This window comes from Burkholderia sp. AU38729 (assembly GCF_020419725.1).
Taxonomy (GTDB): Bacteria; Pseudomonadota; Gammaproteobacteria; order Burkholderiales; family Burkholderiaceae; genus Burkholderia.
In genome coordinates this window covers 1,029,874-1,084,804 of the sequence record NZ_JAIZQO010000001.1, presented here as the reverse complement: position 1 = coordinate 1,084,804, position 54,931 = coordinate 1,029,874, and the positions used below count along the sequence as shown (strand labels likewise).

The 54,931-nt window shown below is 67.4% G+C and carries 60 protein-coding genes, 1 pseudogene and 1 riboswitch (2 of these 62 running past the window's edge); of the genes and pseudogenes, 24 read left to right on the top strand and 37 right to left on the bottom strand.

Annotated features, from left to right (window positions below; translation table 11 throughout):
* The 3 genes in view from LGM56_RS04815 to LGM56_RS04805 are tightly spaced (at most 58 nt apart) and all read left to right on the top strand, a layout consistent with a single transcriptional unit that may run on beyond the window.
* On the top strand, window positions 1-58 hold the end of the coding sequence (locus LGM56_RS04815) for an SDR family oxidoreductase (protein WP_089496887.1). 701 nt of this gene lie to the left of the window's left edge; the window shows 58 of its 759 coding nt (coding positions 702-759); the start codon falls outside the window, past its left edge; it ends in the stop codon at window positions 56-58.
* Window positions 59-98: 40 nt separating this feature from the next.
* Window positions 99-932, top strand: a complete 834-nt coding sequence (locus tag LGM56_RS04810; protein ID WP_413226752.1) for an SDR family NAD(P)-dependent oxidoreductase — start codon at window positions 99-101, stop codon at window positions 930-932.
* Window positions 933-990: 58 nt separating this feature from the next.
* A complete protein-coding gene (locus LGM56_RS04805) occupies window positions 991-1,899 on the top strand; it encodes an NAD-dependent epimerase/dehydratase family protein (protein WP_226203147.1) in 909 nt (302 codons plus the stop codon).
* A gap of 97 nt (window positions 1,900-1,996) precedes the next feature.
* Here the strand turns inward: LGM56_RS04805 and LGM56_RS04800 are convergent, their stop codons facing one another.
* From LGM56_RS04800 to LGM56_RS04780, 5 genes are all read right to left on the bottom strand, one after another.
* Window positions 1,997-3,862 carry a phosphoenolpyruvate carboxykinase (GTP) gene (locus LGM56_RS04800; protein ID WP_089496884.1) on the bottom strand — a complete coding sequence of 622 codons (1,866 nt, stop codon included), beginning with the start codon at window positions 3,860-3,862 and terminating at the stop codon, window positions 1,997-1,999.
* 525 nt (window positions 3,863-4,387) lie between these two features.
* A complete protein-coding gene (locus LGM56_RS04795; RefSeq protein WP_226203144.1) occupies window positions 4,388-5,164 on the bottom strand; it encodes a glucose 1-dehydrogenase in 777 nt (258 codons plus the stop codon).
* 112 nt (window positions 5,165-5,276) lie between these two features.
* Window positions 5,277-6,032 carry an SDR family NAD(P)-dependent oxidoreductase gene (locus LGM56_RS04790; protein ID WP_226203142.1) on the bottom strand — a complete coding sequence of 252 codons (756 nt, stop codon included), beginning with the start codon at window positions 6,030-6,032 and terminating at the stop codon, window positions 5,277-5,279.
* Between the two features lie 9 nt (window positions 6,033-6,041).
* Window positions 6,042-6,908 carry an SDR family NAD(P)-dependent oxidoreductase gene (locus LGM56_RS04785; protein WP_226203140.1) on the bottom strand — a complete coding sequence of 289 codons (867 nt, stop codon included), beginning with the start codon at window positions 6,906-6,908 and terminating at the stop codon, window positions 6,042-6,044.
* A gap of 55 nt (window positions 6,909-6,963) precedes the next feature.
* Complete coding sequence (locus LGM56_RS04780) at window positions 6,964-7,461, bottom strand: nuclear transport factor 2 family protein (protein WP_226203138.1); 498 nt, start codon at window positions 7,459-7,461, stop codon at window positions 6,964-6,966.
* A 212-nt stretch (window positions 7,462-7,673) separates the two neighbouring features.
* Between LGM56_RS04780 and LGM56_RS04775 the strand changes: the two genes are divergently transcribed.
* Both LGM56_RS04775 and LGM56_RS04770 read left to right on the top strand, forming a co-directional pair.
* A complete protein-coding gene (locus LGM56_RS04775) occupies window positions 7,674-8,186 on the top strand; it encodes a nuclear transport factor 2 family protein (RefSeq protein WP_089496879.1) in 513 nt (170 codons plus the stop codon).
* A gap of 51 nt (window positions 8,187-8,237) precedes the next feature.
* Complete coding sequence (locus LGM56_RS04770; RefSeq protein ID WP_226203136.1) at window positions 8,238-8,954, top strand: EthD domain-containing protein; 717 nt, start codon at window positions 8,238-8,240, stop codon at window positions 8,952-8,954.
* 210 nt (window positions 8,955-9,164) lie between these two features.
* Here the strand turns inward: LGM56_RS04770 and LGM56_RS04765 are convergent, their stop codons facing one another.
* The 4 genes from LGM56_RS04765 to LGM56_RS04750 all read right to left on the bottom strand — a co-directional run bounded on the left by LGM56_RS04765 (window position 9,165) and on the right by LGM56_RS04750 (window position 11,623).
* Window positions 9,165-9,530 (bottom strand): hypothetical protein, encoded by a 366-nt coding sequence (locus LGM56_RS04765; RefSeq protein WP_226203134.1) that lies wholly within the window; start codon window positions 9,528-9,530, stop codon window positions 9,165-9,167.
* 54 nt (window positions 9,531-9,584) lie between these two features.
* Complete coding sequence (locus LGM56_RS04760; RefSeq protein ID WP_089496876.1) at window positions 9,585-9,974, bottom strand: lysozyme inhibitor LprI family protein; 390 nt, start codon at window positions 9,972-9,974, stop codon at window positions 9,585-9,587.
* A gap of 64 nt (window positions 9,975-10,038) precedes the next feature.
* Entirely contained in the window at window positions 10,039-10,947 is a 909-nt protein-coding gene (locus LGM56_RS04755; protein ID WP_226203132.1) for an alpha/beta hydrolase, read from the bottom strand.
* A 55-nt stretch (window positions 10,948-11,002) separates the two neighbouring features.
* Window positions 11,003-11,623, bottom strand: a complete 621-nt coding sequence (locus LGM56_RS04750) for a TetR/AcrR family transcriptional regulator (RefSeq protein ID WP_179254892.1) — start codon at window positions 11,621-11,623, stop codon at window positions 11,003-11,005.
* 483 nt (window positions 11,624-12,106) lie between these two features.
* Between LGM56_RS04750 and LGM56_RS04745 the strand changes: the two genes are divergently transcribed.
* From LGM56_RS04745 to LGM56_RS04730, 4 genes are all read left to right on the top strand, one after another.
* On the top strand, window positions 12,107-12,610 hold the full coding sequence (locus LGM56_RS04745; RefSeq protein ID WP_089432741.1) for a YbaK/prolyl-tRNA synthetase associated domain-containing protein: 504 nt from the start codon (window positions 12,107-12,109) through the stop codon (window positions 12,608-12,610).
* A 64-nt stretch (window positions 12,611-12,674) separates the two neighbouring features.
* Window positions 12,675-13,313 carry a transcriptional regulator gene (locus LGM56_RS04740; protein WP_089496874.1) on the top strand — a complete coding sequence of 213 codons (639 nt, stop codon included), beginning with the start codon at window positions 12,675-12,677 and terminating at the stop codon, window positions 13,311-13,313.
* 61 nt (window positions 13,314-13,374) lie between these two features.
* A complete protein-coding gene (locus LGM56_RS04735) occupies window positions 13,375-14,349 on the top strand; it encodes a threo-3-hydroxy-L-aspartate ammonia-lyase (RefSeq protein ID WP_226203130.1) in 975 nt (324 codons plus the stop codon).
* Window positions 14,350-14,466: 117 nt separating this feature from the next.
* Window positions 14,467-14,715 carry a hypothetical protein gene (locus tag LGM56_RS04730; RefSeq protein ID WP_089496872.1) on the top strand — a complete coding sequence of 83 codons (249 nt, stop codon included), beginning with the start codon at window positions 14,467-14,469 and terminating at the stop codon, window positions 14,713-14,715.
* A gap of 34 nt (window positions 14,716-14,749) precedes the next feature.
* On the opposite strand, the gene LGM56_RS04725 is transcribed toward LGM56_RS04730, so the two are convergent.
* From LGM56_RS04725 to LGM56_RS04705, 5 genes are read right to left on the bottom strand one after another with little or no spacing between them, the layout of a single operon-like run.
* The gene (locus LGM56_RS04725) at window positions 14,750-15,574 is read right to left on the bottom strand and encodes an SDR family NAD(P)-dependent oxidoreductase (RefSeq protein WP_226203128.1); all 825 of its coding nucleotides are present in this window, start codon (window positions 15,572-15,574) and stop codon (window positions 14,750-14,752) included.
* A 5-nt stretch (window positions 15,575-15,579) separates the two neighbouring features.
* The gene (locus LGM56_RS04720) at window positions 15,580-16,455 is read right to left on the bottom strand and encodes an SDR family NAD(P)-dependent oxidoreductase (protein WP_089496870.1); all 876 of its coding nucleotides are present in this window, start codon (window positions 16,453-16,455) and stop codon (window positions 15,580-15,582) included.
* 31 nt (window positions 16,456-16,486) lie between these two features.
* On the bottom strand, window positions 16,487-17,479 hold the full coding sequence (locus LGM56_RS04715; protein WP_226203126.1) for an NADP-dependent oxidoreductase: 993 nt from the start codon (window positions 17,477-17,479) through the stop codon (window positions 16,487-16,489).
* 49 nt (window positions 17,480-17,528) lie between these two features.
* Entirely contained in the window at window positions 17,529-18,161 is a 633-nt protein-coding gene (locus LGM56_RS04710; RefSeq protein WP_226203124.1) for a Dabb family protein, read from the bottom strand.
* Window positions 18,151-18,495 (bottom strand): hypothetical protein, encoded by a 345-nt coding sequence (locus LGM56_RS04705; protein WP_226203122.1) that lies wholly within the window; start codon window positions 18,493-18,495, stop codon window positions 18,151-18,153. The genes LGM56_RS04710 and LGM56_RS04705 overlap by 11 nt, the downstream gene beginning before the upstream one ends.
* A gap of 167 nt (window positions 18,496-18,662) precedes the next feature.
* On the opposite strand from LGM56_RS04705, the gene LGM56_RS04700 reads away from it, so the two are divergent.
* From LGM56_RS04700 to LGM56_RS04670, 7 genes are all read left to right on the top strand, one after another.
* Window positions 18,663-19,721, top strand: coding sequence for an AraC family transcriptional regulator (locus LGM56_RS04700; RefSeq protein WP_226203120.1), 1,059 nt, complete (start codon window positions 18,663-18,665; stop codon window positions 19,719-19,721).
* A gap of 89 nt (window positions 19,722-19,810) precedes the next feature.
* Window positions 19,811-20,004: riboswitch (cobalamin riboswitch) on the top strand.
* Window positions 20,005-20,092: 88 nt separating this feature from the next.
* Window positions 20,093-20,269, top strand: coding sequence for a hypothetical protein (locus LGM56_RS04695; RefSeq protein WP_226203118.1), 177 nt, complete (start codon window positions 20,093-20,095; stop codon window positions 20,267-20,269).
* An 83-nt stretch (window positions 20,270-20,352) separates the two neighbouring features.
* A complete protein-coding gene (locus tag LGM56_RS04690; protein WP_226203116.1) occupies window positions 20,353-22,281 on the top strand; it encodes a TonB-dependent receptor domain-containing protein in 1,929 nt (642 codons plus the stop codon).
* 236 nt (window positions 22,282-22,517) lie between these two features.
* Window positions 22,518-23,087 (top strand): YdeI/OmpD-associated family protein, encoded by a 570-nt coding sequence (locus tag LGM56_RS04685; protein WP_089496864.1) that lies wholly within the window; start codon window positions 22,518-22,520, stop codon window positions 23,085-23,087.
* A gap of 114 nt (window positions 23,088-23,201) precedes the next feature.
* Window positions 23,202-24,047, top strand: coding sequence for a GNAT family N-acetyltransferase (locus tag LGM56_RS04680; protein WP_226203114.1), 846 nt, complete (start codon window positions 23,202-23,204; stop codon window positions 24,045-24,047).
* A gap of 95 nt (window positions 24,048-24,142) precedes the next feature.
* Entirely contained in the window at window positions 24,143-24,715 is a 573-nt protein-coding gene (locus LGM56_RS04675; protein WP_089496862.1) for a TetR/AcrR family transcriptional regulator, read from the top strand.
* 29 nt (window positions 24,716-24,744) lie between these two features.
* Window positions 24,745-25,770 (top strand): alpha/beta hydrolase, encoded by a 1,026-nt coding sequence (locus LGM56_RS04670; protein WP_226203112.1) that lies wholly within the window; start codon window positions 24,745-24,747, stop codon window positions 25,768-25,770.
* 31 nt (window positions 25,771-25,801) lie between these two features.
* Here the strand turns inward: LGM56_RS04670 and LGM56_RS04665 are convergent, their stop codons facing one another.
* Complete coding sequence (locus LGM56_RS04665) at window positions 25,802-26,434, bottom strand: LysE family translocator (RefSeq protein WP_226203110.1); 633 nt, start codon at window positions 26,432-26,434, stop codon at window positions 25,802-25,804.
* Window positions 26,435-26,550: 116 nt separating this feature from the next.
* Between LGM56_RS04665 and LGM56_RS04660 the strand changes: the two genes are divergently transcribed.
* Window positions 26,551-27,012 carry an Lrp/AsnC family transcriptional regulator gene (locus tag LGM56_RS04660; RefSeq protein WP_124577037.1) on the top strand — a complete coding sequence of 154 codons (462 nt, stop codon included), beginning with the start codon at window positions 26,551-26,553 and terminating at the stop codon, window positions 27,010-27,012.
* 123 nt (window positions 27,013-27,135) lie between these two features.
* On the opposite strand, the gene LGM56_RS04655 is transcribed toward LGM56_RS04660, so the two are convergent.
* The 10 genes and pseudogenes from LGM56_RS04655 to LGM56_RS04610 form a co-directional block, all read right to left on the bottom strand.
* Window positions 27,136-28,545 (bottom strand): collagen-like triple helix repeat-containing protein, encoded by a 1,410-nt coding sequence (locus LGM56_RS04655; RefSeq protein ID WP_226203108.1) that lies wholly within the window; start codon window positions 28,543-28,545, stop codon window positions 27,136-27,138.
* 325 nt (window positions 28,546-28,870) lie between these two features.
* A complete protein-coding gene (locus tag LGM56_RS04650; protein ID WP_226203253.1) occupies window positions 28,871-29,608 on the bottom strand; it encodes a DUF2182 domain-containing protein in 738 nt (245 codons plus the stop codon).
* Window positions 29,598-30,236 (bottom strand): annotated as a pseudogene (locus LGM56_RS04645) (DUF1326 domain-containing protein); the annotation flags it as partial. The gene LGM56_RS04650 and the pseudogene LGM56_RS04645, both read right to left, overlap by 11 nt.
* A 190-nt stretch (window positions 30,237-30,426) precedes the next feature.
* Complete coding sequence (locus tag LGM56_RS04640; RefSeq protein WP_069251671.1) at window positions 30,427-30,726, bottom strand: hypothetical protein; 300 nt, start codon at window positions 30,724-30,726, stop codon at window positions 30,427-30,429.
* A 267-nt stretch (window positions 30,727-30,993) separates the two neighbouring features.
* A complete protein-coding gene (locus LGM56_RS04635; RefSeq protein ID WP_089496856.1) occupies window positions 30,994-31,242 on the bottom strand; it encodes a hypothetical protein in 249 nt (82 codons plus the stop codon).
* 98 nt (window positions 31,243-31,340) lie between these two features.
* Entirely contained in the window at window positions 31,341-31,868 is a 528-nt protein-coding gene (locus tag LGM56_RS04630) for a transferase hexapeptide repeat family protein (RefSeq protein ID WP_089496855.1), read from the bottom strand.
* A 3-nt stretch (window positions 31,869-31,871) separates the two neighbouring features.
* Window positions 31,872-32,816, bottom strand: a complete 945-nt coding sequence (locus LGM56_RS04625) for an electron transfer flavoprotein subunit alpha/FixB family protein (protein ID WP_226203106.1) — start codon at window positions 32,814-32,816, stop codon at window positions 31,872-31,874.
* Between the two features lie 16 nt (window positions 32,817-32,832).
* Window positions 32,833-33,582, bottom strand: a complete 750-nt coding sequence (locus tag LGM56_RS04620; protein WP_226203104.1) for an electron transfer flavoprotein subunit beta/FixA family protein — start codon at window positions 33,580-33,582, stop codon at window positions 32,833-32,835.
* 38 nt (window positions 33,583-33,620) lie between these two features.
* On the bottom strand, window positions 33,621-34,409 hold the full coding sequence (locus LGM56_RS04615; protein ID WP_089496852.1) for an SDR family NAD(P)-dependent oxidoreductase: 789 nt from the start codon (window positions 34,407-34,409) through the stop codon (window positions 33,621-33,623).
* A 66-nt stretch (window positions 34,410-34,475) separates the two neighbouring features.
* Entirely contained in the window at window positions 34,476-35,312 is an 837-nt protein-coding gene (locus LGM56_RS04610; protein WP_226203102.1) for an alpha/beta fold hydrolase, read from the bottom strand.
* A 137-nt stretch (window positions 35,313-35,449) separates the two neighbouring features.
* Here LGM56_RS04610 and LGM56_RS04605 point away from each other — a divergent pair, with 137 nt between their 5' ends.
* From LGM56_RS04605 to dmpG, 6 genes are all read left to right on the top strand, one after another.
* Complete coding sequence (locus LGM56_RS04605; protein ID WP_226203100.1) at window positions 35,450-36,229, top strand: SDR family oxidoreductase; 780 nt, start codon at window positions 35,450-35,452, stop codon at window positions 36,227-36,229.
* A 127-nt stretch (window positions 36,230-36,356) separates the two neighbouring features.
* Window positions 36,357-37,922: a DUF1302 domain-containing protein gene (locus tag LGM56_RS04600; protein WP_226203098.1), complete on the top strand. Its 1,566-nt coding sequence runs from the start codon at window positions 36,357-36,359 to the stop codon at window positions 37,920-37,922.
* A 40-nt stretch (window positions 37,923-37,962) separates the two neighbouring features.
* Complete coding sequence (locus LGM56_RS04595; RefSeq protein WP_226203096.1) at window positions 37,963-39,345, top strand: DUF1329 domain-containing protein; 1,383 nt, start codon at window positions 37,963-37,965, stop codon at window positions 39,343-39,345.
* A 118-nt stretch (window positions 39,346-39,463) separates the two neighbouring features.
* Window positions 39,464-40,246 carry a 2-oxopent-4-enoate hydratase gene (dmpE, locus tag LGM56_RS04590; protein WP_226203093.1) on the top strand — a complete coding sequence of 261 codons (783 nt, stop codon included), beginning with the start codon at window positions 39,464-39,466 and terminating at the stop codon, window positions 40,244-40,246.
* A 12-nt stretch (window positions 40,247-40,258) separates the two neighbouring features.
* Complete coding sequence (locus LGM56_RS04585) at window positions 40,259-41,158, top strand: acetaldehyde dehydrogenase (acetylating) (protein WP_226203091.1); 900 nt, start codon at window positions 40,259-40,261, stop codon at window positions 41,156-41,158.
* Between the two features lie 16 nt (window positions 41,159-41,174).
* Entirely contained in the window at window positions 41,175-42,206 is a 1,032-nt protein-coding gene (gene dmpG / locus LGM56_RS04580) for a 4-hydroxy-2-oxovalerate aldolase (protein ID WP_089442373.1), read from the top strand.
* 108 nt (window positions 42,207-42,314) lie between these two features.
* On the opposite strand, the gene LGM56_RS04575 is transcribed toward dmpG, so the two are convergent.
* The gene (locus tag LGM56_RS04575) at window positions 42,315-42,563 is read right to left on the bottom strand and encodes a hypothetical protein (protein WP_089496846.1); all 249 of its coding nucleotides are present in this window, start codon (window positions 42,561-42,563) and stop codon (window positions 42,315-42,317) included.
* On the bottom strand, window positions 42,560-43,807 hold the full coding sequence (locus LGM56_RS04570; protein WP_226203089.1) for an alkaline phosphatase family protein: 1,248 nt from the start codon (window positions 43,805-43,807) through the stop codon (window positions 42,560-42,562). The genes LGM56_RS04575 and LGM56_RS04570 overlap by 4 nt, the downstream gene beginning before the upstream one ends.
* 311 nt (window positions 43,808-44,118) lie before the next feature.
* Here LGM56_RS04570 and LGM56_RS04565 point away from each other — a divergent pair, with 311 nt between their 5' ends.
* Window positions 44,119-44,484: an alpha/beta fold hydrolase gene (locus tag LGM56_RS04565; RefSeq protein WP_413226748.1), complete on the top strand. Its 366-nt coding sequence runs from the start codon at window positions 44,119-44,121 to the stop codon at window positions 44,482-44,484.
* A 149-nt stretch (window positions 44,485-44,633) separates the two neighbouring features.
* On the opposite strand, the gene infA is transcribed toward LGM56_RS04565, so the two are convergent.
* The 10 genes from infA to LGM56_RS04515 all read right to left on the bottom strand — a co-directional run.
* Complete coding sequence (gene infA / locus LGM56_RS04560; protein WP_011355053.1) at window positions 44,634-44,897, bottom strand: translation initiation factor IF-1; 264 nt, start codon at window positions 44,895-44,897, stop codon at window positions 44,634-44,636.
* Between the two features lie 469 nt (window positions 44,898-45,366).
* Entirely contained in the window at window positions 45,367-45,570 is a 204-nt protein-coding gene (locus LGM56_RS04555; RefSeq protein ID WP_006483056.1) for a cold-shock protein, read from the bottom strand.
* A 290-nt stretch (window positions 45,571-45,860) separates the two neighbouring features.
* Window positions 45,861-46,940 carry a Rieske 2Fe-2S domain-containing protein gene (locus LGM56_RS04550; RefSeq protein WP_089496843.1) on the bottom strand — a complete coding sequence of 360 codons (1,080 nt, stop codon included), beginning with the start codon at window positions 46,938-46,940 and terminating at the stop codon, window positions 45,861-45,863.
* A gap of 67 nt (window positions 46,941-47,007) precedes the next feature.
* Window positions 47,008-49,470: an efflux RND transporter permease subunit gene (locus tag LGM56_RS04545; protein WP_226203085.1), complete on the bottom strand. Its 2,463-nt coding sequence runs from the start codon at window positions 49,468-49,470 to the stop codon at window positions 47,008-47,010.
* 55 nt (window positions 49,471-49,525) lie between these two features.
* Window positions 49,526-50,497 carry a WD40/YVTN/BNR-like repeat-containing protein gene (locus LGM56_RS04540; protein ID WP_226203083.1) on the bottom strand — a complete coding sequence of 324 codons (972 nt, stop codon included), beginning with the start codon at window positions 50,495-50,497 and terminating at the stop codon, window positions 49,526-49,528.
* 150 nt (window positions 50,498-50,647) lie between these two features.
* Window positions 50,648-51,853: an acetyl-CoA C-acyltransferase gene (locus LGM56_RS04535; protein WP_226203081.1), complete on the bottom strand. Its 1,206-nt coding sequence runs from the start codon at window positions 51,851-51,853 to the stop codon at window positions 50,648-50,650.
* An 11-nt stretch (window positions 51,854-51,864) separates the two neighbouring features.
* On the bottom strand, window positions 51,865-52,350 hold the full coding sequence (locus tag LGM56_RS04530) for a MaoC family dehydratase (RefSeq protein WP_226203251.1): 486 nt from the start codon (window positions 52,348-52,350) through the stop codon (window positions 51,865-51,867).
* Entirely contained in the window at window positions 52,350-53,150 is an 801-nt protein-coding gene (locus tag LGM56_RS04525) for an SDR family oxidoreductase (RefSeq protein ID WP_089447760.1), read from the bottom strand. Before LGM56_RS04525 ends, LGM56_RS04530 begins: the two co-directional genes overlap by 1 nt.
* Window positions 53,147-54,349, bottom strand: coding sequence for an acyl-CoA dehydrogenase family protein (locus tag LGM56_RS04520; RefSeq protein WP_226203079.1), 1,203 nt, complete (start codon window positions 54,347-54,349; stop codon window positions 53,147-53,149). The genes LGM56_RS04525 and LGM56_RS04520 overlap by 4 nt, the downstream gene beginning before the upstream one ends.
* Window positions 54,346-54,931 carry the end of an acyl-CoA dehydrogenase family protein gene (locus LGM56_RS04515; RefSeq protein WP_226203077.1) on the bottom strand. Its footprint extends 653 nt past the window's final position, so the window shows 586 of its 1,239 coding nt (coding positions 654-1,239); its start codon lies beyond the right edge, outside the window; its stop codon occupies window positions 54,346-54,348. The genes LGM56_RS04520 and LGM56_RS04515 overlap by 4 nt, the downstream gene beginning before the upstream one ends.

The window sequence follows — 54,931 nt, the reverse complement described above, 5'->3', positions numbered from 1 at the left end:
TTTCGTGAACGGTGCGGAGCTGCGGATCGACAACGCGCAACTGGTGTCGTCGCTGTGACGCGGCTCACTGCCTTCCCGTTCAAAGGAGTCCATCGATGATTTCATTCACCGGCAAGACCGTGCTGGTCACCGGCGGCGGCGCGGGCATCGGCCGTGCGTGCGCGGAAGCGTTCGGCGCGGCCGGCGCGCGCGTCGCGGTAGCCGAGATCGACCCGTCCCGCGCGCAGGACGTGCGCCAGGCACTCGAAGCGGCGGGCGTCGATGCGCTCGTCGGCACCGTGGACGTCACGCGCCGCGACGAGGTCAATGCATTCGCGCGAACCGTCGACGCGCGCTTCGGCGGCCTCGACGTGCTCGTCAACAATGTGGGCGATTTCCTGCAGATCGCGAAACCGTTCGACGACTGCACCGACGACGACATCGCTCGGCTGTTCGACGTGAACCTGCGCCAGGTCTTCCTCGTCACGCGCGCGATGCTGCCGTTGCTGCGCAAGCGCGGCGTGGGCAGCAGCATCGTCGGCGTGTCGTCGATCGAAGGCTTCCGCGCGATTCCGAACTGCACCGTGTACGCGTCGTTCAAGGCCGCGCTGACCGGCTTCACGAAGAGCCTTGCTCTCGAACTCGGGCCGGCCGGCATTCGTGTGAACCAGATCGCCCCCGAAACCACCGAGACGCCGCAGGTGCCCGTCAGCGCGATGGTCGCGGCCGAGCACCAAGAGCACATCCCGCGCTGGATCCCGCTCGGGCGCTTCGGCGCGGCCGGCGATATCGCGGGCGCCGCGCTGTTCCTCGCGAGCCCGCTCGCCGCGTGGGTCACCGGCACGACGCTGCATGTCGACGGCGGCGCGCTCGCGGCGGCCGGCTGGTATCGCGACCCGAACGGCTTCTGGACCAACCTGCCCGTCGTCACGGGCAACGGCTTCAATTTCTGAGCGGCACCGCTCGCCTGTTCATTTCACGCGGCGACATTGCGCCGCTTTCGGAGACATCATGAAGATCCTGATAGTCGGCGGCACCGGCCTCATCGGCGGCCATGCCGCGCTGCACCTGCATGCGCAGGGCAACCTCGTCACGCTCGCCGCGCGCAAGCCGCCCGCACCCGGCAGCGCGCTCGCGCGGTTCGACGTGCTGCTGCGCGACTACGTGGCCGGCAACTTCACGCGCGACGACCTTGCACCGTTCGATGCCGTGGTGTTCGCGGCCGGCAACGACATCCGCCACCTGCCGCCCGGCACCGACGAAGCCGCGCACTGGGAACGCGCGAACGTCGACGCGGTGCCACGCTTCTTTGCGCTGGCGCGCGAGGCGGGCGTGAAGCGTGCGGTGCTGGTCGGCAGCTTCTATCCTCAGGTCGCGCCGGCGCTGGTCGACACGGTGCCGTACGTACGCTCGCGCCATCTCGCCGACGAACGCGTACGCGCGCTCGCGGCGCCATCTTTCGCCGTGTGCAGCGTCAACGCGCCGTTCGTCGTCGGGTCGGTGCCGGGGCTGCGCAACGAGATGTTCGCGGCGTACACGCGCTACGCGCAGGGCCAGTTCGCGGGGCTGCCCGTGTTCGGGCCGGCCGGCGGCAGCAACTTCATCTCGACGCAATCGCTGTCGGAAGCGATCTGGGGCGCGCTGCAGCGCGGCGAAGCGGGCAAGGCGTACCTCGTCGGCGACGAGAATCTCAGCTTCGCCGACTACTTCGCGGCGTTCTTCCGCGCGGCCGGCAATCCGCAGGACGTGCCGTCGCTCGACCAGGAGCATCCGCTGTTGCCCGACATCGCGATCTACACGGGGCGCGGCAATGTCGTGTCGTACGAGCCCGATCCGGCCGACAGCGCGCTGCTGCGCTACCGGCGCGGCGACGTGCAGCGCGCGGTGGACGAAGTCGTCGCGCATTGCCGCGCGCAGTAAGCGAACGGCGCGTGTGCGGGGCCGATGCAAAAACGTCCCGCCGCCGGCGATGCATGCCGGCGGCGGGACGTCAGGATGACTATACGAATGCGAACCGTCAGGCGCCGATGCGCTGCTCGATCTTCTTCATCGTGTCGGTCATTTCGGCCGGCAGGCGCAGCTTCAGCGTATCGAACAACGCCGCATGAAGCTTCAGCTCCTCGCGCCATTCATCGGCGTTCATCGACGTCACCGCATCGAACTGATCGCGCGTGAAATCGAGGCCGTCCCAGTGCAGGTCCTCATACGCGGGCGACACGCCGAACGCATGCTCGCCGCCACCACCGGTGCCTTCGAGACGATCGAGCATCCACTTCAGCACGCGCATGTTCTCGCCGAAGCCCGGCCACACGAACTTGCCGTTCGCATCCTTGCGGAACCAGTTCACGCAGTAGATTTTCGGCAGTGTCGCGCCCGCGCCTTCGAGCTGCTTGCCGAGCTTGAGCCAGTGCGCGAAATAATCGCTGACGTTGTAGCCGCAGAACGGCAGCATCGCGAACGGATCGCGACGCACGATGCCCTGCTGGCCGACCGCCGCCGCAGTGGTTTCCGAGCCCATCGTCGCGGCCATGTACACGCCTTCGACCCAGTCGCGCGCCTCGGTCACGAGCGGCACGGTCGTGGAACGGCGGCCGCCGAAGATGAAGGCGTCGATCGGCACGCCGGCCGGGTTCTCCCAGTCGCCGTCGATCGACGGGCACTGCGCGGCCGGCGCCGTGAAGCGCGAATTCGGATGCGCGGCCTTGCGGCCCGTCTCCTTGCCGATCTCCGGCGTCCACGGGTTGCCCTGCCAGTCGGTCAGCTTCGCGGGCGGCGTGTCGGTCAGCCCTTCCCACCACACGTCGCCGTCTTCCGTCAGCGCGACGTTCGTGAAGATCACGTTCTCGGTGAGCGTCGAGATCGCGTTCGGGTTGGTCTTCACGCCGGTGCCCGGCGCCACGCCGAAGAAGCCGGCTTCCGGGTTGATCGCATACAGTCGGCCGTCGCGGCCCGGCTTCAGCCACGCGATGTCGTCGCCGATCGTCGTGACCTTCCAGCCTTTGAAGCCCTGCGGCGGAATCAGCATCGCGAAGTTGGTCTTGCCGCACGCGGACGGGAACGCCGCCGCGACGTGATACTTCTTGCCGGCCGGCGACGTCACGCCGAGGATCAGCATGTGTTCGGCGAGCCAGCCCTGGTCGCGGCCCATCGTCGACGCGATACGGAGCGCGAAACACTTCTTGCCGAGCAGCGCATTGCCGCCGTAGCCCGAGCCAAAGCTCCAGATCTCGCGCGTCTCGGGGAAATGCACGATGTACTTGACCGGATTGCACGGCCACGGCACGTCCTGCTGGCCGGCTTCGAGCGGATGGCCGACGCTGTGCACGCACGGCACGAACTCGCCGTCCTCGCCCAGCACGTCGTACACCTCACGACCCATGCGCGTCATGATCCGCATGTTCACGACGACGTACGGGCTGTCGGACAGCTCGACGCCGACGTGCGCGATCGGCGAGCCGAGCGGGCCCATCGAAAACGGCACGACGTACAGCGTGCGGCCGCGCATCGAGCCGCGGAACAGGCCGTTGAGCGTCTCGCGCATTTCGGCGGGTTCGATCCAGTGGTTGGTCGGGCCGACGTCGTCGCGCGAGGCCGCGCAGATGAACGTGCGATCCTCGACGCGCGCGACGTCGGACGGATCGGATTGTGCAAGATACGAGTTCGGGCGCTTCGCCGGGTTCAGGCGCGTGAGCGTGCCCTGGTCGACCATCGCCTGGCACAGCGCGTCGTTTTCTTCCTGCGAACCGTCACACCACACGACGCGCTCGGGCTCCGTCAGCGCCGCGATACGCGACACCCAGTCGATCAGCTTGCGATGTTTGACGAAAGCCGGCGGAGCGATCAGCGGGCCGTGTGTTGCTTCGGCCAAAGTGTTTTGCGACATGAGAATGTCTCCAGATTATTGGGCGGGGATGGGGGTTGCGGGGCGAGCCCGCGAGATGGGGTATGCGATTGGAGCGCAGGGTGCGGCGGCGCGCAGGACGGGACGCGCGAGCGGAGCGCGCGTCGATGCCGCGATGCGTGCGAGAGAAGGTGATGTCTCTTTAGTAATTGCGAACGCGAGTTTCGCCATACAAGCAACCTGCCGTACAACTCCATGACGGCCAGCATACCATCGCCGTTATTCGGCAAACGTTGCGTTGCAACAAGAAACAACTATGTCGGCGAGCCGGCACGCCGGTTGCATGTGCGTGCTTTTTACAGCGCCAGGGCGCGCGCTTTGGGGACGAAACGGCCAGGACGGCCGTCCGGCAAGGGTTTCGCGGAAGCGGCAAATTTGCCGCGCCGCTCACGCGTGAGGCCCACGCGAGCGCGGGCCGGGCGAATTCACGTTTTCGCTACTCAGGCAAACCCTGAATTAGGTTGCGTACACAAACATCCGACGTGAGCGTGTCGCAAGCACCCCTGCTCAAAACGGCGCGCCGGGCAATCCGGGGTAATACGCGCCTGCCGCCATCCCGCCGTCGACGGCCAGCTCGGCGCCGTTGCAGTACGACGCTTCGTCGCTCGCGAGGAACAGCGTCGCGCGCGCGATTTCGTCCGGCAGGCCGACGCGTTGCAGCGGCACGTTCGCATAGTGCTGGTTGATTTCCTCGAGCGGCGCGCCGGTCGGGTTCGACATCGTGGTGTTCACGCCGCCCGGATGAATCGAATTCACGCGCACGCCCTGATGGCCGAGTTCGAGCGCCGCGACCTTCGTCAGCCCGCGCACGCCCCATTTGCTCGACACGTACGCGGCCAGCGCGTTCACGCCGCGCAGCCCGTCCACCGACGAGATGTTGACGATCGACCCGCTCTTCTGCGCGATCATGCGCGGCGCGATGGTCCGGATGCCGACGAACGTCCCGACGAGGTTGATCGACACCGCGCGCTCGAAATCGCGTTTCGACAGCTCCGTGATGCCGCCGAACGTCAGCACGGCTGCATTGTTGACCAGTACGTCGATCCGGCCGAACTGCTCCATCGTCGTGTCGGTCACGCGCACCCAGCTCGCTTCGTCGGCGACGTCGAGCCGCACGAAGCGCGCCGCGTCGCCGAGCTCGCGCGCGAGCGCTTCGCCTTGCGCATCGAGCACGTCGCCGATCACGACGCGCGCGCCTTCCTCGACGAACAGCCGGCACGTTGCCGCGCCCATGCCACGCGCACCGCCCGTGACGATCGCTACCTTTCCTTCCAGTCGACCCATGTCGTCCTCGCTTCGATTCCGGATTGCCGGCTACCGCACTACGCCCATGCGCGGGTTTGCCGTCCCATGTTTCGCGCGCGGCCCCAGTGCCGCGCACCTTCGATTCCCGCCTTCAACCCCAGTACGCCTGCCCGCCGTCGAGCGGCAGCGTCGCGCCCGTCAGGTAGGCGGCATCGCGACTCGCCAGAAACACGATCGCGCGCCCGATGTCCTGCTCGCAGTCGCCGACGCGGCCGAGCGGAATCGTGCGGAAAAACGCCGCGGCTTCCTGCGGATTTGCGTCGACCCAGCCTTTCAGGCCCGGCGACAACGCATGCGGCGCGACCGCGTTCACGCGGATGCCGTCCACGCCCCATTCGCAGGCCGCCGCGCGCGTCAGCGCACGAATCGCCTCCTTGGTCGCCGCGTACGTGCCGTAGCCGGACGCATCCCAGCGCACCGCGGCCGACGACGCGAAATTGACGATCACGCCGTCACCCTTCAGATGCGGATGGCACGCGCGCATCATGCGCAGCGTCGCGATCGGCCCCGATTCGAGCCCCGCCAGGAAACTCGCGTCGGTCACGTCGAGCAAACGGCCGAGCGGCACGACCTGCGCGTTGTTGATCAGGATCTGCACGCCACCGAACCGCGCGACGACGTTGTCGACGCATTGCGCGATCTGCGTCGCGTCCATCACGTCGCACACGAACGGGTCGGCCACGCCGCCGCGTGCACGGATCGCCTCGCAGGTCGCGAGCAGTTTGTCGAGGGTGCGACCGACCACCGCGACGTGCGCCCCTTCCGCCGCGAGCGCCTGCGCGACGCCCTGGCCGACGCCCTGCCCCGCGCCCGTCACGAGCGCGACCTTGCCTGTCAGGATGCCCATGCGTGCTCCTCAGGCGACGATCGCCGGATGCGCCTGCACGGGGCCGCCGAGCAGTTCGCGGTAGGAAGGCGGCTGCTTGCCGTCGAGATCGGCGATGCCGTACCGCAGCGCGGCTTCCGCGCCGACGAGCACCTGCCCCGACAACGCCATGCGCTGCGGATCGCCGTGGATCGCGTGAATCACGCGGCCCGTGAATTCGGGGCTTTCCGCGACGAGCGAGAATTCCTTGTACAGATTCGGGTGTGCTTCCCACACGCGCGTCGTGCGCTCGGTGCGCAGCGGGCCCATCCAGATCGACACGGCCGCGACGTCGAACGGCTTCAGGTCGACGGCCATGTCCTTCGCGAACTTGTCGACGCCGGACTTCTGCGCGCCGTAGGCCGCGCCGTGCATGTAGCAGCTCGCGCCGAACGACGACGTGAATGCGATCAGCCCGCTGCGGCGCCGCGCCATCAGTCGCGCCGCGTGCCAGCTCGCGACATAGGCCGAGCGCAGCCCGACGTCGAGGATGTTGACGAGATCGAGCGACTTCTCCCAGAACGGGCCCGGCAGGATCAGCTGATCGTGCAGGTAGGTCGCGTTGTTGACGAGGATGTCGAGCCGCCCGCTTTCGCGTTCGACACGCTCGAACAGCGCCTTCACCTGTGCGTCGTCCGCGTGGTCGCAGGCCACCGCGATTCCGCGCCCGCCGAGCGCATCGATCTCGCGTGCGGTCTCGTGGATCGTGCCGGGCAGCGGCGCATCGCCTTCGTTCTGCGAGCGGCCCGTTACATAGACGGTCATGCCGGCCGCGCCGAGCGCGCGCGCGATGCCCTTGCCCGCGCCGCGCGAGGCGCCTGTCACGACGGCGACCGGCGCCTCGTGGTTCTGTGTCATGTTCGATGTCTCCTGTGGAATGTGCTGGGCGCCACGTGGATGGCGTTCGCGTGCGTCAGGCGGCCGCCGGCGCGCCGGCGAACAGCACGCCCGGCGCGTCGCCTTCGTAGCGGGCCGACAGCGTCGACGTGACGACGCAGCGCGTGCCCGCGATCTTCCATTCGCCGTCGACCTTCCGGTATGCATCGTCGTAGTACGCGCCGAGCTGCGTGAGCGTGCGCGCATTCGTGTCGATCATCTGGTAGTGCAGGCCCCACGTGCCGCGTGCATGCGTCGCGTCGAGCACATCGATCTCGGGATTCACGCCGTGGTGCATCTCGACGATGTGCGGATGGCAGCCCAGTTGCGCGAAGACGTCGACGAGCGCGTCGCGTGTATCGAACGTGCCGATCCGGCCGTAGTCGATCTGCACGGGGCCGGGCGCGAAGCAGTCGCGCATCCCTTCCGGATCCTTGCGGTCGCAACAGGTGAAGTAGCGCGCCTTCAGCCGGCGGATTGCGTCGGCGTCCTCGAGCCGGCGCACGCGCGCTTCCAGCGATTCGATGAGGGTCATCCTGTCTCCTTGTTCGGTGCCTGCGCGGTTCGAACGCCGCGTCGATGCCACGTTACCGCCGCGCGATGGGCCGGCCATCACCCGTTCGGATGAAATCCGCAATTCGTTTCGGCCGCGCTGTTGGCGCGTGTCTACGGCGTTCGTCTGAACAGACGATGTGATGCAGGCGGCTTCGTTCCTACTATCGAACGACACCACCACGAGACCCGGCGATGGACGACACGACCCGCACGCTCCACGAGTACGAGCAGATCCGACAGTTGAAGTACCGGTATTTCCGCGCGGTCGACACGCACGATTGGGCACTGCTCGCCGATTGCCTGACCGAAGACTGCGAGGCGCGGCTGTATGGCGGCCGCTATGCGTACGATGGCCGCGACGCATTCGTGTCGAGCCTGCGCGCGCTGATCGGCAAGCCGACCTTCCTGACGATGCATCACGGCCATCACCCCGAGCTCACGCTGGTGTCGGCCGATCACGCGTGCGGCGTGTGGTTTCTCGAGGATCACGCAATCAATCTTGAGGATGACTACCTTCTGCACGGCACCGCGTTCTACGACGACCAGTACGTGAAACGCGATGGCGTGTGGCGCATTCACGCGACGCGCCACGAGCGGCTGTTCGAAACCGTCACGTCGCCGATTCCACCGTCGTTCACGCTGACCGCGAACCGGTTCGCGCCGGATGCGCATCGGACGGCCGGATCGACAGAAGCCGCTTCCTGAATCCCGGCGGCGATGCCGCCGATCCTGTCATTTCCTTCTGGAGCCGGAGCAATGGAGAAAATTATTTACGTGTTGTGGCGCGATACGCAGGCCGCGCCCGATCAGTGGAGCCGCACGGTGCGCGCTCAGCTCGCCGACAAGCTGCTGTCGCTCGGCGCGCACGGCGTGCAGGTGAACGTCACCGATGCGGATGTCGCGCCGGCCGCCGGCTTGAAGCAGACCAACACGCACCCTGCCATCGACGGAATCGTCGCGGTGTGGGTCGATAGCGCGAATGCGATGTTCCGTCAGCCGTTCGACGACGCGGTGCGCGCCGTGGTCCCGCACATGGCGGCGTATCTCGTCACCGAGTCGCAGCCGATTCCGAATACGCGCTTTCCGGCGCGGCCGGGCGAGCGGACGATGGGTTTTTCGCAGCTCGCGTTTTTGAAGCGGCCGCCGCGGCTGACGCACGAAGCGTGGCTAGACGTGTGGCACGGGCATCACACGCGCGTCGCGATCGATACGCAGGACAATTTCCTGTATGTGCAGAACGTCGTCGTGCGCGCGCTCACGCATGCGGCGCCGGGGTACGACGCGATCGTCGAGGAATGCTTCCCCGCTGCGGCGATGAGCGATCCGCATGCGTTCTTCGATGCAGTCGGCGATGACGAGAAGTTTCAGCGGAACGTGGCGGAGATGATGGACAGCTGCGGGCGCTTCATCGATTTCGACAAGATCGATGTGGTGCCGACGAGTCAGTATGTGGTAAAGGCTGTGCGGGGGTGAGGTCGGGGGATCGCTTTGTGCGGTCGCCTACGTCTGGATTGATTGCGGTTTTACGTTACGGGCCGGTGGAGCGCTTGTGCGCATCGCCGGCTTGCTTTTTGCTGCTTTGCGAATTTCCGCGGTTGGCGTTGATCGACCTGGAACGGTCCCTGCTGGCCACGGGGAGCCGCCGTTCGTCGTGGTTACGCAGCTTTCCCGGCCCTCTTCAATTCACTCGAACCTGCTGAAATCCACGTCTTCCTTGACGAACTTCCCCATCGACAGGAGTGCGCTTTCGACGTCCGCGACGACGTGCGCGTTGTCGAACGTCGCCGTGACGAACAATCCCCAGATATCGTCGTCTATTTCGTAGTTGCCGCGGGCATACGTCCAATAGCTGAAGTAACGGTCCTGGGACAAGGCGACCTCGGGTTCGTCAAGGCCATCCGGATGCGGAACCTGGACCGAATGCAGTGCGTCTTGCAGGATCGCGGCGACGTCTGGAAAATCCGCTGCGCGATGGTCGTCGAGTACCTCGACCAGAAGATCGCTGCCGTGAAATACCGGCCGAACGCGGAATCGAATGAGGTTTGTCATGGTTCGTCTTTTTGCGTTGACCGGTCGAATCTGCAACTCGATGCGGTCCTTCAACTAAGGCAGCCAAAGTTTTTTCAGCTCTGTCGTTCGTTGCTCCGTCAGATTGGTCAGACACGACGCTACGATCGCCGCACGCAATGTTCCATGTTGAAAGATGCGATCCTGAACCTGACAGTCAGCATCGCGGAACTTGATCCACTGTCGTTGTGCCGCCACCAACGCAGCTCTCGCATCGGCCCGCTCGGTGTCGGAACCCAAGAGATCAAGGGCGGCCCGGTAAGCGTCGTTTAGCTGCGCGTCAGCTCTAACGAAACCTTGATGCGCACAAGCAGCACTATCGGCACCCGATCCGTCGTCGTGACAAACGGGCGCTTGTGAGTTTGCCATCGTAGTGAAGCTGGCGGCAGCGAGGCAAAGGATCATCGATAGCGTGCGTCTCTTCATTTGGGAGCCTCTGTTCCGTGACGGTTACCGAACGGAAATAACGTGCTTCTGTCTTACTCCGGAACTAGCGCCGACTCGCTGGCGATGCGTGCACGAACGCCGCAATAGCCTCCACGACACCATCCGCCAGTGGCAGATCCGGGTTCGAATAAGCAGCGAGGTTTTCTTGCAGATCCGCCGTGCGGACGGCCTTGAGAACGTGATTGGCGTCGGCGATCAGCGCCATTTCGGCCTGCGGATTGGCTCGCTGTAACAGTTCCGCGTCCTGCACGGGAACCTGGATATCCCGCGCGCCCTGCACGATCAGCACGGGCTTCATGTAATCGGCCAGCAGTGCTGCCGGGTCGATGGTCAATTCGCTCATCAGGAAGCGCTGGACTTGCGGCCTGAACACCTGCATGAGCGCCGGATCGATATCGGTCGCGTCTACCCCATTCCCCGCTTCCAGAGAATCGAGGATCGACAGTGCGTTGTCCAGGATCGGCGCATTTGCAGGGTTCGACCGCAGTTGCTGCCGCAATACGGGCCCGAGCGGACGCCCCGCCGTGGCAAGCAGGATCAGGCCGGCAATGTCGGCCGATTGCCGCGCCGCCAGCAACGCCACCAAACCGCCCTCGCTGTGCCCCAACACCCATACGCTGGAAACACCTGTCCGCGCGCGGATGGCGGCTACCCACGAATGGACGTCGGCCGCGTAGTCGTCGATCACGACATCATTGGCATCCGGTATCGCCGACGCGCTGCCGTACATGCCGCGCTTGTCGATTCGTACCGACGCGATACCTTCTTCGCACAATCCTTCCGCGAGCAACCGGTACGTCGACGCCTGAAGCCAGCTCGGCGCGTCGCCATTTCTGTCGGTCGCGCCCGAGCCCGGCACGATCAGCACCACCGGCATGTCGCCGGTGTCCGGGGACAAGAGCGTGCCTTTCAGCGGGCCAGATGGCCCCGGCGCCTCGATTTCCGTCTGCATGGTTTGCAAAAGCCCCCTGGGAATGAGCTACCGACAATCGCTCCAACGGTGCAGCTCACGGCGCCTTGGCCAACGCCAGAATAGCCGTCACCGCATCGTCCTCGATTCCCTTGATATCCGACGGGAACCGATTCCTTTGCGGTATCAGCACGATGAGCCCCTCGATCTGCGCCGTCACGAGTGCCGCTCGCCGGATGCGCACCGCTTGTGGCAGCGCAGGGTTCACGGCTTCGATGAGCCCGGCGATCACGCCGCGTTGAAATTCATACCCCTCCTCGAGCATCTTCCGCGCGAACTCTTGCGTTTGGGCGAGTGCCCAGAAGTTCACGAACAGGCTTTGGGTCTTGGGCTGCTTTCCGTCTTCGAGCAACAGTCGGACCACTTTCTCCAGACGGCCCTCGGGCGTCAGCGACGTGTCCGCGCGCACGCCGTCGTATGTATTGGCGTACGCTTCCCGCGTCACGGCAAGGATGGCCTCGAAGATATCTTCGCGCGTGGGAAAGTAGTGCTGCAGGTTCGACAGCGCCAACCCGGCTTTTGCCGCGACCTTCCTCATGGTCAGCCCGCCGTAACCTTCGTCCACGAAGATCTCGATCGCACTGACCATAATCTTGTTCACAGCGTGCTTGCCGCGTTCGGTCAAGACGCGCCCGTTATCGAGAGCCGCCCTCTTCAAGAAATCCTCCTGCAGCCCCGTGAGCGCATGCCCGGGGCGATGGTGCTGATGGCGCGCCAGCGCCGCTGATGCCCGGTCGCAGACCAACCACGCCGCATCCGCTCCATGCACGGGGAGTGGTGATATAGGTTGGTCGACCGGATTTTGCAAAACATCGATGCCTGACTCAGGGTCGTGCCGGTTCCACTGCAGAGACCGAAAGGCCGAACCCGACGGCGACATTCTACGCAGGATTGGAAATCCGGGGAGAGGCACCGATGTCGATTGACGAGCCTACACATGACTTGTTCGATACCCGTCACAAAATGGGTCGAGCGACACATTCTCGTCGATGCGCCCGAACGCCCTCGACTCCCCGCTCTCCCGTCCCTTTGCCACGCCCATGACAAAACGTCTATACTTGGACACTCCATCGACCGGCACGCCGAAGCATTCGAACCCGAGCGCGTCCCCGATTCCCCGGCCCAGTTTGCCCGGAGCGACATGAGCGACTACCCCGTTTTCGACACGCTTTGCGATCTGCTGAACACGTCCGGCGCGCGGTTCCGTGTGCTGGAGCATCCGGCCGAAGGGAAATCCGACGCAATCGCCGCACTGCGCGGCACGCGCCCCGAACAGGGCGCGAAGGCGATGCTCTGCACGTTCAAGGATGGTGGCGACACCACCGCGCTCGCGGTGATTCCCGGCCATTTGAAGATCGATTTCCGCAAGGTCGCCGATGCGGTCGGCCGCCGCAAGGCCACCCTCGCGTCGCCCGACCTCGCGGCCACCGTCACGCGCTGCGTGATGGGCGCGGTGCCGCCGTTCGTGTTCGATGCCAGCGTGACGCTCGTCGTCGACCCCGCCCTGGTCGAACGCAACACCGAGATCGCTTTCAACGCGGGCCGCCTCGATCGCTCCGTCGTGCTCGACGCGGCCGACTACGTGCGGATCGCGCAGCCGCTGCTCGCCGACATCACGCGGCCTGAAGCCGCGGAAGGCGAGTAACACGCCGGTTGCCCCTTCCCCCCGCAGTCGTCGCCTCGATCCGAAACCTGACCGCGAAACCATCATGAACACCACCCGGAAACTCGTGCAGTCCGAACAGGCGTCGCTGATCGAACAGGTGCAGCGCATCGCCGAAGGGCTCGGCGCGATGTTCGCGCCGTTCACCGAGGTCGTGGTTCACGACCTGCGCACGCCGAAGCACGCGATCCTCGCCATCCACAACAACCTGTCGGGGCGCGCAGTCGGCGATCCCGCGACCGAGCTCGGCCTCGCCCGCATCGCGGACGACGATTTCCCGCCCGTGCTCGCGAACTACCCGAACCGTTTCGCCGACGGCCGCACCGCGAAAAGCACGTCGATCGGCATCAAGGATTCGACCGGCCGCTATGTGGCCGCGCTGTGCCTGAATGCCGACGTCACGCTGTTCCGCGGCTTCCAGGGCATGCTGAACCAGTTCTGCAGCACGGACGGCGAAGCCGTCGCGGAAACGCTCGATCCGGCCGGCGCGGACGCGATCCGCCAACGCATCGACGCATTCGCGATGCGCCTCGCGACGACACCGCGCGAACTGAAGACCGACCAGCGCCGCGAGCTGATGCAGACGCTGAAGGCCGACGGTTTCCTCGAGGTGCGCCGCGCGATGGAGATCGTGTCGCAACATCTCGGCGTCTCGCGCGCGACCGTCTACAACGATGCGAAATGACGCAGGCGCGATACCCGCGCCGCTTTCCCGCTGACCGATTCCTACGACCACCGGACCACCCATGAACGCTCCGACTCTCCCCACCTACGACGACGTTGCCGCCGCCGCGGCCCGGCTCGAAGGCCATGCGCACCGCACGCCGGTGATGACGTCGCGGACGATCGACGAAGCGCTCGGCGCGCACGTGTTCTTCAAGTGCGAGAACCTGCAGCGCATGGGCGCATTCAAGTTTCGCGGTGCGTTCAACGCGCTGTCGCGCTTCGACGCGGTGCAACGCCGCAACGGCGTCGTCGCGTTCTCGTCCGGCAACCATGCGCAGGCGATCGCGCTGTCGGCGCGCATGCTCGGCATTCCCGCGACGATCGTGATGCCGCAGGATGCGCCGGCCGCGAAGATGGCCGCGACGCGCGGCTACGGCGGCAAGGTCGTGACCTACGACCGCTACACCGAGGATCGCGAACAGATCGGGCGCGATCTCGCGGCACAGCATGGGCTCACGCTGATCCCGCCCTACGACCACCCTGACGTGATCGCCGGCCAGGGCACGGCGGCCAAGGAACTGTTCGACGAAGTCGGCCCGCTCGATGCGGTATTCACGCCGCTCGGCGGCGGCGGCCTGCTGTCGGGCACCGCGCTCGCCACGCGCGCGCTGTCGCCGCACGCGACGCTGTACGGCGTCGAGCCGGAAGCCGGCAACGACGGCCAGCAATCGTTCCGGTCCGGCGCGATCGTGCATATCGACACGCCGCGCACGATCGCCGACGGGGCGCAGACGCAGCACCTCGGCAACCTGACGTTCCCGATCATCCGGCGCGACGTCGACGACATCCTGACCGCGACGGACGCGGAACTGATCGACTGCATGCGCTTCTTCGCCACGCGTATGAAGATGGTGGTCGAGCCGACCGGCTGCCTGTCGCTCGCCGCGGTGCGACGGATGAAGGACGCGCTGCAGGGCAAGCGCGTGGGTGTGGTGATCAGCGGCGGCAACGTCGATCTCGAGAACTTCTGCGCGCTGGTGTCGACGCCGGCATGAACGTCGCGGCGCGCATGAATATTCCGTCATACGCGCCGCATCGCTCCTTCACGTCGCGTTAAGTTTCGCGCCCTAGACTGATGATGTTGTCCCGCAGTCAGTCGTGAAGGAGCCACCATGAAATCGCACGCGATCGTCGCCGCCGCCCTGACGGCTGCTTCCCTTTCGGCGTTCGCTCAACCGGGCGTGACGTCATCCGGTTTCCCCGCCGCGTCGCCGCACGACGCCGTCGCGCAAGCGACGCACCGCTCGCCCGGCGCGTTGCCGCACGCCGGCTTCGTGCTCGCGAAGATCGATCAGAACAATACGCCGCCCGATCGCGGCGGCGACCCGAGCGGCCGTTCGCACTCCGGCATGCGCATGTGACGGCACGCGCCGGGCGCGGTGCCGTGTCCGGCCCTCAGAACGCAGGCAGCGACGGATCGCGTGACGCGAGGATGTCGTCGGTACGCCGCTGCAGCGCGCCGTCGATCGTCTCCGGTTGCGGAATCAGCCAGTAGCGCCCTGCACGTATGCCGTCGAACACCCGCGCGGCGAACGCGTCGGGCGTGAGCCCGTGCGCGTTCAGCATCGCGCGCATCGTGTCGACGAAGCCGCGCACCTCGGGCCGGTCGTGCACCGCGCCGAACGGGTCGTTGAAGATGCCCGACTGCACGGGGCCCGGCGCAAGCAACGACACGCCGACCGGTGCGCCCAACATCTTCAGTTCTCCATACAGCGATTCCGTCAGCGCGACCACCGCGAATTTCGTCGCCGAATAAGGCGACATCAGCGGGCTCGGCAGGAACCCGCCGACCGACGCGGTATTCACGACGCGCGCCGGCAGGTTGCGCTCGAGCATCCGCGGCACGAAGCTGCGGATGCCGTTCAGCACGCCGTGCACGTTGATCGCGAAGCTGCGCTCGAAGCGTTCCGGCGTGATTTCCCAGCTGAAACCGGTCGCCATTACGCCCGCGTTGTTGAACAGCAGATCGACGCCGCCGAAGCGCTGCCACGCCGCTTCCGCCAGCGCGTCGACGGCTTCCGGCCGGCTGACGTCGGTCGGCACGCACAGGACGTCGGTGTCGAGCGTCGCGGCGAATGCGTCGAGCTTCGCCGGGTCGAGATCGGCCAGCACGACGCGCATGCCGAGCCCGGCGGCGTGGCGTGCGAGCCCGCTGCCGATGCCGCTGGCCGCGCCGGTGATCACGGCGGTGCCGCCGTCGAAGCGAATCGAGTTCGTCATGTCAATCAAAGTCCTGTCGGGTCGATGTGGGGATGCGCATACGCGGGAATCACCGGCGGCGGCAGCACCGTGCGGCCGTCGAGCGAGCGCACCGCGAGTTGCTGTGCGAGCGGGAAATGCAGGCTGTGCGTGACGAGGCCCGTGCGTTCGCGCGCCGGCAGGCGGCACAGCGCGAGCGCGGTCTCGGCGAGATACGCGACATCCTCGGTCGGATAGCCTTCGGGGATGTAGCGCGCGGCGCCCGGCGTGCGGATCGCCGTGCTCGGCGCGACCAGATTCACCGCGATTCCGTCGGCTTCGAGTTCGGCCGCGAGCCCCTGCGTGAAGCGCGACAGCGCCGCCTTCGCCGCCGCATAGACGGTCGCGCCGCCCGCGCGCGAGAAATCGTCGAACGGCCGCAGCGGCGGCAGCGCCGTCACCGAGCCGACGTTGACGATCCAGCCGGCGCCGCGGGCGCGCATCAGCGGGATCGCGGCCTGCGCCAGCGCGAACGGAATCCGCAGATAGTGTTCGATCGTCGTGTCGAACATCGTCATCGGCATCGCGTCGACGCACGCGTAGTCGGCCACGCCCGCGTTGTTGACGAGGATGTCGAGGCCGCCGGCGGCTTGCGCCGCGCGCCCGACGAGCGCATCGCGCTCGGCTGCGTTCGACAGGTCGGCCGCCAGCGCGATGGCGCGGCCGCCGGCGGCCTCGATCAGCGCAACCGTTTCGGCAAGCGTGCCGGCGGTCGTCGCCGATTGCGTGAGGCTGCGCGCCGTCACGACGACGGTCGCGCCTTCGGATGCGAGGCGCTGCGCGATCGCACGGCCAATGCCACGGCTGGCGCCCGTCACGAGCGCGCACTTGCCGGCCAGTACGCCGGTTCGGGTCTCGGTCATCGTTGTCTCCTGTGATGTGCGTGCGGGCCGCTCAGCGGGCGATATCCGCAACATGAAGCACCAGCTTCGTTTTCGCCTCGCCCGTTTGAACGAGATCGAGCGCGCGGGCCGCCTGTTCGAGCGGGAAACGGTCGAAGCGCGGCACGCGCAGCGCGCGCGTGTCCAGTTGCGCCGCGATCCGGCCGAGCGTGCCGCCGCTCGGCATCCGGCTGTAGGTCGTCGCGGTGCGCAAGCCGCGTCGTGCGGCAACGGCTGCCGTCGCGGCAAGCCGCTCCGCATCGCCGACCCCGAGCGTCATGATGTTCACCAGCGTGCCGCCCGGCGCCAGCAGGTCGAGCGCATTGGGCAGCGTGTCGCCGCCGACCGCGTCGAGCACGAGGTCGACGCCGCCGGGCGCCAAGGCGCGCAGCGCCGCGGCGATGTCCTGCGCGCGATAGTCGATGCTCGCCGCCGCGCCCAGCGATTCGACCGTCTCGCGGTTGCGCGCCGAACACGTTGCCGCGACGCGCGCGCCGGCCTGCACGGCCAGCTGGATCGCGAACGTGCCGACCGCGCCCGCGCCGCCGTGCACCAGCACGGTCTGGCCCGCCTTCAGCCCGCCGTCGTCGAACAGGCCGGCCCATGCGGCGAGCGCGGGCGTCGGCACCGTGGCGGCTTCCGCCAGGCTCACCGCATCGGGCACGCGCACGACCGAGTCGTGACGCACCGCGACGTATTCCGCAAACGCACCCCAGCGCCCCGCGCCGACGTCGGTCTGCGCGAACACGCGCATGCCGGGCGCGAAACCGTCGACGCCGTCGCCGACCGCTTCGACCACGCCCGCCGCGTCGAAGCCGATCACGAACGGAAACGTGTATTGCATGAAGGCGCCGAGGTAGCCTTCGCGGCATTTCCAGTCGGCGGGATTGATGCCCGCGTAGGCCACGCGGATCAGCACGTCGCCGGGGCCCGGCGTCGGGGCCGGCACGTCAGCCATGCGCAAGGTGTCGGAATGACCGACGCGGTCGATCAACAGGGCTCGCATCTTCGTGTCTCCAGGGTTGGTTCGATGTCAGCTCGATGTGGGCTGCGCGTCACGCCACCGTATCCGCCAGCAGGCTCGACGCGAGCGGACAGAACGCATGCGAGATCGCATCGACCGTCCAGTCGGGGCTTTCGGCGTCGAACCGGCGGTCGACCCAGCCCCAGTGATACGGATGCATCAGGTATTCGCCGAGCAGATCGCCGACGTGCGCGAATTCCTGCTGCCACACGTGCGTCCATGCACCGGGCGTCTCGATCCGGCTCAGGCGCCAGTTGCGGATGCCGGGCATGAACGCGGGCATCCGCAGCAGTTCGCGTTCGAGCGCGGCGATCCGCGCTGTGCTGGCCTGCGGCCGCACGCGCAGCATCAGCGTGCGCCATACGCCGTCGCGCAGCGCCGGTTCGCGCAGGCCGCCGCCGATCACGCGGCATTCGGCGCCGTCGATGCGCTCGATACCAGGCAGCTGAGCCAGCGCCACAAAATCCGCCGTGCCGCCGGCTGCCGAATCGGCGCGCAGCACGTCGAGCGTGTAGTCGCCCGCCCCCCAGCTGCCGTCCAGATTGCGTGCCAATGCCACGCGTTTCGTGCCGACCAGCGCGTGCGCGGCTTCGCGCAATGCAGGCTCGATCGCGCCCGCATCGCAATCCGCGGACACGAATACCTGTGCCGTGTCATGCCGCATGATCGGCCTCCGTGAGTGCAGGCAGCGGCGCATCGGCGTCCGTCATCACATGGCGGCGGCGCACGTCGCACAGCGCGTCGACCGCCATCCAGAATCCGACCACGTCGGCATCCGTCAGCGCGCGCATCCGGTAGTAGGCCGGCGCGTCGGCCACGTGCCAGGTCAGCCATAGCGTGCTCGGCTGCCCCGGCACCGCGACGGGCGGCGATACCCAGCGGCCGGCCGCCGTCAGCCCGCGCGCCGCGTGGCCCGGCAGGTAACGGTCGCGCAGCAGTGCAAGCACGTCGGGAATGCGCTCGGGCGCGAGCGTGATTTCGTCTACGATCTGGATCATTCGCGTGTCGTCCGTGGTCGTTCGTGACAGGGATGCGCAGCCGGCCTACGCCGTTCCGGCGAGGCCGAAGGCGGTCGGCGTGGATAGCATTCTTGCGTGGTGACGATTCACAGACCCCTACCGGCCCGCTCACCGCCCCCTGTCGCAACGATCAGATCGGGAAACTCATGAAACAGCGCGCCATCCCGGCCCGCGGCCGCGTCCTGCCGGGCCTCGGCGCGCGCCTGCTGAGCGAACTCACGCGCAGCGGCGCGCCACCGGCCGACCGCGATGCGCAGCCGCCGCCACCGGCAGCGACGCCGGGCGATTTCATCGCGCTGTACCGCGACGCGATCGAACGCCTCGAGGCGCAGGTCGCACGCGGCGACGGCCATCCGCCGATGCGCAAGCGCGAAGTCGACCTGATGTGCCGCTGCCTGCTGAGCTGCGCGACGCTGGCCGACGCGATCCGCTGTGCGCGCGAATTCGGCGAGATGCTGACCCCGCGCGCCGGCGCGTTGTCGCTCACCGTGCGCGACGGGCGCGCGACGTTCCGGATGGATTCGCTGCGCCGCACACGCAGCCCGGCCGCGTGCCTCGTCGACCTGACGGGGTTGCTCTGCTATCTGCAACTGTTCGGCTGGCTGATCGGGCAGCCGCTGCGGCCGACCGACGTATGGCTCGGCCATCCGCGCCGCGACGACGCGATGCCGCTGCTCGGGCTGTTCAATGCGCCGGTCGAGGTCGGCCGCAAGAGCTACGGCTTCGCATTCGATGCGGCGCGGCTCGCGTGCCGCGTGGTGCGGCAGCCGGCCGAGCTCGACGCGTTTCTCGTCGATTTTCCGTTTCGCCTGATCGATGCGGCGCCGGCCGTCGTGTCGTGGGCGCAGCAGGTGCGCGGTTTTCTCGACGCGGCGCTCGCGCACGAGCAGGCGTTGCCGGCACTCGCCGAGCTGGCCGCGTGGCTCAGCGTGAGCGAGGCGACGTTGCGGCGGCGGCTGGTGGCCGAAGGCAGCGGTTATCAAGTGCTGCGGGAGCAGTGTCTCGCCGAGGCCGCGCAACGCTGCCTGCGCGAGTCGGACTGGCCGGTCGCGCGGATCGCCGCGCATCTCGGGTTCGGCGGCGAGGAAGCCTTCCGCCGCGCGTTCGTCAGGTGGACGGGTGTCGCACCGAGCCGGTACCGGCGCGATTACATGGCAGCGAACCACGCCATTTCGTCAGACATGAAACGCGCCGTCGACGCATGAAAGACAGGATTTCGAAAGTTTTGGCGCGTCGATGACGTTTTTTCGCATCCGGGGGCTACCCGACAATTGACGCGCCGGCGCGCACGCCATTACCCTTGCGCGCTGATGGTTCCCAGGGATGGGATCAAAAGGGAACGCAGGCGAGGCAGTGCCTCGAATCTGCGGCTGCCCCCGCAACTGTGAGCGGCGAATCCGTGCCACTGCATGCCACTGGGAAACCGGGAAGGCCGGCACGAATCAGGACCCGCGAGCCAGGAGACCTGCCATCGACCCGAGGTCCAAGCAGCCGCACCGGGCGGGGTGTCCCGATGCGCCAGCACCGCCTTTGGCGGTGCCCGTTGCATGGACGGCCCGACCTCAGGATCCGCCCGATGTCCACTGTTACCGCATCCGCTTCCTCACCGGAAGCGTCGCGCCGGCACACCGCCGGCATGCACGGCCCGCCGGCTCGCGCGCGCCGTTCCCTGTCGATCGCGTCCGCCGGCATGTGCCGCGCCGACGCCCGCGATAACGACCTGGCCGGCCCGCTCGGCCCGGTCGCGCGATAGCCCGATCACCGATAACAAAACCGGCGCTGCCCGCCGCGCTCCCCCGATCGACGCATGCGCAGCCCGACCACAACGACAGCCTCATGAAGATTCGACACCTCCTTGCCACGTCCGCCGCGACCGCGCTCCTCTCGCCGCTCGCCCACGCAGCCGGCGACACCGCGGTTGCGCAACCGGCCCCGGCCGCCGAAGGCGCCGACCTGGCGACGATCAATGTGACCGACACACGCCGGCTGCCCGAGTCGTTCGACCAGCGCTATGCGACGACCCAGGTGCTCACGCGCACCGATCTCGACCGGCTGTCGCCGAGCGACCCGAGCATCACGCAGGCGCTCGCGACGCTGCCCGGCGTGACCGTCTCGCAGAACGGCGGGCCCGGCTCGTCCGCGTCGGTCAGCATCCGCGGCTCGTCGGCCAGCCAGGTCGCCGTGTTCATCGACGGCATCCGGATCGGCTCGCCGACCATCGGCATCGCGCCATGGGCGGACCTGCCGACCGAATCGTTCGAACGCGTCGAAGTGATCTCGGGGCCGGCCGCCGCGTCGTTCGGCGCCAATGCGATGGGCGGCGTCGTGCAGCTCTTCACGCGCCGCGCGGCCAACCAGCCGAACCAGACCACCGTGTCGTTCGGCGGCGGGTCGAACAAGACGTTCGACACGCAACTGCGCACGTCGGGCACGGTGCCGTCGACCGGGCCGCTCGCCGCGCTCGGCGGGCTCACCTACTCGCTCGGCCTGCACTCGTACAACACGGCCGGCATCGACGCGACGCGGCCCTTCGCGTACGGGCACGAGGCGGGCCGCAACCCGTACCACGCGCAGGATCTCGATGCGCGCCTCGGCTACGCGCGCGACAACTGGTCGATCTCGACGTTCGCGCTGTATCACCGGTCCGACCTGTCCTACGACAACCGCGGCTATGCGAACCGCCAGCTCGATCATCAGCTGACGACCGGTCTCGCGTTCCACCTCGATATCACGCCGGACACGCAGTTCGATCAGTCGTTCGGTTATGCGAACGATCGCGGGTTCATCTACGCGAGCGATCCGACCATCCCGACCGACCAGATCAATTCGCAGCGCATCAGCACGTCGACGTCGCTGACGCATCAGGCGCGCGGATTCCATCTGTTCGGGCTGCCGCTGTCGGGCGAAACCAAGCTCGCCTACGACTTCACGCGCGAGCAGGCATTCCTGCCGGTCGACATTCCGAACGGCGTGCCGACGCGCAACGATTCCGCGTTCTCGCTGCATCAATCGGCGACGCTCGGCAGCGTGACGATGTTCCTCGCGGGGCGTCATGAAATCATCGCCGGGCAGTCGGTGAACACGGGTAACGCGGCGCTGTCGTGGGCGATCACGCCGGTGTACACGGCGCGCGTGTCGTACGGCAATGCGTTCAAGCTGCCGTCGTTCAACGACCTGTACTACCCCGGCTACGGCAATCCGAACCTCAGCCCGGAACGCAGCACGTCGGTCGAGGCCGCGGTCGATGCGAACACGTCGTACGGCACGTTCACGGCCGCGATCTACGATACGCGCGTCAGCAACCTGATCGCGTACAACCCGGCGACGTTCTCGCCGATCAACATCGGCCGCGCGCATATTCGCGGTATCGACCTGTCGTACAAGGGGACGATCGGCCGCTCGACGCCGGTGAGCCTCGCGGTCGGGATCCTGAATCCGCAGGACGAGACCAACGACTCGTGGCTCAACCGCCGGCCGCGCCAGACGGTCGGCCTCAACATCGATCACACGTGGGATGAACTGCACCTGCATGCGTTGAGCACGGGGGCGTCGCTGCTTTATGGCGGCACGACGTTCGACGATCCGGCCAACTCGACCTATCTGCCGTCGTATCTGACGGTGGGCCTGCGTGCTTCGTACCGGATCAATTCGCACCTGACCGTGTCGGCGACGGTGTCGAACCTGTTCGACCGCCAGTACATGACCGCGTATGGGTACAACACGCTCGGGCGGACGGCGTTCGGGAAGGTCAGCTACACGTTCTGACCGGGATGGGGAGGCTTCGGCCGGATAGCTGGCGAAGCCTCCCATTTGAAAGGGCGCATCCGATGCCTGCGCCTCCGGATGCCTGAAACGGGTGATGCCGCCCTCAAACCAAGCGACAGACTGACGGCTGACGAGCCGTCGGTCTTTCGTCGCACTGCGCACGTTGCTGTCCGTATCAACACTGTTAGACTGCGGACACCTTCCCCGCCCATGTACTCACCATTCAGGACAGCGACATGACCGAATGCGCCCTGACATTCACCAGTCAGATCGAATGGGAAAACTGGTTGGGGCAAAACGGCAGCACGTCGGCCGGAACATGGTTGCGCCTCGCGAAAAAAGGGACCGGGCGGCGAACCCTCACCTACGAACAGGCATTGGAAAGCGCCCTCTGCTATGGCTGGATCGACGGTCAAAAACGGGCCGAGAGCGAGCAATACTGGTTGCAACGCTTCACCCCGCGCTCCGCAAGAAGCATCTGGTCCAAACTCAACACGGACCGGGCGGAAGCGCTGATCGCCGCAGGCAGAATGCGCCCGCCCGGCTTGTGCGAAATCGAGAAGGCCAGAAAGGATGGCCGCTGGCAGGCTGCCTATACGTCGCCCAGCAACTCGGCCGTGCCGGACGACCTGCTGGCGGCTTTGGACGCCAATCCGGAAGCCCGCACGTTTTTCGCGACACTGAACAGCCGTAACCGTTATGCCATCCTGTATCGGATACAGCATGCCAAGAAGCCGGAAACACGGGCGCGCAAAATCGGGGAATTCATCGACATGCTGAATCGCGGCGAAACCATCCATCCATAGATTTTTCGCCGACGGGAATGGCGCGAAATGGGGCAACTCGCCCTTCACTGCGGCTTCGGCTCGGCAGCCGGTAACGCAACGCGCAATCGTGACCGCAGCGACTGGGGGTGAACCATGGACCAAGGCGGAGACTTCATCGTGCGCACCATGTCGGCCGACGAGGTCGCCATGGCGGTCGAATGGGCGGCTGCAGAAGGCTGGAACCCCGGCCTGCACGATCCTGCCTGTTTCAGGGAAACGGACCCTGCCGGGTTCTTCGTCGGCGTATGGCGCGGCGAGCCGGTCGCGTGCATTTCTGCAGTTGCCTACGACGAGCGCTTCGGCTTCATCGGCCTCTATATCGTGAAACCCGGGTTTCGCGGCAAAGGCTTCGGCATCCGAACCTGGCAGCACGGCATGCGTTACCTCGGAGACCGTAACATCGGGCTCGATGGTGTCGTGGCCCAGCAAGCGAACTACGGGAAGTCCGGATTCGCGCTTGCGTACCGCAACATCCGCTACGAGGGGCGCGTGGACGGCATCGGGTGCGCGCACGTGGCGGCAGCGGCCGACGTACCCTTCGAGCAGTTGCTTGCCTACGATCGCCAGTGCTTTCCCGTGGCGCGCGAGCGTTTCGTCTCCGCCTGGATCGCGCAGCCGGATGCCGTTGCGCTCGCGACGATGGACGCCGGCCGTGTCGCCGGTTACGGTGTCGTGCGCCGTTGCAGGACGGGCTGCAAGATCGGCCCGCTTTTCGCCGACGACGCGGGCGTCGCCACCGGGCTGTTTCGCGCGCTGGCGGCGCGCATGCCCGGCGAGGTCATCGTGCTCGACGTGCCGGAAACGAATCCTGCGGCCGTCGCGCTGGCCGAGCGGCACGGCATGACGAGCGTGTTCGAAACCGCTCGGATGTACACGAAAGACGCGCCGGCGATTGCGATCGATCGCGTGTTCGGGGTGACGTCGTTCGAGCTGGGGTGATCGTCACGGACATGGCGGTGGGCGAATTCGGGAAATTGACATCGCCATCAAAACTAATAGAATTAGGTTTTTGACTAATTCGAGTAGCATCCGCCATGGCACGCGCCGGCATCACCCTGGACAAACTCGTCGAAGCCGGCGCGCAACTCGCCGATGAAACCGGCTTCGAGCACCTGACCGGTGCGGCGCTCGCGCGTCACTTCGACGTCAAACTGGCCAGCCTGTACTCCCACATCCCGAGCTTCGACGACCTCAAGAGCCGCATCGCACTCTTCGCGCTGAAGGAGCTCGCCGATCGCGCGACCGACGCCTTGGCCGGCCGCACCGCCAAGGACGCGCTCACCGCGCTCGCCAACGTCTATCGCGACTACGCCCGCGAGCACCCCGGTCGCTTCGCTGCCGCGCGCCACCCGGTCAGCGCCGAACGCGCCGCCGAAAGCGCGGGTGGCCAGCTCGTCAGGATGACCTCGGCCGTGCTGCGCAGCTACGCCATTCCGGAAGCCGAGCAGGCGCATGCGATCCGCCTGCTCGGCGGCTTTTTCATGGGCTATGTCACGCTCGAAAGCGCGGGCGGTTTCGCGCACAGCGCACCGGCTTCCGACGTGTCGTGGTCGCGCAGTCTCGATGCGCTGGACGTGATGCTGCGCCACTGGCCTGCTGCCACATGACTCGCCCAACGTCCAACGGAACCGAATCGATGAAAGACAAACCCGACGGCGTCGCCCTGCCGAGCCGCGTCGTCCCCTTCCCGACGTCGATCAGCGACGAAGCGCGAACCGCGTTGGAACGACTGGTCGGCAGCGACGGCGTGCCGCTGAACGCGCTGCACGTGATGCCGCCGCCGGACGATTTCGATGCATGGATGCGTGTGAAGGCAGCCGCCGACGCGCACTACGCGGCGGCCATCGAGCAGTTCGGCGGCTATCTGCGTTCGAGCGTGGAGACGATCCGGGCCGGCGCGGCGGACGTGCATGTCGCCACGCCCGAAGCTGCGGCGTCCGGCGAATGCGCGTACATCGAACTGCACGGCGGCGCGCTGGTGCTCGGTGGCGGCGCCGCGTGCCGCGCCGGCGCGCAGATGCAAGCCGACCGGCTCGGCATTCGGTGCTACGGCGTCGACTATCGCCTGCCGCCCGAGCATCCGTATCCGGCCGCGCTCGACGATTGCATCGCGACCTATGCGTATGTGCTGGAGCGCTACGCACCGGAAAATATCGTCATCGGCGGACGCTCGGCGGGCGGCAACCTCGCCGCCGCGATGGTGCTGCGCGCCCGCGACGAAGGCTTGCCGCTGCCGGCCGCGCTGGTGCTGCTGTCGCCGGAAGTCGACCTGACCGAATCCGGCGACAGTTTCGAAACCCATCGCCTCGTCGATGTCGTGCTGCCGGCGTCGCTGATGCCGAACAACCTGCTCTACGCGAACGGCGCGGATCTCGCGCATCCGTATCTGTCGCCGCTGTTCGGCGATTTCTCCGCCGGTTTCCCGCCGACCTTCATCCAGAGCGGCACGCGCGACCTGTTCCTGTCGAACGCGGTGCGCCTGCATCGCGCGTTGCGGCGCGCGCGGGTGCCGACCGAGCTTCACGTTTTCGAAGGGATGCCGCATGGCGGGTTCATGGGCGCGCCCGAGGACAGGGAACTGAGCGAGGAGATCGCGCGTTTCGTGCATGCGCATTTGCCGGCATCGGAGTTTGAATTGAATCCGCCGAGCATCGACCGATGAACGGGCAACGCGATGCACGCGACGCATCGGCCTAAATGACCCCGCGCACGCCCGCGACCACCTGAATCACGCCGAATACCGCGATCACCGCGGCCGACACGCGCGACAGCCCGTGCATGAACGCGAACGACATCTTCGTGCGCAGCGCGGCGGTCGTGCCGCTCAGGCACAGCCACCACGTCGCGGAACCGATGAACACGCCGGCGACCATCAACGCCACGGCCGGCCACATCGCCCCTTCCCGCGCGCCCGACAGCGGGCCGAGCGCCGCGAAAATCCCGACGAACGACAGGATCGTCATCGGGTTCGACAGCGTCAGGCCGAACGTCGTCACGAAATCGCGCAGGACGGTCGTGCGCGGCAGGTCGCGCTGCGCCGTCGACGCGGCCGGCGCCTGGCGCGCGATGGTCCACGCCAGCCACACGAGAAACGCGCCGCCGCCGATTTTCAGGCCGACGGTCAGCACCGGGAGCGCCGTGACGATACCCGCGATGCCGAGCGCGCCGAGCAGGCCGTAGATCGCATCGGCGCACGCGGCGCCGACGCCCGTCGCGAATCCCGCCTGAAAACCGCGGCTCAGGCTGCGCTGGACGCACAGCATGCCGATCGGCCCGACCGGCACCGCGATCGATAGCCCCATCACGACTGACTTGATGAACAGCATCGCCTGCTCCCTGCGACATGTAACGTGTTGAACAGGCATCGTAGGGAAAGTCCCGTCATCGCTGAATGCGGTTTTTAAGGAAAAATGGCCGCTCCGCCTTAAAAATTTCCGCCGCGATGGACGATCTGGACTGGAAGGTAGTGACGCTGTTGCAGGCCAACGGCCGCATCAGCTACACGGAGCTGGCGCGCCAGGTGCACCTGTCGGTGCCGGCGGTGACGGAGCGCGTGAAGCGCCTCGAAGCGGCCGGTATCGTCGAGGGCTACACGGCCCGGATCAATCCTGCCGCGGCCGGCTATCCGGTCAGCGCACTGATCGGCATCACGGTGCCGCAACCGGCAAAAGCAAAATTCCTCCGGTTGCTGGAGACCATTCCCGAAGTCGTCGAATGCCATCACGTGACGGGCGCGGACTCGTACATGATGCGGCTCGCCGCGATCAGCATGACCCATCTCGAACAACTGATCGAACGGATCAACCTGTACGGCGAAACGCGCACGTCGATCGTGATGTCGACGCCGCTGCCCGCACGCGGGTTGGCGCGGCCGCCGTCGCAGCGCGACGTCGTTCGCGATTGACACATCTGGAGGCCCCGTCCGATCCGCTTCCCGCAGGGGATCATCAAGCCATTCTGGTTGGCGGTAACCGGAGGCCGATTGGTCGGTTGGCCGGTTACCGCCGTAACGATCTCAATCGATCGGCTACTTGCCCAGCCCCCCCAGGCCGCCCAGCAGGCCGCCCACCAGCCCCGTAACGGGTGCGAGCGGGTTGGAAAGACCACCCAACGGTGAGCCGCCGCCGGTGCCGCCCGTGCCCGTCGTGGAACCGTTGTGGACGATCGCCGTATTACCGCCGACCACGCTCGTCACGAGGCCCGCGACGGGCACCGCGCCGTTCGCGCCGCCCGGGTTCACGAGGCCGCCCGCATTGGTCACGGTGTTGCCGACCGCGCGCACGAGGTCGCCGACGCCGCCGACCAGCGGCTGGGGCGACGTGGACGTCACCTTCCATCCCGCCGACGTGATCGCGCCGCCGATCTGTCCGAGCAGGCCCGCGACGGGCTGCCCGAGGCCGGTCGCCGTGCCGACCTGCTGCGTGACCTGGCCGACGGTCGTGACGAGCGGCGTGATCGCCGTGCTGATCGCCTGCGTCGTCTGCTGAACCGGGCCCGACGACAGGGCCGCGCCGAGCATCGTGCCGCCCGTCTTGAGGCCGCCGGCGACGGTGTCGAGCAGGCCGCCGACCGGCGTCGTGAGCGGCGCCAACGGCGACAGCGGGCCGGTGCCGAGCGCCTTCACCGTGTCGCTGAGGCCGGTGACCGGGTTGCTGGTCGAGCCGACGATGGAGCCCAGCCCGGCGACCGTCGTGCCGACCGGGTTCGCCGTGAAGCCGATCTGACCGATGCCGTTGCTCACGGCGTTCGACGTGTCGCGGATGATCGTGCCTGCGCCCGCGACCGTGTTGCCAAGGCCGGTGGTCACGCCCTTGGTCGGTCCCGGCGGGCTCTCGCCGGAAATCGTGGCGCCTGCGTCGATGACGACCGCGCCGACGGCGCTGATGATGCCGTTCGTGCCCGGGGTGCCGCTTGTGCCGCTTGTGCCACCGATTCCGCTGGTTCCGCTCGTGCCACTGGTTCCACTCGTGCCGCTGGTTCCGCTCGTGCCGCTGGTTCCACTCGTGCCGCTGGTTCCACTCGTGCCGCTGGTTCCACTCGTCCCACTCGTGCCGCTCGTACCGCTCGTACCGCTCGTGCCGCTCGTCCCGCTGGTTCCGCTGGTTCCGCTCGTCCCGCTGGTTCCGCTCGTACCGCTCGTACCGCTCGTACCGCTGGTTCCGCTCGTCCCGCTGGTTCCACTCGTACCGCTGGTTCCACTCGTACCGTTGGTTCCGCTCGTCCCGCTGGTGCCGCTCGTGCCGCTGGTTCCGCTCGTACCGCTCGTACCGCTCGTACCGCTGGTTCCGCTTGTGCCGCTCGTCCCACTCGTACTCGTCCCGATGGTGTTACCACCCGGCTTCGGCGCCGTAACATCGCTGCCGCCGCACGCAGCCAGCGCACAAGCCGCGGCAATGGCGGCGAGCGCAACGTTCGCCTTGATGAAATGATTTTGCATGGAAGCCCCCGTTCGCTTTTCAGCTCGATCATCCAGACAAGCACCTATCGTGCCATTGCGATCGGCATCAACGACGACTTCACACACACGCCGGACTGCCCTGTTCCAACGGCCGTCCGGGGCCCGACGCCTCGCATCCGGGCTCGCCTTCATCAGCGAGATCGAGCCTTGCGTTCCGGGTAACGCGTGCGTAACGCAGGCCCCGCGTTACGTAGCATCCCGCGGTGAAAGTGCCGGCATCGCTCGATGCAGGACCGGCCGCGGCCGGCCGTCACCCGTACACGGCGATACCACACGTCCGCACCCGCTTGCCCATGACGGCCCGTCACACGATCAACGTCGCACCGGCCCACGCAATCAGCACGACGCCCAGCGCGCGCCCGACACGTTCGCCGCCGGGCAGGATCTTCTCCGCGAACACGAAGAGCGACAGCGCGGCGATCCACACGACGTTCATCACGCCGCCGACGAACAGCAGCGCCATCAGCAACCAGCAGCAGCCGATGCAAACCATGCCGTGCCGCGCGCCAAGCAGGAAACCGCCGGTGACGCCCGGACGCCAGTGCGCGACCAGGAACCCGGCCGGCGCCCGGCATTGCCGAAGGCACGCGCGTTTCAGCGACGAGAATTGATAGAGCCCGGCGAGCGCCAGCACGATCGCGGAAAGGACGGCGCTCTTCGACCACAGCATCATCGCGGAGATCAGCCCGGCCGGCTGCAGCATCGCCTGAAGCAGCGCCGCGCCGATCGAGAACGCGAGCCATGCGGCCAGGTAGCCGGCCAGCAGCGACATCGACGTGAACGCCGAACCCGCCCCGTCCACGCCGCGCTGCCGCAGCACCCGCCGATACAGCATCACGAGCGGTGCCGCACTGGGCGTCATCATCGCGATCATCATCACCCACCACATCACGATCACGGTGGGCAGCGACGGATCCATGCTGCCCATGGCGCCCTTCAGGCGATGCGGAAAGAGCGCAACGGCGGTCATGTCCAGCGCCGACATGCCGGTTCCCGCGCCCGTCAAAAGATAGAACCAGCACAGACCGACGAGCGACGCGATGCCTGACCACCCCGTGGTTGTTCAGGTGCAGCCGCGCGAACTGCGCATAGCTGCCGTCGAGGGTCAGCGGAATGTGGCCTTGCGAGCGCGACGTGCCCGAGCCGATTTCGGCCAGCTCGTATTCGAAGCCGTGCGGCAGGTCGATTCGCGCGCGATGTTCGGCGCCCGACACCGGATTGAGGATGGGTTCGCCCGCGAGGTCGAACACGCCGTCGACGTGAATCCGGCCACGCCGCGCATCGACATCGACGTCGAAATCGATCTTCGCGAAGATCGGATCGAACGCCTGCTCGAGCGTCGAAGCGTAGACGGAGAACATCGTCGCGAACGGATCGGTATCCTGACCAGTCATGATCTTCAGCACCGCCTCGCGCTGGGCCGGGCCGGCGCGCTCGTCGACGATCGGCTGGCACCGGCCCCGCCCCTCGTGGACGGCCCCCGGCCACTCGAACACGACCGCGATCCTGACGCCGTCGAGCACCACGTCGCCGTAGTGGCCGCTATCGATCGAAATCGCCCCCATCGCCGCGCAATTCCCATGGGTCGGCAGCGCATTGAACTGGCACGGGCAACCGTATGAGCAATTGCAATTCATCAATTCGGTGCCCTGAATCTCCCACGGCGTCATGGCTCCACCTCGCGCTCGGCTACACAGGAATGTTTCGAATCTAGTGCACGGCACAGGGGAAATCAAAGCCGTCGTGGCGGCCTGAATCGACGCATCAAAACCGCCGGTCAAGCGCGCGTGGAAGACGCTTCGACACGCCCGTGCAAGACCGCACCGGCGGACGTCGGCGCATGCGAATCCTGCACGAAGCTCACACGACCAGCGACGCGACGATCGCACACCACAACGCACTCGCGCCGCACAGAAACACGCGCCGCGCGACGAACATCCTCGATTCGTCGTCGGGGGCCTTCATCGGCGACGTGGCGAGAAACGGCACGCTGACGAGGCACGCGAACCCGGCCAGCGCCGGCAGGATCACGACGTAGTCGCCGAACCGCCACGGCAGCGGCTCGTGCCAGCCCCAGTAGCCGAGAAACAGCATGCCCATCGAGAACATCGTCGCGGCGGCCGAACTGAGCGCGACCACCGATCCCGTCGGAAATTGCATGGGAGCCTCCCCTCGCGCGGCGTGCGCGACGCCGGACCATTATCCGGGCACGGCAGGAAAAAAGCACAACGGCGGCCGATGGATGGCAACGCTCGTACCCGCGTCCGAGCCGACCAGCGCGTCGACGGAGCGGAACCCGATCCTGTCGGGCGGTTGCGCCTGCGGCGCGGAGATCCGAGGCGACGCTGACGATTGCGGCGATGCCGCATGAATGATCGTTGTCACGGATTGACAGCGACCGGTTTCGCGTAACGGAAGCGCCCGCCTTCAACCCGGCTTCTTCGCGGCCTGCATGACGGAGATCCAGCCCACCAGCGCCGCGGCGACCCAGCAGCACGCGATCATCAGGTCGAGATCCATCCAGCCTTCGAAGTTCGTGCTGTTTTCGAAACTGCAGCGCTGATGGCCCCTGACCCACACGCAGCCATTGATGAACTGCTGGATGTGCATATAAACGCTGTAGACGGCGAAGGCCGACGCAATGATCGTGAGCCGCAAACGGACGTGCTTTTTCATGTGACGCGAATGCCGGTGGGAAAGTCTGTGCCGATCTTACGGCAACGGCAACCTGCCCGGCAATCCGTCACACCCTGGGTCGCCCGGATGCCCGCTGCTCACCCGTCGATCCGCCTGATCGTCCTCAGGCAGTCCGCCGCCAGTTGCTGATAGATGCGCGTACCGTTCGCCTTCGCGTCGATCTCCGCGTCGCTCAGCCGCCGCACGACGCGCCCCGGCACGCCCGCGAGCAGCACGCCGCGCGGCACGTCGTAGCCGGCCTTCACGAACGCGCACGCGGCGACGATCGTCGTCGCACCAATCGTCGCGCCGTCCATCACGACCGCGTTCATCCCGATCATCGTGTCGGGTTCGAGCGTCGCGCCATGCACGATCGCGCCGTGGCCGACGTGGCTGTTGATGCCGAGCCGGCACGTCTCGCCGATCCCGACGTGCAGCACGCAGCCGTCCTGCACGTTGCTGCCGCCTTCGACGACGATCGCGCCGAAGTCGCCGCGCAGGCTCGCATGCGGGCCGACGTAGCAGCGCGCGCCGATCGTCACGTCGCCGATCACGACCGCGCTCGGATCGACATACGCGGACGGATCGATGCGTGGCCGCATCCCGTTGAATTCGAACAGCGGCATCGGTCAGAGCGCCGCGGCCGCTTCCGGCACGAGCGTGAACAGGTCGCCGACCACACCGTAGTCGGCCACGCTGAAGATCGGCGCTTCCGGGTCCTTGTTGATCGCGACGATCACCTTCGAATCCTTCATGCCGGCCAGATGCTGAATCGCACCCGAGATGCCGACCGCGATGTACAGCTGCGGCGCGACGATCTTGCCGGTCTGGCCGACCTGGTAGTCGTTCGGCACGTAGCCTGCGTCGACTGCCGCGCGCGAGGCGCCCAGTGCGGCTTGAAGCTTGTCCGCCAGCGGCTCCAGCACCTTCGTGTAGTTCTCGCCGCTGCCCAGACCGCGGCCGCCCGACACGATGATGTTGGCGCTGGTGAGCTCCGGACGGTCCAGCTTCGTCACTTCACGGCTCACGAACTGCGACTTGCCTGCATCGGCCACTGCTTCGATCTTCTCGACCGTGGCGTTGCCGCCTTCCGTTGCCGCCGGATCAAACGCGGTCGCGCGCACCGTGATCACCTTGACCGGATCGCCCGACTGCACCGTCGCGATCGCGTTGCCTGCGTAGATCGGGCGCTCGAACGTATCGGCCGATACCACCGCCGTGATCTCGGAAATCTGCGCGACGTCCAGCTTCGCGGCAATGCGCGGCGCGATGTTCTTGCCGTAGGCCGTTGCCGGCGCAACGATGTGCGAGTAGTCGTTCGCGACGGTCATCACCGTCGCTTCGACGTTCTCGGCCAGACCGTCGGCCAGCTGCGGCGCATCGGCCAGCAGCACCTTCGACACACCGGCGAGCTTCGCCGCTGCATCGGCTGCCGCTTGCGCATTGTGTCCAGCAACGAGCACATGAACGTCGCCGCCGCCCACCACATTGAGCGCGTGTGCGGCAGCGACGGCATTCAACGTCGCGGCCTTGATCGACGTGTTGTCGTGTTCCGCAATCACCAGAATCGTCATTTCTTTCCGCTCCCTGTTACAGCACCTTGGCTTCGGTCTTCAGCTTCGCGACCAGCGTCTGCACGTCCGGCACCTTCACGCCGGCTGCGCGCTTCGGCGGCTCGTTCACCTCGAGCACCCTCAGGCGCGGCGTCACATCCACGCCGAGATCGTCGGGCTTCACGATTTCGAGCGGCTTCTTCTTCGCCTTCATGATGTTCGGCAGCGTCACGTAGCGCGGCTCGTTCAGGCGCAGATCCGTGGTGATGACGGCGGGCAGTTGAAGCGACAGCGTTTCCGCTCCGCCGTCGACTTCGCGTGCGACCGTCGCACGGCCGTCGGCCACCACGACCTTCGAGGCAAACGTCGCCTGCGGCAAACCCGCCAGCGCGGCGAGCATCTGCCCGGTCTGGTTCGAATCGTCGTCGATCGCCTGCTTGCCGAGGATCACCAGTTGCGGCCGCTCCTTGTCGACCAGCGCCTTCAGCACCTTCGCGACACCGAGCGGCTCGACGCCTTCATTCGATTCGACGAGGATCGCGCGATCCGCGCCGATCGCGAGCGCCGTGCGCAGCGTTTCCTGCGCTTGCGCGACGCCGACCGACACGGCCACCACTTCGGTCACGACGCCGGCCTCCTTCAATCGCACGGCCTCTTCCACCGCGATCTCGTCGAACGGGTTCATCGACATCTTCACGTTCGCGATGTCGACGCCCGTCCGGTCGGATTTCACGCCGACCTTCACGTTCGCGTCGACCACGCGTTTTACTGCCACGAGCGCTTTCAACTGCCTGTCTCCTGTTCCGTTGCGTACGTCGCGCCGCGTCAGCGCGCGGTAAAGCCGCCGTCGATCACGAGCTCCGCGCCTGTCACGTAACGGCCCGCCGGCGACACGAGATACAGGATGCCGGCCGCGATGTCGCGCGGGCTGCCGATCTTCGCCATCGGCACGTGGGTCTGCATGTACTCGAAGGCGCGATCGGGGTCCTGCCCCATCTGGCGGAACGCGTCCTCGAGCATCGGCGTGCGGATGTAGCCGGGATGCACCGAGTTCGCACGGATGTTCTTCGCCGCGTACAGCATCGCGTCGACCTTCGCCATCATCCGCACCGCCGCCTTCGACGCGTGATACGCGGGCACGTCGGGCCCGCCGACGATCCCGTACATCGACGACAGGTTCACGATCGAGCCGCCGCCAGCGGCGTCGATATGCGGAATCGCCGCACGCGTACACAGGAACACGCCGTTCACGTTGACGTCCTGCACACGCTGCCATTGCGCGAGCGTGAGCTCGTGCGTCGGCACGTTGTGGCCTTCGATGCCCGCGTTGTTCACGAGCACGTCGAGGCGCCCGAAGCGCGCGACGATTTCGCCGAACACGCGCGCCACATCGGCCTCGTGCGTGACGTCGAGCGACCAGAACGCCGCCTGGCCGCCCTGCGCGCGGATTTCCTCGACCAGCGCTTCCGCCGGTTGCGACAGCACGTCGAGAATCGCGACGCTCGCGCCGGCGGCCGCCAGCGTGCGCGCGGTCTCCGCGCCGATGCCGCGCGCGCCGCCAGTGATCGCGGCCACCTTGCCGCGCAGGTCGAACAGGTCTTCGATGAGCTTCATGTCGTCTCCAGGGTTTTGTTCAGGCAGGCCGCCTGCATCGAGGCCGGCCCTCAAGGGCATCCGGCGTTATCGCGTATTCCGCGTCGCAAGGAAATCGAGGCATTCCCGATTGAAATAGTCGGCGTGTTCCACCATCACCCAGTGGCCGCACCGGTTCATCAGCACGAAGCGCGCGTCGCGGCAGCGTTCGAGAAACTTCAGCGCGCCGCCGACCGGATTGAAGCGATCGTCCGTGCCCCAGAAACCGAGTACCGGCGTACGCAGATCGCCGAGCGCGTCGGTCAGGTTCGGCACGCTCATCGTCGACAGCACTTCGGTCGGCTGTTCGACGCACACCTTCATCCGCTCGGCGACGAGCGCGTCGGTGACGATCGCCGGATCGTGCACGAGCAGCGTCAACAATTCGCGCATCGTGTCGTCATTCATCTGGCGGTTGGTGAACAGCTTCACCATCCGCTGGATGCCCTCCATCCGGAAATAGGTGTCGCGATCCTCGACGCCGCCCGGCGCCATCATGATCAGCCCGTCGACTCCGTCCGGATGGTCGAGCGCGTACTTCAGCGCGATCGCGCCGCCGAGCGAGTTGCCGAGCAGCACGGCCGGCCCGATGCCGAGCGCGGTCAGCTGCGCATGCAGCGCGCCGACGAAGAAATCGAGCGTATAGGCGACGTCGGACGGCTTCGACGACTGCCCGTAACCGGGCAGGTCGACGACGATCGCGCGATAGCCGGCCGCCGCGAACGCGGGCACGTTGTGCTTGAAGTTGCTGAAACCGCTGGCGCCCGGGCCGCTGCCGTGGATGAACACCACCGGCCGGCCTTCGCCCGCCTCGTAGTGGTGCAGGCGCAGGCCGCCCGGCACGTCGGTGAAGCTGCCGGCCGGCGGCGTCGTGGGGATCGTCATCGCGGGTTGTCTCCTTCGTCGTTCGATGGCTGTCTGCCACGATGATTGCGCCGCCGGCGCCGGCCGGCATCATCCTTTCAGACTACGAAGCCGCGCGCGCTTCTTCCTATCATCGGCCCACCGAAACGGAGGCAACGATGAACGGATTCGACTACAGCGGCAAGACGGTGCTCGTGACGGGCGGCACCAAGGGCATCGGGCGGCGCATCGCCGATCGGTTTCTCGCGGCGGGCGCACGCGTGTTCGTCTGCGGACGCAGCGCGCCCGACACACCGCCGTCGGCCGGCGGCCGCACGGCGACGTTCGTCGCGGCCGACCTGCGCGACATCGAACAGGTCGACGCGATGCTCGCGACGATACGCGTCGCGGCCGGCCGCCTCGACGTGCTCGTCAACAATGCGGGCGGCTCGCCGTTCGCGCTCGCGGCCGATGCATCGCCGCGCTTCACCGAATCGATCGTGCGGCTGAACCTGATCGCGCCGCTGCAGCTCGCGCAGCGCGTGAACGCAATCATGCAGCCGCAGCCCGAAGGCGGCGTGATGCTGTTCATCGCGAGCGTCAGCGCGTCGCGGCCGTCGCCCGGCACGGCCGCGTACGGCGCCGCGAAAGCGGGCCTCGTCAACGCGGTCACGTCGCTCGCGGTCGAGTGGGCGCCGCGCGTGCGCGTGGGCGCGATCAGCCCGAGCCTCGTGCAGACGGAATCGGCCACCGAAGGCCACTACGGCGACGACGATGCGCTCGACGCCATTCGCGCGACGATTCCCGCCGGCCGGCTCGCGACACCCGACGACGTCGCCGCCGCGTGCCTGTTCCTCGCGTCGCCCGAAGCGTCGTATACGTCAGGCGCCAACCTGCGGCTCGACGGCGGCGGCGAACGGCCCGCGTTCCTCTCCGCCGCGCAGGCCGCCGCGCGCTGAATCGTTGCCAGTCCTAGGGAAGTCATCTAGTTCATTTTGACGATTCCCTGCTACCGCGATCTCCCTACTCTGCCTCTCACGACAACACACACAGTCGACCGTCGTCGATACCCCAAGAGGAGACACCATGCATCAACGGATTTCGCGCCGTACCGACAAGCGGGCAACCGCCACGCTGTCGACGCTGGCCGCCGCGCTGCTCGCGTGTGCCGCTCCCGGCGCACATGCAGGCAGCACGATCGAGCTGGGCGCCGACACGACGCTGGACTACACGTTCACGCTCAGTTACGGCCTCGGCATGCGCACCCGCGCACCGAGCGGCAATCTCCTCACGCCGGCGAACATCAACGGCGACGACGGCGACCGCAACTTCGCGAAGAACAAGCTGATCGAGAACCAGGTCAGCCTGCTCGGCGAAGTGAACCTGAAGCACGACGACTGGGGTGTGTTCGTGCGCGCCGACACGTTCTACGACCAGGCGTATCGCCGCCCGAACTACAACGACGCGCCTGGTACCGTGAACCAGTCGGGCCAGTACAACAACTTCACGAGCGACGCGCGCTACTGGTCGGGCGGCCACACGACGCTGCTCGCCGCATACGCGTACAACACGTTCAGGATCGGCTCGACGAGCCTGAACGTGAAGGTCGGCGACCAGGTCGTCGCGTGGGGCGAAAGCCTGTTCTTCCCGAACATCGCGGGCGCACAAGGGCCGTCCGACGCGACCAAGTCGTACATGGCCGGCGCCGAAGTGAAGGACATCCTGCTGCCGGTGCCGCAGATCTCGACGCAGTGGCAGATCACGCCGAACTTCAGCCTGCTCGGCTACTACCAGTTCTCGTATCAGCAGAACCGGCTGACCGCGCCCGGCACGTACTGGAGCTATTCGGACGTCACGGGCCCCGGCGCGCAGTTCATCATCGGCCCGGGCGGGATGATCATTCCGCGCGGCCCCGACGACAAGCCGAGCGCGCGCAACCAGTGGGGGATCGGCGCGCGCTTCCGCGTCCTCGGCGACACCGAGCTCGGCCTGTACCACCTGCACTACAACGACATGAACCCGAGTGTCGTCACGACCTACTTCCCGACGCTCCAGTACCAGCAGAAGTATTTCAGCAACATCAAGCTGACCGGCGCGAGCTTCTCGACGCAGGTCGGCCCGGTGAACGTCGCCGGCGAAGTGTCGTACCGCCAGGGCGCGGCCGTGCTCGTCAACACGCCGACCGGCCCGCAGTCGACCCGCGCGAACGTGCTGCAGACCAACCTGTCCGGCATCTACTCGATCGGGCCGAGCTTCCTCGCGAATTCGCAGTCGCTGATCGGCGAACTCACGTACGTGCATGCCGGCAGCATCTCCGAGCTCGACGGCTCGACCACGCTCGCGAATTCGCGCAATGCGCTCGCGATGGAGATCGCGTGGACGCTCAGCTACAAGAACGTGTTCAACGGCTGGGATCTCGACGTGCCGCTGACCTATACGCACGACCTGACGGGCACGTCGCCGCTCGCGGGCGCGCTCGGCTCGCTGACGGGCCAGGGCGACCATCGCGTGACGGCCGGCGTGACCTTCACGCGCCTGAGCAACCTGCAGCTGTCGCTCGTCTACGCGAAGTTCCTCGGCTCGCCGAACCCGGTCACGCGCCCGCTCGCGGATCGCGACTACGTGCTGGCCACGGCGACCTACCACTTCTGAGCGGCCCGGCCGCTCGTCATTCAGCACTATGAGGATAGATATGAAACGCATTCATCTCCCCCTCCTGCGCGCGTCGGTGATGGCCGCGTGCGCGGTCGTCGCGACGGCGTCGTACCCGAAGGTCACGCCGGACGACCTGAAGGCGCTCGACGGCCCGCTGACGCCGATGGGCGCGGTGCGCGCCGCGAGCAAGGACAGCGGCGTGCCCGAGTGGTCGGGCAAGTGGCTCGGCACGCCGCCTGACGTGCAGTACAAGCGCGGCAGCCGCTACCCCGATCCGTTCGCGAGCGAGAAGCCGGTCGCGACGATCACCGCGGAGAACATGCCGCAGTACGCCGAGCACCTGACCGACGGCCAGAAGGCGATGTTCAAGCGCTACCCGGCCACGTTCAAGATCATCGTCTATCCGAGCCATCGCGACTTCCGTTACGCGGATGCCGTGTACAAGGACATCCGCACGTACGCGCCGGATTCGACGATGACCTCCGACGCGAACGGCCTCACGAACGCGCCGCCGACGGTGCCCTACCCGATCCCGAAAACGGCCGCCGAGCTGCTGTGGAACCAGCGCTTCTCGTCGGCGATCGGCGCCGAGCAGGCGACCTACGACCAGGCGGTCGTGTACTCGGACGGCAACATCGCATGGGGCAAGGTGCGCTACGACATCTACTCGCCGCGCAACGCCGGCAAGTACGACGTGAAGAGCGACCTGAACAACCGCACGTACTACCGCAACGCGACGGAGCTGCCGCTGTCCGACCGCGGCTCGCTGATCGTCGGCTTCACGAACTGGGACAAGGCCGGCGCGGACAACTCGTCGCGCACGTGGATGTACAACCCCGGCACGCGGCGCGTGCGCCAGGCGCCGGAATACGGCTATGACCAGCCGCAGGGCCCGGGCGGCTTCCGCACCGTCGACGACGACCGCCTGTACAACGGCCCCGGCGACCGCTACGACTGGAAGATCGTCGGCAAGCGCGAGATCTACGTGCCGTACGACAACTACAAGGCGATGGACAGCTCGGTGAAGTACGCGGACCTGCTGACCAAGGGCCACGAGAACCCGTCGTATATCCGCTACGAGCTGCATCGCGTGTGGGTGCTGCAGGCCACGCTGAAGAGCAATTACCGTCACCAGTACGCGAAGCGCGTGCTGTACATCGACGAGGATTCGTGGATGACGCTGCTCGCCGACAACTACGACGCGCGCGGCCAGCTGTGGCGCACCAACGTCGCGACGACGCTGTACGCGTATGACGCGAAGGTGTTCTACCCGGGCGTCGTGTTCTTTCACGACCTGATCTCCGGCGCGTACATGGCCGACCGCCTGACGAACGAAGGCCCGATGCCGAAGCTCGACAACAGCCCGCAGTTCAACGAGGCGTACTTCTCGCCGGACGCGATCCGCAGTTCGGGTAACTAAGCAACCCGCCGACGCGGCGCGCCCGCGACCCATGCGCCGGAGCCTCGCTCCGGCGCCCGGCGCCGCCCGCGACGGCGGCCTGTTCCATTCGATTCATTCGAGATTCGAGGGCCCTTTCATGTCTTCCCGCCTGCATACGACGCTCGGCGACGAGCTGTACGCCGCGTGGCACGCGCGTGCGCCGGTCGCGCCGCTATCGAGCCGCCCGCGCCGCCTGTCGCTCGACGACGCGTACCGCATCCAGCAGCGCTTCATCGAACGCCGCATCGAACACGGCGAGGCCGTGGTCGGCAAGAAGATCGGCGTGACGAGCCAGGCCGTGCAGGACATGCTGAACGTGCGCCAGCCCGATTTCGGCATCCTGCTGTCCGGCATGCACTACGCGGCCGGCGAAGCGATCGCAGCCGATTCGCTGATCGCGCCGCGCGCCGAGGGCGAGATCGCGTTCATCCTCGCGCGCGACCTGCGCGGCCCCGGCATCGACCGCACCGACGTGATCGCCGCGACGGCCGCCGTCGCGCCCTGCTTCGAGATCGTCGATTCGCGCATCCGCGACTGGGCGATCCGCATCGAGGACACCGTCGCCGACAACGCATCGTGCGGCGTGTACGTGCTCGGCGATGCACGCGTCGATCCGCGCACGCTCGATCTTGCCGCGTGCGAGATGACGATCGACAAGAACGGCGAGCAAGTCGCGCAAGGTCGCGGCGACGCGGCGCTCGGCCACCCCGCCGACGCGGTCGCGTGGCTCGCGAACACGCTCGCCGCGTACGGCGTGCCGCTGCTCGCCGGCGAGATCGTGCTGTCGGGCTCGCTCGCGAAACTGATTCCGGTCACGGCCGGCGATGCGCTGTCGATGCGCATCTCCGGCATCGGCAGTTGCGACGTCCGCTTTATCTAAAGGAACCCTCTGATGAAGAAAATCAAATGCGCACTGATCGGGCCCGGCAACATCGGCACCGACCTGCTCTACAAGCTGCGCCGCTCGCCGGTGCTCGAACCCGTGTGGATGGTCGGCGTCGATCCGGCGTCCGACGGCCTCGCGCGGGCGCGCGAGTTCGGCCTCAAGACCACCGACAAGGGCGTCGACGGGCTGCTGCCGCACGCGGCCGCCGACGACATCCGCATCGCGTTCGACGCGACCTCGGCGTACGTGCACCGCGACAACTCCGACAAGCTCGCCGCGCTCGGCGTGAAGATGATCGACCTGACGCCCGCCGCGATCGGGCCGTACTGCGTGCCGCCGGTGAACCTCGACGCGCATCTCGACAGCGCGCAGGCGAACGTGAACATGGTCACGTGCGGCGGCCAGGCGACGATCCCGATGGTGTACGCGGTATCGCGCGTGCAGCCGGTCGCGTACGGCGAGATCGTCGCGACCGTGTCGTCGCGCTCGGTCGGCCCCGGCACGCGCAAGAACATCGACGAATTCACGCGCACGACGTCCGGTGCGATCGAACAGGTCGGCGGCGCACGCAAGGGCAAGGCGATCATCGTGATCAACCCGGCCGAGCCGCCGCTGATCATGCGCGACACGATCCATTGCCTGACCGACGGCCCGCCCGACGTCGATGCGATCACCGCGTCCGTGCATGCGATGGTCAAGGAAGTGCAGCGCTACGTGCCCGGCTACACGCTGAAGAACGGCCCCGTGTTCGACGGCAATCGCGTGTCGGTGTTCATGGAAGTTGAAGGGCTCGGCGACTACCTGCCGAAGTACGCGGGCAACCTCGACATCATGACCGCCGCCGCGGCCGCCACGGCCGAGCGTTTCGCCGAACAGATGCTGGCCGCGACGGCCGCCACCGCTTGAGTTGAGGAGCCACGCAATGTCACTTGCAGGCAAGAAGATCACCGTCCACGACATGTCGCTGCGCGACGGGATGCACCCGAAGCGCCACCAGATCACGCTCGACCAGATGCGCAACATCGCGCGCGGGCTCGACGCGGCCGGCGTGCCGCTGATCGAGGTCACGCACGGCGACGGGCTCGGCGGCGCGTCGGTCAACTACGGGTTCCCCGCGCACACCGACGAGGCATACCTCAGCGCCGTGATTCCGGAGCTGAAGCAGGCGAAGGTGTCGGCACTGCTGCTGCCGGGTATCGGCACTGTCGAGCATCTGCGCATGGCGCACGCACTCGGCGTCGGCACGATCCGCGTCGCGACGCACTGTACCGAGGCGGACGTGTCGGAGCAGCACATCGGCCTCGCGCGCACGCTCGGGCTCGATACGGTCGGCTTTCTGATGATGGCGCACATGTCGTCGCCGGCGCAGCTCGTCGTGCAGGCGAAGCTGATGGAGTCGTATGGCGCGAACTGCATCTACATTACCGATTCGGCCGGCCACATGCTGCCCGACGACGTGACCGCGCGCATCGGCCAGGTGCGCGACGCGCTGAAGCCGGAGACGGAGCTCGGCTTCCACGGCCACCACAACCTCGCGATGGGCGTCGCGAACTCGGTCGCGGCGGTGGCCGCCGGCGCGAACCGGATCGATGCGGCCGCGGCCGGCCTCGGCGCCGGTGCGGGCAACACGCCGATGGAAGTGTTCGTCGCGGTGTGCGACCGGATGGGGATCGAGACGGGCGTCGACGTGTTCGCGATCTCGGACGTCGCCGAGGATCTCGTCGTGCCGATCATGGATGCGCCGATCCGCCTCGACCGCGATGCGCTGACGCTCGGCTACGCGGGCGTCTACTCGTCGTTCCTGCTGTTCGCGAAGCGCGCGGAAGCGAAGTACGGGATTCCCGCGCGCGACATCCTCGTCGAGCTGGGGCGACAGCGGCTCGTCGGCGGGCAGGAGGACATGATCGAGGACGCGGCGCTGACGATGGTGCGGGCGCGGGAGGTGGCGGCCTGAACCTGCGCGGCCGGCATTTGTCCGGAAGCAACGGCAAACGGGGCGCAAGCCCCGTTTTCATTTCGGATGCGCGGATCGAGTCCCTCGATCATGCATCGCCCGTCGACTTCAGCGATGCTTCCCACCGTGCCGCTTGCGCCGATGCGCTTCACGCGCCTGCAACAGCGACGGCATCAGTTCCTCGATGTATTGCCGCGCCTGGCCGCGCGTCACGATCTCGCTGAAGCGCTGATGGGCCTTGTCATGGCCGACCAGCGCCGCATGCGCTTTCTTCAGGATGTGCAGAAACGCGATCAGGCTCGTGCCGTCGCGCACGGGCAGCGCGTCGCGCGGGTCGAAGGCCGGTGTCGTACTCATGATCCGATCCTTTGTGGGCAGTCGGTGCGGCACGTCGGGGAGACGAGCGCCAGCAGGTCATTCGCGAGGCGGTCGCGATCCGTCAGCGGCGCGAGGCCGAACAGCCGCTCGAGCGTCGCGGCAACCGACGCATGATCGTACGGCGTATGGTCGACCTGCCCGGCCGCGACCCACGGCGAAATCACGATCGCCGGCACCCGCACGCCGTACACGTCGAACCCGAAGCCGCTCGCGTTCAGCGTCGCCGCCGCGCCGTCGTTCGGCGGCGGCGCGACGCCCGGCCTGACCGAATCGTAGAAGCCGCCGTGCTCGTCGTAGCAGATCACGAGCAGGCTGCTGTTCCACACCGGCGATTGGCGGATCGCGTTGTACACGCGCGCGGCGAGCTGGTCGCCACCGGCGAGGCCGTCCATCGGGTGTTGCGAGCTGCCGTTCTGGTAAGTGCCGTGCACGATGTCGCCGTAACCGGGCTCGATGAACGTGTAGCGCGCCGTATAGCCGGCCGCAAGATCGGCCTCGAAATGCGCGAGGTCGTCGATGTCGAAGAAGCTGATGCCCTTCAGCGACGCGACCTGCGGCACGTGGCCGAGCGGGTCGCCGGTCTGGTCTTGGTAGATGCGCCAGTTGCCGTCGCCGAGCGCGGCGAAGATCGACCCCTTCGGATACGGAAAGCCGTCGAACGCGTCCCATCCGGCCATTTCTTCCTTGGTCGGCGAATGGTCGAGCCCGGCCGACGACGCGCCGTGCAGGAAAAAGCGGTTCGGCCAGGTCGGCCCCGGCATCGACGCATGCCACGCGTCGCACAGCACGAACGCGTTCGCGAGCGCGTGCAGCGACGGCGCCTGCGTCGCGATATCGACGCCCTGCATGATCTTGCCCGCGTCGACCGACTGCGGCGGCGTGCCTTCGGAATGCGAGGTCGCGTAATTCGACACGAACCCGGTGTTGACGACCGGCGGATACGGCTGCCCTTTCACGAACGGCACGCCCGCGCCGCACAGCTGCTCGAGCACGTCGGTGAATTCGTGGCACGGATCGGTCGGCATCCGGTCGGGCGCGCCGCCGCCGAACGGATAGACCGCATCGCCATACGCGTTGCTGTTGCCTGGCGACGCGGCGACGCTGTCGGGGTAGCCCGACAGCGCGAACAGGTGATCGAAGGAACGGTTCTCGAGCATCAGCACGAACACGTGCTGGATGCGGTCCTGAACCGACGGGGATGCGGGGGCTGCGTCTGCACTCATGGCGCCTCCTGGCGTCGCGCGACGAAAGTCCTGCTGGCACGGTCGTTGGCCCGCTGAAAGCTGCTGAAGGGATTGAAAGCCACGGCGCGGGCCGCGAATTGCCGACGAGTGTACGACCGCGCCGGCCCGCGCGTAAAGCCGCACGCGAACCGTGTGGCGGTGTGCGCGTTCGACCGCTTGCCGGCCCGTTGCACGAGGCCCTCCAAGACTAGGGCGTCGACCGTTTCAACTTCATCGTCGACCGTACGAGCAGGTCGCATCACGCGCCGATCGCCGAGACGACCGACGATGACGATGCGTTTCGCCGGCTCGTGCGATTCGCGACGGGGGGAGTGTCGGCGCGCTGGGCCGACGTGAAGCTGCAGCAGAACCGCGCGCGCGTGGCGCCGGCTTGCCGGCTCCCGTATCTCGACATGCTGACCGGCACGGATTTCGTCGACGACATCCGCGGGCTCGACACCCGCTTCCGGGTGATCGTCGGCGACAAGGATCCGGGGCTCGACGCAGCGGCGATGCAGGCGACGTTCCTCGCGCGGCATCCGAACGCGCGGCTCGTGACGACACCGAATTGCGGGCATTACCCGATGCAGGAATGTCCGCCGTATTTTGCGATGATCGTCGAGGATTTCCTGCGGGACGCGGCCGCCTGCGCGTTGCGCACGCGCGGCGGCCGGTAAAGGCGGTATTGGCCGCCGCGGCCTGACGATGCCGGCGGCGACCGGCGGACGGCACGCGATGTGTCGTCCACCCGGTTCGTCCGGCTTCGTCGGCCGGACGGGATTCGATCGGCGAGGCGGTGCGGCATGCCCGCGCCGATCGTTGCCGCTTAACGGCGCGGTTGGCCGGTGCGCGGCGGACGCGGCGAATTCGCGTCCTTGTGACGGAAGTTGATGCGACCCTTGGTGAGGTCATAGACCGACAGTTCCAGCGTCACGCGATCGCCCGCGAGAATGCGGATGTGGTTCTTGCGCATGCGGCCCGACGCGTACGCGCCGACCACGACGCCGTTTTCCAGCGTGACACGGTATTTGCTGTCAGGCAGCACTTCGTCGACGATTCCGTCCAGTTCCAGCAGTTCTTCTTTTGCCAAACCAATTCCTCCAGACAAGGTAATTGACCGCGGCCGCGGCGATCTGCCCGGCGCCGTGCCCCACAACGGGACGGCGGCCGGCAGGCTGCCGGGGATCGGTTCGTTCAGACGGGCCCAGGGCCTGTCTTGCGATCGGAGCCCGGCGCGTTGCGGCGTTCAGGCGGTCGGTGGCGGCGGCGCATGGCGCGCCGCGCAAGTCGGGACCGCGCCTGCAACGGCATGGCGGCGGTCTGCTCGGGTTGATGCGTTGAAGCGGTGATGCGCTCGCGAAGCGGCGGGCGCTTCACGAGGGCGTTGCGTCGCACGCGGGTCGCGCATGCGATGAAGGAGGCGTCACGACCGATGCATCGCGGATGTCGCGATGCATCGGTCGTGCGCATCGGAAACGCGCCGGCTGCCGCCAAAGCGGCGCCCTGCGCGCCAATCCATCCGGCAGCGGCCACCGCGTGGCGGCCGTTGCCGATGCGACTTACTGCGGCGTGATGTTCGACGCTTGCAGACCCTTCGGGCCGCGCTTCACTTCGAAGCTGACCTTCTGGCCTTCGGCCAGGGTCTTGAAGCCCGTGCCGCGAATTTCCGAGAAATGGGCGAACAGATCGTCGCCGCCGTTGTCCGGGGAAATGAAACCAAAGCCCTTGGTTTCGTTGAACCACTTGACGGTACCGGTATCCACAAATACTTCCTTAATACAAATGACGAATAATTGAACATGCGCCCGCGACGGGCACATAAAGAATCAAAAGAGGGAGAGACCAACGACCGCCGCACGGAGTGCGGCCAATGATGAGCAATCGAACTTCTTGAACACTTCGGTCATGGACACTACGCGCGAGCGGCCGTTTCGTCAAGTCTTTTTGATGCGATGCACAAGCATGCCCGCCGTCTACGCCTTATGCGGCGGGCGTTGCGGGCCGACGGGACGCATTTCGATGCGCCCCCTTTTTCAGCCGGCCCGCCGGGTTTTTACTGCGGCTCGAACACGTGATGCAGCGCCGGCGGCGCGGCGCCTTCGCGAATCCGCATTTCGAATGCCTTACGCGCGACGCTCGTCGGCCGCACGTCCGCCACGTCCAGATAGAACTGCGAATACCAGTCGCGCATCTGGTACAGCGGCCCGTCGCCTTCGCACAGCAGCGGGTTGTCGATCCGCGTCTTGCTGTGCCAGATGTCGACGTCCTCGTAGAACGCGCGCTGCGCCTCCTTCACGTATGCGTTCGCGATCTCCATGTTCTGCGCGTCGGTCAGCCCGGCCACCTTCTTCACGATCACGCCGTAACGCAGCTCGAAGCTGTTCATGTCGATCGGCACGTGGCAGTTCAGCAGCACCGAGTGGATCGGCTGCCCGCCGCTCTGCCCCGTCATCTGCGTGATGTGCACGGCCGGCCCGAAATACGTCGACAGCGCGGTCAGCGCATCGCCGCCAAGCTTCTCGCTGCGGCCGACCATCAGTTGCGTCGCCTTGTGATCCTCGAACAGGTTCGCGAAATAGTCGATCGGCGCGCGATGCACGGTCGCGAAGTGCGCGACGTCCGAGATGTTGTCGACCAGCTCGCGGCAGTTGGCCTGGATCACCATCGTGTCGACGACCCAGTCCGACCATTCGTCGGAGAAGCACACGTCGAGCCGCGGAATCGCGACTTCCGGCGGCGGCGCGTTGCCTTCCGGGTCGTTCCACACGAACAGCAGGTTGTTTTCCTCGCAGGTCGGCCAGGCGCCGATGCGCGCCTTCGGCGGGATCCGCTTGCAGTACGGGATCGATGCGCACTGCCCTTCGCCGCTCCACGCCCAGCCGTGGAACGGGCACACGAGATGGTCGCCCTGCACCGTGCCGAGGCTCAGGTCGGCGCCCATGTGCGGGCAGTACGCGTCGACGACGTTGACCTTGCCGGTCGAATCGGCGAACGCGGCGAGCTTGCGGCCGAACGCGTTCAGCGTGTGCGGCTTGCCGTCCTTGAAATCGCGGGCGAGCCCGAGGCAGTGCCAGCCGCGCGCATAGCGCTGCGCGAGCGGCTGGGCTTCGATCTTGTAGGGGCGTGCGGACATGTGGGTTGACTCCTCTTGTGGAGAGCGCACGGCGGCCCGCCGCGCGCGGGGGAAATAGGGGCGCCGGTCAGCGCATCGGATTGCCGGGTTCGAGCGCGGGCGACGGCTTCAGCGATGCCGGGGCCGCCGGCGACGGCTGCTGCCGGTGCGCCACGCGGCGCTCGGCCCGGTCGACGCCGAGCCAAGCGGCGAGCGCGGGCAGCAGGAACACCGCGCCGAACAGGTTCACGAGGAACATGAACGCGAGCAGCACGCCCATGTCGACCTGGAACTTCAGCGCGGAGAACGCCCACGTGCCGACGCCGATGAACATCGTGACGGCCGTGAACAGCGCCGCCGTGCCGCGCTGGCGCATCGCGTCGGCGAACGCGTCCGGCAGCGTCGCGCCGTGGCGGAGGTCGTGCTGCAGGCGCTCGTACAGGTAGATCCCGTAGTCGACCCCCACGCCCACGCCGAGCGTGATCACCGGCAGCGTCGCGACCTTCAGCCCGATGCCGAGGCGCGCCATCACCGCATTGCACAGGATCGACACGAGCGTGAGCGGCACGATGATGCACAGCACCGCGCGCCACGAGCGGAACGTGACCGCGCAGAGCAGCGCGATCGCGCCGAAGATCGACAGCAGCATCGCGATCTCCGCGTCGCCGACGGCCTCGTTGGTCGCGGCCATCACGCCGACGTTGCCGCCCGCGAGCCGGAACGCGACGTTCGGCGTCGGATTCTCGGCCGCGAAGCGCTTGATCTCGTCGACGACGTGCGCGAGGGTCGTGCCTTCGTGGTTCTTCGTGTAGATCAGCACCTGGATCGCCTTGCAGTTCGCGGTGTTCATCCCGTTGTCGGGGTCGAACGCGTTGGAACCCTGCGTGAGCCCGTCGCTGGAACGCGGCAGCGCGGCCCAGCGCGGATTGCCCTCGTTGAACGCGGCGATGAACACCTTGCCCTGCGACGACACGCTCGTCACCGACTGCACGCCGGCCACGCCGCGCATGTTCATCTCGAACTTCTCGATCGCGCTCATCACCGGGTAATGCAGGCACGCGTCGTCGAAGCCGGTCGTCTCGACGATCACCGACAGCACGTCCACGCCGATGTTGTACTGGTGCGTGATCGCCGCGTTGTCGAGGTTGTAGCGCGAGTTCGCGCGCAGCTCCGGCGCGCCGGTGCCGATGTCGCCGATCTCCAGCTTGCGCGATTCGAGCGTGCCGTAGGCGAGCAGCGCGAGCGCCACCGCGAACACGCCGAGCGCCGGCGCCGGCCGGGCGAACACCGCGAAGCGCGACCACATCCGGCTGCCGCCAGCCGCCGCGGTGCGCTGCGCACGCGCCAGCGTGCCGCGCTCGAGGCGCGTGTACGACAGCAGGATCGGCAGGAACACCTTGTTCGTCACGATCATCAGCAGCACGCCGAGGCACGCGGTGATGCCGAGTTCGCGCACGATGTCGATCCGGATCCGCATGATTACCATGAAGCCGAGCGCGTTGGTCAGCAGCGCAACCGTGCCCGGCACGAACAGCTTGCGGAACGCATCGCGCGCGGCATCGGCCGACGACGCGCCGCGCACCAGCGCCTGCTTCCACGCGTTGGTCATCTGCACCGCGTGCGACACGCCGATCGAGAAGATCAGGAACGGCACGAGGATCGACATCGGGTCGATGCCGAGGCCGAGCAGCGGCAGCGCGCCGAGCAGCCACACAACCGGCAGCAGCGCGACGACGAGCGCCAGCACGGTGGTCTTCAACGAGCGCGTATAGGCGAACAGCAGCGCGGCCGTCACGAGGAACGCGAGCGCGAAGAACGCCATCACGCCCGCGATGCCGTTCTCGACGTCGCCCACCAGCTTCGCGAAGCCGATGATGTTCACGTCGATGCCCTGCTTCGCGTACTTCGCGCGGATCTCCTCCAACTGGCGCGCGACCGCGCTGTAGTCGAGCCGCTTGCCGGTGGCCGGATCGGTCTCGCGCAGTTCCGCGCGGATCAGCGCCGACTTCAGGTCGTTGCCGACGAGGCGGCCGATCTGCCCGGAACGCGCGACGTTGCGGCGCACCTTCGCGAGATCGTCCGGGTTCGCGCTCGAGAACTGGCCCGGCACGACCACGTCGCCGCGAAAGCCCGCCTCGGTCACCTCGGTGTAGTGGACGTTCGGCGTGAACAGCGAGAACACGCGCGAGCGGTTCACGCCCGGGATGAAGAAGACATCGTCGGTCGCGTGGCGCAGCGCGTCCATGAACGTCCAGTTGTAGATGTCGCCTTCGCCCTTCCAGCGCAGGCTCACGAGGATCGTGTTCGCACCGGGGAACGCCCCCGCATAGCGCTCGAACACCTGCATGTACGGGTGCTGCATCGGGATCATCTTGTTGAAGCCCGGATCGAGCTTCAGGCGCGTCGCGGACAGCCCGAGCGCGAGCGTCACCGCGACGCACAGCAGCATCAGCAGCTTGCGCCGGCGGATGATCGTGTCGGCGCAGCGCTCGACGAACGCGGCGAGGCGCGACGCAGGAACGGCTTCAGGGGGGCGTGACAGGTCGTTCATGGAATTCTCTTGTCGATGCGAAACGAACGGGAGCAGGCAGCGGGACCGCCGCGCGTCAGGACGGGGTTGACGCAGCCGCGCCGGCGAGCGGCGCGACGCCGGCCTCGCCGCCGAGCAGCAGCGCGCCGTGGCCCATGTCGAGCACGGCCGCGAGGCTCTGCACGCCGCCGAGCTTGCGCACGTCGAAGGTCAGCCCGCCGTCGCGCGACGCGACGATCGCGCCGCCCTGGCCCACCAGCACGAGTTCGCCGTCGGCGAGCTGGGTCGCGCCGAAGTACGACACTGGCACGTGGCTGTCGACGTGCGTCCAGGTCGCGCCGCGATCGGTGCTGCGCACCACGTTGCCGCGCATCCCGTATGCAACCCAGTCGCCGTTCGCGAGCATCAGCGCGCCGAACAGCGAGCCGGCGTACGGCGACGGCAGCTTGTCCCACGTCGCGCCGTTGTCGGTCGAGCGCAGCAGCGTGCCGCTCTCGCCCGCGACCAGCAGGTTGCCGTGGCCGTCGCCGACGATCGCGTTCAGGTGACGGTCGCCGGCCGGTGTCTTCACGGTCTGCCAGGTGACGCCTGCGTCGTCCGAGCGCAACAGCTGGCCGAAGCTGCCGGCCGCGAACAGCGGGCCGTCGGCCGTACCCCACACGGACAGCAGCGGATCGGAATGCGCGTGGTCCATGTGCACGTCGCGCCAGTGCAGGCCGGCGTCGTCGCTGCGTACGATCCGGCCGTCGTGGCCGACCGCGATGCCGAGCGTCGGCGTGATGAAGCGCACCTGCGTGAGCGTCGAGGCCTGGTCGGGTGTGGTCGAGGCCGGCCGCCAGTGCGCACCCGCATCATCGCTCAGCAGGATCACGCCGCGTTCGCCGACCGCGACGATGCGCGCGCCGGCCCGGGCGAGCCCGTTGATCTGCAGCCGGTCCGCATGGATCGCGGTGACCGGGAACGCCGGCAGCGGGCGCGGCGAAAACGCGAACAACGCGGCGCCGAGCACCAGCGCCGACATCGCGAGTCCGGGCAAAGTTCGTTTCATCGCTTGTCTCCTGTGTCTGCGTTCGACGACGGTTCGCGCCACCGCGCCCACCGCCGTCGCCTGCATGTCTCCGGGCCGTCGGTCGTTGCCGCGGCCTCGAATGGTCCTGAATGGCGGGCCGCTCGTGCGGCGCGGCCCGTCCGCGCGCCGCTACGCGCCGACTTCGAACAGCGCGGCGGCGCCCATCCCGCCGCCGATGCACATCGTCACCACCGCGTGCCGCACACCGCGCCGTGCGCCTTCGAGCAGCGCGTGCATCGTCATCCGCGTACCCGACATCCCGAACGGATGGCCGAGCGCAATCGCGCCGCCATCGACGTTCAGCCGGTCGTCGGGAATGCCGAGCGTGTCGCGGCAGTACAGCGCCTGGCACGCGAATGCCTCGTTCAGCTCCCACAGCCCGATGTCGCCGACGGTCATCCCGAAGCGCGCCAGCAGCTTCGGAATCGCGAACACCGGGCCGATGCCCATCTCGTCCGGCTCGCAGCCGGCCACCGCGAGGCCGCGGAACGCGCCGAGCGGCGTCAGGCCACGGTGTACCGCCTCGCTGCGCGACATCACGACCACGGCCGCCGCACCGTCCGACAGCTGCGACGCATTGCCGGCCGTCACGAACGCGCCCTGCTCGACGACCTTGCCGCCGCTCCATGACGGCTTCAGCCCCGCGAGCCGCTCGGCCGTCGTATCGGCACGCACGCCTTCGTCGCGCGCGGCGTTCACGTCCTCGTAACCGGCCGGGTTGCCTTCCTTGTCGAACAGCGCGCGCCGCACGTCGAGCGGCGCGATTTCCGCGTCGAAGCGGCCGGCCGCCTGGGCTTCAGCCGTGCGCTGGTGGCTCTGCAGTGCGAATTCATCCTGTGCGGCGCGCGAGATCCCGTAGCGGCGCGACACGATCTCGGCCGTTTCCATCATCGCCATGTACGCAGCCGGCTGGTGGTCGAGCACGGCCTGCGAACGCGCGCGATACGCGTTCTTGTGCTGGTTCTGCGTGAGCGAGATCGACTCGACGCCGCCCGCGACGACGATCCGCGCATCGCCCGCGCCGATGCCGCGCGCGGCGCTCGCGATCGACATCAGCCCCGACGAGCACATGCGGTCGATCGCCATGCCTGGCACCGACGCCGGCAACCCGGCCGCCGCGGCCGACAGGCGGCCGATGTTGTAGCCCTGCGTGCCCTGCTGCGCGGCGCAGCCGATCAGCACGTCGTCGACGTCGGTCGGCGCGACACCCGCGCGTTCGAGCGCGGCGCGCACGACGTGGCCGCCCAATGCGGGCGCCTCGGTGTCGTTGAACATGCCGCGAAACGCCTTGCCGATCGGCGTGCGTGCGACGGAAACGATGACTGCGTCTTCCATGTGTCTGCTCTCTAGAAGTAATAGCGGCTGATCGTGTCGGCCACGCAACCGGGCTTGGCTTCGCCTTCGGTCTCGACGGTCACGCGAATCCAGGCCTGCACGCCGCCGTCGAGCGGCTCGACGCGCAGCAGCTCGCCGACGCCGCGCACGCGCGCGCCGACCTTCACCGGCGCCGGGAAACGGATCCTGTCGCAGCCGTAGTTGACGCCGAGCCGCGCGCCGTCGATCCGCACGATCTGCGGCAGGAAGCAATTGACGAGCGACAAAGTCAGGTACCCGTGCGCGATGCACGCGCCGAACGGGCCGTCCTTCGCACGCACCGGGTCGACGTGCACCCACTGGTGGTCGCCCGTCGCGTCGGCGAAACCGTCGATGCGGAGCTGGTCGATCGCGAGCCATGCGCTCGCACCGAGCGTGTCGCCGACGGCCGCCGCGAGTTCGCCGGGATGCGCGAACACGCGGGGCGTCGCGCGCACGGGGTCGAGGGTCGTGCTCATCATGCGTGCTGGCTGCTGACCGACAGCACTTCGCCGGTCATGTACGACGCGTAATCGCTTGCAAGAAACACCATCACGTTCGCGACCTCCCAGACTTCGGCGGCGCGCCCGAAGGCTTCGCGCGACGCCAGTTGATTCAGCAGATCGGCCGGGGCCGACTTCTTCAGAAAATCGTGCATCGCGATGCTCGGCGCGACCGCGTTGATGCGCACGCCGTACGGCGACGCCTCGAGCGCCGCGCAACGCGTGAGCGCCATCACGCCCGCTTTCGCCGCCGCGTAGTGCGCCTGTTCCGCTTGCGCACGCCAGCCGAGCACCGATGCGTTGTTGACGATCGCGCCGCGGCCTCGGGCCTGCATGTGCGGCAGCATCGCGCGCGTCATCCGGAACGTCCCGGTCAGGCTAATGTCGATCACGCGTGACCATTCGGCATCGTCCATATCGACGATGCGGGTCGAGCCGCCGAGCCCGGCGTTGTTGATCAGCACGTCGACGCCGTCGAGCTTGTCCTGCGCTTCGGCAACCAGCGCCTGCACGTCGGCCTCCACCGCGACGTTGCACAGGCGGCCGTAGACCTGTTGCAGCCCCGTTTCGGCGCGCAATGTCTCGACCGCCTGTTCGAGGCGCTTTTCGTGGATGTCGGAGATGAACAGCGCGCGGCAGCCTTCTTCCGCGCAGCGGCGCGCGGCCGCGAAGCCAATGCCGGCGCCGGCGGCCGCCGTGATCAGCACCGATTTGCCGGCGAGCAACTGGTGGCCCGGCACGTAGGCCGGCGCTTTCTGGATCTGGGGTTCGGTCATGCTGTTCCTCTGGCTTCCCTGGGCATGCCGAGCCCGCGCTCGGCCATGATGTTGAGCTGGATTTCGTTGGTGCCGGCGTAGATCGTGTCCGCACGGGAGAACAGGAACACGCGCTGCAGATGGGTGAGCTTTTCGTCGGCCGGATCGATCAGGTTCGCGCGCGGGCCGAGGGCATCCATCGCGAGCTGGCCGAGGTCGCGGTGCCAGTTCGACCAGAAATACTTGTAGATCAGCGCCTCGCGGCGCAGCGGCGCGCCGGCGCCGGCATCGGTGTCGTCCGCGCCGGACAGCATCCGCAGCGCGTTGTAGCGCATCACGCGCAGCCCGGCCCACGCGCGGCCGATCCGCTGGCGCAGCACCGGGTCGCGGTCCGCGCCCGATTCGCGCGCGGCGTCGATCACCCATTCGAGTTCGCGGACGAACTGCATCTGCTGGCCGAGCGTCGACATCCCGCGCTCGAAGCCGAGCAGCGTCATCGCGATCCGCCAGCCGTCGCCGGGTGCGCCGACGAGGTCGCGGGCTTGAGCGCGCGCGCCGTCGAAGAACACTTCGTTGAATTCCGCGCCGCCGTTGAGCTGCTTGATCGGCCGGATCTCGATGCCCGGCTGGTCGAGCGGCATCAGCAGGAACGACAGCCCTTTGTTGCCCTTCGATGCGGGGTCGGTGCGCGCCAGCACGAAGATCCAGTCGGAATCGTGTGCGAGCGACGTCCAGACTTTCTGGCCATAGACTCGCCACGTGCCGTCCGCATCCTGTTCGGCACGCGTGCGTACGTTGGCCAGGTCGGAACCCGCGCCAGGCTCCGAATAGCCCTGGCACCAGAACTGTGTGCCAGCGAGGATGCCGGGCAGGAAGCGCGCGCGCTGGTCGTCGGTACCGCATGCAACGAGCGTCGGCCCGAGCAGCCCTTCGCCGATGTGCCCCATCCGCCCGGGGCCGCCGGCACGCGCGTATTCCTCGTGGAAAATCACCTGTTCGGCAACCGAGAAGCCGCGCCCGCCGGCATCCGTCGGCCAGCCGAGCCCGGTCCAGCCGCCCTTCGCCAGTTCCTGTTCCCACGCCTTGCGCAGCTCGGGCCACGCTTCCTCGTCGCCGGGGCCGCCGCGGTATTTCAGGCATGCGAAGTCACCGGTCAGGTGCGATTGCACCCAGTCGGCCACTTCGTGCCGCAATTGCTGTTCGCGCGTTTCGCTGTTCATTGCAGGGCTCCTGCGCGTGCGGCCGATGGACGCGATGCCATCGCACCGGCGGGTGCGAATGCGGCGTCGCGATGCGATGCGCCGCCGTCGATCGCATGGGACGCGATCCATTCGAGCAGTTGCGGCGTGCTGCCGAACTGCGCTCCCGACGCCTGTGCGCGCTTGAAATAGAGATGCGGGTCGTATTCCCACGTAAAGCCGACGCCGCCGTGCAACTGGATCGCCTCCTGTGCGCAGAACGCATAAGCGTCGTTGGCGGCGGATTTCGCAGCGGCGATGTCGGCGCGCAATGCGTCGCTCGGCTGCGTGTTACCGGCTTCGGCATCCCACGCATGTGCAGCCCCGAGCACGGCCGAGCGCGCCGATTCGATCAGCACCATCATCTGTGCGCAGCGGTGCTTGACCGCCTGGAACGACGCAATCGCACGGCCGAATTGCACGCGCTGGCTCGTGTAGTCGAGCGTCAGGTCGAGGCATTGCTGGGCGCCGCCGAGCTGTTCGGCGGCGAGCGCGAGCGCCGCGAACCACGCGGTGCGCTCCAGCACCTGTGCAACCGCTGTGCCGCCAGCAAGCAGCGCTGCT

Bases quoted from the DNA above. Each gene is read 5' to 3' on its own strand.
- LGM56_RS04805 (WP_226203147.1), top strand. From the start codon at position 991: ATGAAGATCCTGATAGTCGGCGGCACCGGCCTCATCGGCGGCCATGCC.
- LGM56_RS04800 (WP_089496884.1), bottom strand. From the start codon at position 3,862: ATGTCGCAAAACACTTTGGCCGAAGCAACACACGGCCCGCTGATCGCT.
- LGM56_RS04795 (WP_226203144.1), bottom strand. From the start codon at position 5,164: ATGGGTCGACTGGAAGGAAAGGTAGCGATCGTCACGGGCGGTGCGCGT.
- LGM56_RS04790 (WP_226203142.1), bottom strand. From the start codon at position 6,032: ATGGGCATCCTGACAGGCAAGGTCGCGCTCGTGACGGGCGCGGGGCAG.
- LGM56_RS04785 (WP_226203140.1), bottom strand. From the start codon at position 6,908: ATGACACAGAACCACGAGGCGCCGGTCGCCGTCGTGACAGGCGCCTCG.
- LGM56_RS04780 (WP_226203138.1), bottom strand. From the start codon at position 7,461: ATGACCCTCATCGAATCGCTGGAAGCGCGCGTGCGCCGGCTCGAGGAC.
- LGM56_RS04775 (WP_089496879.1), top strand. From the start codon at position 7,674: ATGGACGACACGACCCGCACGCTCCACGAGTACGAGCAGATCCGACAG.
- LGM56_RS04770 (WP_226203136.1), top strand. From the start codon at position 8,238: ATGGAGAAAATTATTTACGTGTTGTGGCGCGATACGCAGGCCGCGCCC.
- LGM56_RS04765 (WP_226203134.1), bottom strand. From the start codon at position 9,530: ATGACAAACCTCATTCGATTCCGCGTTCGGCCGGTATTTCACGGCAGC.
- LGM56_RS04760 (WP_089496876.1), bottom strand. From the start codon at position 9,974: ATGAAGAGACGCACGCTATCGATGATCCTTTGCCTCGCTGCCGCCAGC.
- LGM56_RS04755 (WP_226203132.1), bottom strand. From the start codon at position 10,947: ATGCAGACGGAAATCGAGGCGCCGGGGCCATCTGGCCCGCTGAAAGGC.
- LGM56_RS04745 (WP_089432741.1), top strand. From the start codon at position 12,107: ATGAGCGACTACCCCGTTTTCGACACGCTTTGCGATCTGCTGAACACG.
- LGM56_RS04740 (WP_089496874.1), top strand. From the start codon at position 12,675: ATGAACACCACCCGGAAACTCGTGCAGTCCGAACAGGCGTCGCTGATC.
- LGM56_RS04735 (WP_226203130.1), top strand. From the start codon at position 13,375: ATGAACGCTCCGACTCTCCCCACCTACGACGACGTTGCCGCCGCCGCG.
- LGM56_RS04730 (WP_089496872.1), top strand. From the start codon at position 14,467: ATGAAATCGCACGCGATCGTCGCCGCCGCCCTGACGGCTGCTTCCCTT.
- LGM56_RS04725 (WP_226203128.1), bottom strand. From the start codon at position 15,574: ATGACGAACTCGATTCGCTTCGACGGCGGCACCGCCGTGATCACCGGC.
- LGM56_RS04720 (WP_089496870.1), bottom strand. From the start codon at position 16,455: ATGACCGAGACCCGAACCGGCGTACTGGCCGGCAAGTGCGCGCTCGTG.
- LGM56_RS04715 (WP_226203126.1), bottom strand. From the start codon at position 17,479: ATGCGAGCCCTGTTGATCGACCGCGTCGGTCATTCCGACACCTTGCGC.
- LGM56_RS04710 (WP_226203124.1), bottom strand. From the start codon at position 18,161: ATGCGGCATGACACGGCACAGGTATTCGTGTCCGCGGATTGCGATGCG.
- LGM56_RS04705 (WP_226203122.1), bottom strand. From the start codon at position 18,495: ATGATCCAGATCGTAGACGAAATCACGCTCGCGCCCGAGCGCATTCCC.
- LGM56_RS04700 (WP_226203120.1), top strand. From the start codon at position 18,663: ATGAAACAGCGCGCCATCCCGGCCCGCGGCCGCGTCCTGCCGGGCCTC.
- LGM56_RS04695 (WP_226203118.1), top strand. From the start codon at position 20,093: ATGTCCACTGTTACCGCATCCGCTTCCTCACCGGAAGCGTCGCGCCGG.
- LGM56_RS04690 (WP_226203116.1), top strand. From the start codon at position 20,353: ATGAAGATTCGACACCTCCTTGCCACGTCCGCCGCGACCGCGCTCCTC.
- LGM56_RS04685 (WP_089496864.1), top strand. From the start codon at position 22,518: ATGACCGAATGCGCCCTGACATTCACCAGTCAGATCGAATGGGAAAAC.
- LGM56_RS04680 (WP_226203114.1), top strand. From the start codon at position 23,202: ATGGACCAAGGCGGAGACTTCATCGTGCGCACCATGTCGGCCGACGAG.
- LGM56_RS04675 (WP_089496862.1), top strand. From the start codon at position 24,143: ATGGCACGCGCCGGCATCACCCTGGACAAACTCGTCGAAGCCGGCGCG.
- LGM56_RS04670 (WP_226203112.1), top strand. From the start codon at position 24,745: ATGAAAGACAAACCCGACGGCGTCGCCCTGCCGAGCCGCGTCGTCCCC.
- LGM56_RS04665 (WP_226203110.1), bottom strand. From the start codon at position 26,434: ATGCTGTTCATCAAGTCAGTCGTGATGGGGCTATCGATCGCGGTGCCG.
- LGM56_RS04660 (WP_124577037.1), top strand. From the start codon at position 26,551: ATGGACGATCTGGACTGGAAGGTAGTGACGCTGTTGCAGGCCAACGGC.
- LGM56_RS04655 (WP_226203108.1), bottom strand. From the start codon at position 28,545: ATGCAAAATCATTTCATCAAGGCGAACGTTGCGCTCGCCGCCATTGCC.
- LGM56_RS04640 (WP_069251671.1), bottom strand. From the start codon at position 30,726: ATGCAATTTCCGACGGGATCGGTGGTCGCGCTCAGTTCGGCCGCCGCG.
- LGM56_RS04635 (WP_089496856.1), bottom strand. From the start codon at position 31,242: ATGAAAAAGCACGTCCGTTTGCGGCTCACGATCATTGCGTCGGCCTTC.
- LGM56_RS04630 (WP_089496855.1), bottom strand. From the start codon at position 31,868: ATGCCGCTGTTCGAATTCAACGGGATGCGGCCACGCATCGATCCGTCC.
- LGM56_RS04625 (WP_226203106.1), bottom strand. From the start codon at position 32,816: ATGACGATTCTGGTGATTGCGGAACACGACAACACGTCGATCAAGGCC.
- LGM56_RS04615 (WP_089496852.1), bottom strand. From the start codon at position 34,409: ATGAAGCTCATCGAAGACCTGTTCGACCTGCGCGGCAAGGTGGCCGCG.
- LGM56_RS04610 (WP_226203102.1), bottom strand. From the start codon at position 35,312: ATGACGATCCCCACGACGCCGCCGGCCGGCAGCTTCACCGACGTGCCG.
- LGM56_RS04605 (WP_226203100.1), top strand. From the start codon at position 35,450: ATGAACGGATTCGACTACAGCGGCAAGACGGTGCTCGTGACGGGCGGC.
- LGM56_RS04600 (WP_226203098.1), top strand. From the start codon at position 36,357: ATGCATCAACGGATTTCGCGCCGTACCGACAAGCGGGCAACCGCCACG.
- LGM56_RS04595 (WP_226203096.1), top strand. From the start codon at position 37,963: ATGAAACGCATTCATCTCCCCCTCCTGCGCGCGTCGGTGATGGCCGCG.
- dmpE (WP_226203093.1), top strand. From the start codon at position 39,464: ATGTCTTCCCGCCTGCATACGACGCTCGGCGACGAGCTGTACGCCGCG.
- LGM56_RS04585 (WP_226203091.1), top strand. From the start codon at position 40,259: ATGAAGAAAATCAAATGCGCACTGATCGGGCCCGGCAACATCGGCACC.
- dmpG (WP_089442373.1), top strand. From the start codon at position 41,175: ATGTCACTTGCAGGCAAGAAGATCACCGTCCACGACATGTCGCTGCGC.
- LGM56_RS04575 (WP_089496846.1), bottom strand. From the start codon at position 42,563: ATGAGTACGACACCGGCCTTCGACCCGCGCGACGCGCTGCCCGTGCGC.
- LGM56_RS04570 (WP_226203089.1), bottom strand. From the start codon at position 43,807: ATGAGTGCAGACGCAGCCCCCGCATCCCCGTCGGTTCAGGACCGCATC.
- LGM56_RS04550 (WP_089496843.1), bottom strand. From the start codon at position 46,940: ATGTCCGCACGCCCCTACAAGATCGAAGCCCAGCCGCTCGCGCAGCGC.
- LGM56_RS04545 (WP_226203085.1), bottom strand. From the start codon at position 49,470: ATGAACGACCTGTCACGCCCCCCTGAAGCCGTTCCTGCGTCGCGCCTC.
- LGM56_RS04540 (WP_226203083.1), bottom strand. From the start codon at position 50,497: ATGAAACGAACTTTGCCCGGACTCGCGATGTCGGCGCTGGTGCTCGGC.
- LGM56_RS04535 (WP_226203081.1), bottom strand. From the start codon at position 51,853: ATGGAAGACGCAGTCATCGTTTCCGTCGCACGCACGCCGATCGGCAAG.
- LGM56_RS04530 (WP_226203251.1), bottom strand. From the start codon at position 52,350: ATGAGCACGACCCTCGACCCCGTGCGCGCGACGCCCCGCGTGTTCGCG.
- LGM56_RS04525 (WP_089447760.1), bottom strand. From the start codon at position 53,150: ATGACCGAACCCCAGATCCAGAAAGCGCCGGCCTACGTGCCGGGCCAC.
- LGM56_RS04520 (WP_226203079.1), bottom strand. From the start codon at position 54,349: ATGAACAGCGAAACGCGCGAACAGCAATTGCGGCACGAAGTGGCCGAC.